At 70.5% G+C, this 56,856-nt stretch carries 54 protein-coding genes, 1 tRNA gene and 1 pseudogene (1 of these 56 only partly in view); 18 read left to right on the forward strand and 38 right to left on the reverse strand.

What is annotated here, in order from left to right; translation table 11 throughout:
* From BST11_RS12985 to BST11_RS13020, 8 genes are all read right to left on the reverse strand, one after another.
* A partial coding sequence (locus tag BST11_RS12985) for a DUF6779 domain-containing protein (protein ID WP_142276326.1) occupies positions 1-1,042 on the reverse strand: 1,042 nt, incomplete at its 3' end.
* 79 nt (positions 1,043-1,121) lie between these two features.
* Positions 1,122-1,598: a DUF3180 domain-containing protein gene (locus tag BST11_RS12990; protein ID WP_083138373.1), complete on the reverse strand. Its 477-nt coding sequence runs from the start codon at positions 1,596-1,598 to the stop codon at positions 1,122-1,124.
* Positions 1,598-2,116, reverse strand: a complete 519-nt coding sequence (gene folK, locus BST11_RS12995; protein ID WP_067318534.1) for a 2-amino-4-hydroxy-6-hydroxymethyldihydropteridine diphosphokinase — start codon at positions 2,114-2,116, stop codon at positions 1,598-1,600. Before folK ends, BST11_RS12990 begins: the two co-directional genes overlap by 1 nt.
* The gene (gene folB / locus BST11_RS13000; protein WP_083138374.1) at positions 2,113-2,514 is read right to left on the reverse strand and encodes a dihydroneopterin aldolase; all 402 of its coding nucleotides are present in this window, start codon (positions 2,512-2,514) and stop codon (positions 2,113-2,115) included. Before folB ends, folK begins: the two co-directional genes overlap by 4 nt.
* Positions 2,507-3,340 carry a dihydropteroate synthase gene (gene folP, locus BST11_RS13005; protein ID WP_142276327.1) on the reverse strand — a complete coding sequence of 278 codons (834 nt, stop codon included), beginning with the start codon at positions 3,338-3,340 and terminating at the stop codon, positions 2,507-2,509. The genes folB and folP overlap by 8 nt, the downstream gene beginning before the upstream one ends.
* Positions 3,337-3,969 carry a GTP cyclohydrolase I FolE gene (folE, locus tag BST11_RS13010; protein WP_083138376.1) on the reverse strand — a complete coding sequence of 211 codons (633 nt, stop codon included), beginning with the start codon at positions 3,967-3,969 and terminating at the stop codon, positions 3,337-3,339. The genes folP and folE overlap by 4 nt, the downstream gene beginning before the upstream one ends.
* 15 nt (positions 3,970-3,984) lie before the next feature.
* Positions 3,985-6,363: an ATP-dependent zinc metalloprotease FtsH gene (gene ftsH, locus BST11_RS13015; RefSeq protein ID WP_083138427.1), complete on the reverse strand. Its 2,379-nt coding sequence runs from the start codon at positions 6,361-6,363 to the stop codon at positions 3,985-3,987.
* Between the two features lie 178 nt (positions 6,364-6,541).
* Positions 6,542-6,922: a VOC family protein gene (locus BST11_RS13020; RefSeq protein ID WP_083138377.1), complete on the reverse strand. Its 381-nt coding sequence runs from the start codon at positions 6,920-6,922 to the stop codon at positions 6,542-6,544.
* Positions 6,923-6,997: 75 nt separating this feature from the next.
* Here BST11_RS13020 and BST11_RS13025 point away from each other — a divergent pair, with 75 nt between their 5' ends.
* The 4 genes from BST11_RS13025 to BST11_RS13040 are packed head-to-tail and all read left to right on the forward strand — an operon-like array spanning position 6,998 to position 11,848.
* Positions 6,998-7,966, forward strand: a complete 969-nt coding sequence (locus tag BST11_RS13025) for an alpha/beta fold hydrolase (protein ID WP_142276328.1) — start codon at positions 6,998-7,000, stop codon at positions 7,964-7,966.
* Entirely contained in the window at positions 7,963-9,153 is a 1,191-nt protein-coding gene (locus tag BST11_RS13030) for an LLM class flavin-dependent oxidoreductase (RefSeq protein WP_083138378.1), read from the forward strand. Before BST11_RS13025 ends, BST11_RS13030 begins: the two co-directional genes overlap by 4 nt.
* Complete coding sequence (locus BST11_RS13035) at positions 9,153-10,166, forward strand: zinc-binding dehydrogenase (RefSeq protein WP_083138379.1); 1,014 nt, start codon at positions 9,153-9,155, stop codon at positions 10,164-10,166. The genes BST11_RS13030 and BST11_RS13035 overlap by 1 nt, the downstream gene beginning before the upstream one ends.
* A 41-nt stretch (positions 10,167-10,207) precedes the next feature.
* Positions 10,208-11,848 (forward strand): HNH endonuclease signature motif containing protein, encoded by a 1,641-nt coding sequence (locus BST11_RS13040; protein ID WP_372509764.1) that lies wholly within the window; start codon positions 10,208-10,210, stop codon positions 11,846-11,848.
* A gap of 12 nt (positions 11,849-11,860) precedes the next feature.
* On the opposite strand, the gene BST11_RS13045 is transcribed toward BST11_RS13040, so the two are convergent.
* The 3 genes from BST11_RS13045 to BST11_RS13055 form a co-directional block, all read right to left on the reverse strand.
* On the reverse strand, positions 11,861-12,748 hold the full coding sequence (locus BST11_RS13045; RefSeq protein ID WP_083138380.1) for an SCO6745 family protein: 888 nt from the start codon (positions 12,746-12,748) through the stop codon (positions 11,861-11,863).
* 384 nt (positions 12,749-13,132) lie between these two features.
* Entirely contained in the window at positions 13,133-14,305 is a 1,173-nt protein-coding gene (locus BST11_RS13050; protein ID WP_083138381.1) for a PPE family protein, read from the reverse strand.
* A 13-nt stretch (positions 14,306-14,318) separates the two neighbouring features.
* Positions 14,319-14,618, reverse strand: a complete 300-nt coding sequence (locus tag BST11_RS13055; RefSeq protein ID WP_083138382.1) for a PE family protein — start codon at positions 14,616-14,618, stop codon at positions 14,319-14,321.
* Positions 14,619-14,972: 354 nt separating this feature from the next.
* Here BST11_RS13055 and BST11_RS13060 point away from each other — a divergent pair, with 354 nt between their 5' ends.
* On the forward strand, positions 14,973-16,118 hold the full coding sequence (locus BST11_RS13060; protein ID WP_083138383.1) for a PPE family protein: 1,146 nt from the start codon (positions 14,973-14,975) through the stop codon (positions 16,116-16,118).
* A 46-nt stretch (positions 16,119-16,164) separates the two neighbouring features.
* On the opposite strand, the gene BST11_RS13065 is transcribed toward BST11_RS13060, so the two are convergent.
* Together BST11_RS13065 and BST11_RS13070 are read right to left on the reverse strand one after the other, a co-directional pair.
* Complete coding sequence (locus BST11_RS13065; protein ID WP_083138384.1) at positions 16,165-16,881, reverse strand: hypothetical protein; 717 nt, start codon at positions 16,879-16,881, stop codon at positions 16,165-16,167.
* Between the two features lie 23 nt (positions 16,882-16,904).
* Complete coding sequence (locus tag BST11_RS13070; protein WP_083138385.1) at positions 16,905-17,213, reverse strand: hypothetical protein; 309 nt, start codon at positions 17,211-17,213, stop codon at positions 16,905-16,907.
* Between the two features lie 359 nt (positions 17,214-17,572).
* Between BST11_RS13070 and BST11_RS13075 the strand changes: the two genes are divergently transcribed.
* The gene (locus BST11_RS13075) at positions 17,573-18,304 is read left to right on the forward strand and encodes an SIMPL domain-containing protein (protein ID WP_083138386.1); all 732 of its coding nucleotides are present in this window, start codon (positions 17,573-17,575) and stop codon (positions 18,302-18,304) included.
* On the opposite strand, the gene hpt is transcribed toward BST11_RS13075, so the two are convergent.
* From hpt to dacB, 4 genes are read right to left on the reverse strand one after another with little or no spacing between them, the layout of a single operon-like run.
* Positions 18,305-18,865, reverse strand: coding sequence for a hypoxanthine phosphoribosyltransferase (hpt, locus tag BST11_RS13080; RefSeq protein ID WP_083138431.1), 561 nt, complete (start codon positions 18,863-18,865; stop codon positions 18,305-18,307).
* A gap of 45 nt (positions 18,866-18,910) precedes the next feature.
* Positions 18,911-19,882 (reverse strand): tRNA lysidine(34) synthetase TilS, encoded by a 972-nt coding sequence (tilS, locus tag BST11_RS13085; RefSeq protein WP_083138387.1) that lies wholly within the window; start codon positions 19,880-19,882, stop codon positions 18,911-18,913.
* Positions 19,861-20,937 (reverse strand): zinc-dependent metalloprotease, encoded by a 1,077-nt coding sequence (locus BST11_RS13090; RefSeq protein WP_083138430.1) that lies wholly within the window; start codon positions 20,935-20,937, stop codon positions 19,861-19,863. The genes tilS and BST11_RS13090 overlap by 22 nt, the downstream gene beginning before the upstream one ends.
* Positions 20,934-22,319, reverse strand: coding sequence for a D-alanyl-D-alanine carboxypeptidase/D-alanyl-D-alanine endopeptidase (gene dacB / locus BST11_RS13095; RefSeq protein WP_142276329.1), 1,386 nt, complete (start codon positions 22,317-22,319; stop codon positions 20,934-20,936). Before dacB ends, BST11_RS13090 begins: the two co-directional genes overlap by 4 nt.
* A 114-nt stretch (positions 22,320-22,433) precedes the next feature.
* Here dacB and BST11_RS13100 point away from each other — a divergent pair, with 114 nt between their 5' ends.
* Positions 22,434-22,922 (forward strand): inorganic diphosphatase, encoded by a 489-nt coding sequence (locus tag BST11_RS13100; RefSeq protein ID WP_068211923.1) that lies wholly within the window; start codon positions 22,434-22,436, stop codon positions 22,920-22,922.
* On the opposite strand, the gene BST11_RS13105 is transcribed toward BST11_RS13100, so the two are convergent.
* Positions 22,903-23,985: a DUF475 domain-containing protein gene (locus tag BST11_RS13105; RefSeq protein WP_083138388.1), complete on the reverse strand. Its 1,083-nt coding sequence runs from the start codon at positions 23,983-23,985 to the stop codon at positions 22,903-22,905. The genes BST11_RS13100 and BST11_RS13105 overlap by 20 nt on opposite strands.
* Before the next feature lie 90 nt (positions 23,986-24,075).
* On the opposite strand from BST11_RS13105, the gene BST11_RS13110 reads away from it, so the two are divergent.
* From BST11_RS13110 to BST11_RS13120, 3 genes are read left to right on the forward strand one after another with little or no spacing between them, the layout of a single operon-like run.
* Positions 24,076-25,353, forward strand: coding sequence for a hypothetical protein (locus tag BST11_RS13110; RefSeq protein ID WP_083138433.1), 1,278 nt, complete (start codon positions 24,076-24,078; stop codon positions 25,351-25,353).
* A 24-nt stretch (positions 25,354-25,377) separates the two neighbouring features.
* Positions 25,378-26,076: a glycosyltransferase family 2 protein gene (locus tag BST11_RS13115; RefSeq protein ID WP_083138389.1), complete on the forward strand. Its 699-nt coding sequence runs from the start codon at positions 25,378-25,380 to the stop codon at positions 26,074-26,076.
* Complete coding sequence (locus BST11_RS13120; RefSeq protein WP_083138390.1) at positions 26,073-26,414, forward strand: DUF2304 domain-containing protein; 342 nt, start codon at positions 26,073-26,075, stop codon at positions 26,412-26,414. Before BST11_RS13115 ends, BST11_RS13120 begins: the two co-directional genes overlap by 4 nt.
* Here BST11_RS13120 and BST11_RS13125 read toward each other — a convergent pair.
* Positions 26,411-27,355, reverse strand: coding sequence for an NAD-dependent epimerase/dehydratase family protein (locus BST11_RS13125; protein ID WP_083138391.1), 945 nt, complete (start codon positions 27,353-27,355; stop codon positions 26,411-26,413). The two genes, BST11_RS13120 and BST11_RS13125, sit on opposite strands and share 4 nt — an antisense overlap.
* On the opposite strand from BST11_RS13125, the gene BST11_RS13130 reads away from it, so the two are divergent.
* The gene (locus BST11_RS13130; RefSeq protein ID WP_169834906.1) at positions 27,321-29,132 is read left to right on the forward strand and encodes a hypothetical protein; all 1,812 of its coding nucleotides are present in this window, start codon (positions 27,321-27,323) and stop codon (positions 29,130-29,132) included. The two genes, BST11_RS13125 and BST11_RS13130, sit on opposite strands and share 35 nt — an antisense overlap.
* Positions 29,133-29,158: 26 nt before the next feature.
* Here BST11_RS13130 and BST11_RS13135 read toward each other — a convergent pair.
* Positions 29,159-29,231, reverse strand: a tRNA-Thr gene (locus BST11_RS13135).
* A gap of 45 nt (positions 29,232-29,276) precedes the next feature.
* The gene (locus BST11_RS13140; RefSeq protein ID WP_083138392.1) at positions 29,277-30,482 is read right to left on the reverse strand and encodes a DNA polymerase III subunit delta'; all 1,206 of its coding nucleotides are present in this window, start codon (positions 30,480-30,482) and stop codon (positions 29,277-29,279) included.
* Positions 30,483-30,589: 107 nt separating this feature from the next.
* Between BST11_RS13140 and BST11_RS13145 the strand changes: the two genes are divergently transcribed.
* A complete protein-coding gene (locus BST11_RS13145; RefSeq protein ID WP_372509765.1) occupies positions 30,590-32,236 on the forward strand; it encodes an adenylate/guanylate cyclase domain-containing protein in 1,647 nt (548 codons plus the stop codon).
* Positions 32,237-32,246: 10 nt separating this feature from the next.
* On the opposite strand, the gene topA is transcribed toward BST11_RS13145, so the two are convergent.
* The 3 genes from topA to cspA all read right to left on the reverse strand — a co-directional run bounded on the left by topA (position 32,247) and on the right by cspA (position 36,200).
* The gene (gene topA / locus BST11_RS13150; RefSeq protein WP_083138393.1) at positions 32,247-35,045 is read right to left on the reverse strand and encodes a type I DNA topoisomerase; all 2,799 of its coding nucleotides are present in this window, start codon (positions 35,043-35,045) and stop codon (positions 32,247-32,249) included.
* A 190-nt stretch (positions 35,046-35,235) separates the two neighbouring features.
* Complete coding sequence (locus BST11_RS13155) at positions 35,236-35,841, reverse strand: hypothetical protein (RefSeq protein WP_083138394.1); 606 nt, start codon at positions 35,839-35,841, stop codon at positions 35,236-35,238.
* A 155-nt stretch (positions 35,842-35,996) separates the two neighbouring features.
* Positions 35,997-36,200, reverse strand: a complete 204-nt coding sequence (gene cspA / locus BST11_RS13160) for a cold shock protein CspA (RefSeq protein WP_036363014.1) — start codon at positions 36,198-36,200, stop codon at positions 35,997-35,999.
* A 247-nt stretch (positions 36,201-36,447) separates the two neighbouring features.
* Here cspA and BST11_RS13165 point away from each other — a divergent pair, with 247 nt between their 5' ends.
* Positions 36,448-38,775: a DEAD/DEAH box helicase gene (locus BST11_RS13165; protein ID WP_083138395.1), complete on the forward strand. Its 2,328-nt coding sequence runs from the start codon at positions 36,448-36,450 to the stop codon at positions 38,773-38,775.
* A gap of 264 nt (positions 38,776-39,039) precedes the next feature.
* Entirely contained in the window at positions 39,040-40,077 is a 1,038-nt protein-coding gene (locus BST11_RS13170) for a PAS domain-containing protein (protein WP_083138396.1), read from the forward strand.
* 20 nt (positions 40,078-40,097) lie between these two features.
* Here the strand turns inward: BST11_RS13170 and BST11_RS13175 are convergent, their stop codons facing one another.
* The 7 genes and pseudogenes from BST11_RS13175 to ssd form a co-directional block, all read right to left on the reverse strand.
* Positions 40,098-40,409, reverse strand: coding sequence for an Rv3654c family TadE-like protein (locus BST11_RS13175; RefSeq protein WP_244897638.1), 312 nt, complete (start codon positions 40,407-40,409; stop codon positions 40,098-40,100).
* Positions 40,394-40,716, reverse strand: a pseudogene (locus tag BST11_RS27140) (TadE family type IV pilus minor pilin). Before BST11_RS27140 ends, BST11_RS13175 begins: the two are co-directional and overlap by 16 nt.
* Positions 40,717-40,751: 35 nt before the next feature.
* A complete protein-coding gene (locus tag BST11_RS13180) occupies positions 40,752-40,961 on the reverse strand; it encodes a DUF4244 domain-containing protein (RefSeq protein ID WP_068212181.1) in 210 nt (69 codons plus the stop codon).
* A 30-nt stretch (positions 40,962-40,991) separates the two neighbouring features.
* Positions 40,992-41,588, reverse strand: coding sequence for a type II secretion system F family protein (locus tag BST11_RS13185; protein WP_142276332.1), 597 nt, complete (start codon positions 41,586-41,588; stop codon positions 40,992-40,994).
* Positions 41,585-42,376: a type II secretion system F family protein gene (locus BST11_RS13190; RefSeq protein WP_083138398.1), complete on the reverse strand. Its 792-nt coding sequence runs from the start codon at positions 42,374-42,376 to the stop codon at positions 41,585-41,587. Before BST11_RS13190 ends, BST11_RS13185 begins: the two co-directional genes overlap by 4 nt.
* Positions 42,373-43,536 (reverse strand): TadA family conjugal transfer-associated ATPase, encoded by a 1,164-nt coding sequence (locus tag BST11_RS13195; RefSeq protein ID WP_083138399.1) that lies wholly within the window; start codon positions 43,534-43,536, stop codon positions 42,373-42,375. The genes BST11_RS13190 and BST11_RS13195 overlap by 4 nt, the downstream gene beginning before the upstream one ends.
* Complete coding sequence (ssd, locus tag BST11_RS13200; RefSeq protein WP_083138437.1) at positions 43,533-44,582, reverse strand: septum site-determining protein Ssd; 1,050 nt, start codon at positions 44,580-44,582, stop codon at positions 43,533-43,535. Before ssd ends, BST11_RS13195 begins: the two co-directional genes overlap by 4 nt.
* A gap of 502 nt (positions 44,583-45,084) precedes the next feature.
* Between ssd and BST11_RS13205 the strand changes: the two genes are divergently transcribed.
* Positions 45,085-45,942 (forward strand): HAD-IB family hydrolase, encoded by an 858-nt coding sequence (locus BST11_RS13205; RefSeq protein WP_068212168.1) that lies wholly within the window; start codon positions 45,085-45,087, stop codon positions 45,940-45,942.
* 430 nt (positions 45,943-46,372) lie between these two features.
* Here BST11_RS13205 and BST11_RS13215 read toward each other — a convergent pair whose 3' ends face one another.
* The 6 genes from BST11_RS13215 to BST11_RS13240 are packed head-to-tail and all read right to left on the reverse strand — an operon-like array spanning position 46,373 to position 52,797.
* Positions 46,373-47,143: an oxidoreductase gene (locus BST11_RS13215; protein ID WP_083138400.1), complete on the reverse strand. Its 771-nt coding sequence runs from the start codon at positions 47,141-47,143 to the stop codon at positions 46,373-46,375.
* Positions 47,144-47,177: 34 nt separating this feature from the next.
* On the reverse strand, positions 47,178-48,812 hold the full coding sequence (locus BST11_RS13220) for a dipeptide ABC transporter ATP-binding protein (RefSeq protein ID WP_083138401.1): 1,635 nt from the start codon (positions 48,810-48,812) through the stop codon (positions 47,178-47,180).
* Entirely contained in the window at positions 48,809-49,684 is an 876-nt protein-coding gene (locus BST11_RS13225) for an ABC transporter permease (protein WP_083138402.1), read from the reverse strand. The genes BST11_RS13220 and BST11_RS13225 overlap by 4 nt, the downstream gene beginning before the upstream one ends.
* The gene (locus BST11_RS13230; protein WP_083138403.1) at positions 49,677-50,603 is read right to left on the reverse strand and encodes an ABC transporter permease; all 927 of its coding nucleotides are present in this window, start codon (positions 50,601-50,603) and stop codon (positions 49,677-49,679) included. The genes BST11_RS13225 and BST11_RS13230 overlap by 8 nt, the downstream gene beginning before the upstream one ends.
* A 1-nt stretch (position 50,604) precedes the next feature.
* A complete protein-coding gene (locus tag BST11_RS13235) occupies positions 50,605-52,203 on the reverse strand; it encodes a peptide ABC transporter substrate-binding protein (RefSeq protein ID WP_083138404.1) in 1,599 nt (532 codons plus the stop codon).
* A 57-nt stretch (positions 52,204-52,260) separates the two neighbouring features.
* The gene (locus tag BST11_RS13240; RefSeq protein WP_169834908.1) at positions 52,261-52,797 is read right to left on the reverse strand and encodes a DUF4232 domain-containing protein; all 537 of its coding nucleotides are present in this window, start codon (positions 52,795-52,797) and stop codon (positions 52,261-52,263) included.
* A gap of 136 nt (positions 52,798-52,933) precedes the next feature.
* Here BST11_RS13240 and acs point away from each other — a divergent pair, with 136 nt between their 5' ends.
* Positions 52,934-54,889 carry an acetate--CoA ligase gene (gene acs / locus BST11_RS13245; RefSeq protein ID WP_083138405.1) on the forward strand — a complete coding sequence of 652 codons (1,956 nt, stop codon included), beginning with the start codon at positions 52,934-52,936 and terminating at the stop codon, positions 54,887-54,889.
* Position 54,890: 1 nt separating this feature from the next.
* Here acs and BST11_RS13250 read toward each other — a convergent pair whose 3' ends face one another.
* Positions 54,891-55,586, reverse strand: a complete 696-nt coding sequence (locus BST11_RS13250) for a S1 family peptidase (protein WP_142276333.1) — start codon at positions 55,584-55,586, stop codon at positions 54,891-54,893.
* Positions 55,587-55,711: 125 nt separating this feature from the next.
* Here BST11_RS13250 and BST11_RS13255 point away from each other — a divergent pair, with 125 nt between their 5' ends.
* A complete protein-coding gene (locus BST11_RS13255) occupies positions 55,712-56,254 on the forward strand; it encodes a phage holin family protein (protein WP_067317281.1) in 543 nt (180 codons plus the stop codon).
* Positions 56,255-56,856, forward strand: the 5' portion of a protein-coding gene (locus BST11_RS13260) for an alpha/beta fold hydrolase (protein ID WP_083138406.1). The gene runs 364 nt beyond the window's last position; 602 of the gene's 966 nt are visible here — the first part of the coding sequence; the start codon lies at positions 56,255-56,257; the stop codon falls past the right edge of the window.

The following is a 56,856-nucleotide window of genomic DNA, read 5'->3' on the forward strand; positions in this document are numbered from 1 at the left end:
GGGCCATCTGCGGCGGCGCCGGGGACGACGCGGCTTCGTTGGTGGCCGCGAAGGCGTTGTCGCGGTATTCGGCCGAATGGCGGGCCCGCGCGCGGCGGCCGGCGTCGCTTTCCCGGGGTTCTTGCATGTCTTGCACGTCTCGCATGTCTTGCGCGTCTTGGGCGTCTTGCGCGTCTTGGGCGTCGTAGTGGCGGGCGCGCCCGCCGGCCGACGGCTCACCGTTGGGCGCACCGACCGGGTTGGCGCCGGACCAGTTGCCGCCCGTCGTCCCGGGCGGCATCCACCGCCCCTGCGCCGCGGCGGGCTGCCATTCGTGGGGCTGCGGCTGGGGTTGTGGCTGGGGCTGCGGTTCCGGCGGCGGCGGGGGTGGCGCCGGGCGGCCCCACGGGGATTGGTGCGCGGATACGCGCGGTGCCGACGGCTGCTGGCGGGGTGGCAGCAGCGGTTCCTCGGGCACGTCGATGATCGAGGCTTCGTCGGGGCGGCTGACCGACGTCATCCGGTCGCTGGACACCCAATCCCGGTTGCCCTCGCCGTTGCGCTCCCAGTCGCCGTACGCGCGGGCGCGCGGCGCCTCGGTCTCGTGCGTCTCGAGCGCCGGGTGGTGCTCGAGGTCGGTGTCGAACAGGATCTCCAGGCTGGTCCGCAGCGCGCTCAGCTCCGCCCGCAGGGCCGCCAGGTCGTCGGCAGCCTGGGCGCGAAATTCGGAGGCCAGCTCCCGACGCAGCTGGGACTCGACGGTCAGCTCGTACTCCCGGCGGGCCGAGATCTCCCGGTCCAGCTGCAGGTCGTAGACGAGCTTGAGGTCGCGGACCCTCGACTGGTCCGCATCGCTTTGGCGGCGGTAGAGCACCGAAACGAACGCGCCGGCGACTGCGGCCCACAGCGCCAGGATGACGGCCAGCTTGAGGAGTTCCACCCGATTGGTGAAAACCAGTGCCGAACTGGCCCCCATCGCGAGGACCAACAACGCCGTCAAGAGCACCCAGCCCGGCCTGCGGCCGCCGCGCCGGGCCCTGGCGCCGCGGGACAGAACGGTCATGGCCTGACTGTACCTGTGCGAGGTCAATCAGCGTGTCGCGCGACTCCGGCGATTCTCACCGCGGTTGCCCGCGGGGCCGCTAGCTTTCCGCGCCCTCGCCGCGCTCGCCGGGATCCTGCGGAGACTTGCAGCAATGCTGCAACCACAAGGCGGCTACCACCAACGCCAGGGCGCTGACGGCGGCCACCACGGTCCCGGTGGTGTCCTCCGCGGCGGCCCGCAGCCACGAGCGTCGCGCCAAGACGTACACGAGCACGCCGATCCACCAGCCCAGCACCAACGCGCCGACCCACGCCGACGCCTTGGCCACCACCACGCTGCGCGCCACCGCCAGCGGGTGCAGCCAGCCCGGGACGGCGCCGATTTCGCCCTCGCTGATCTTGGTCCGCACGTAGCGCGCCCACAGCGCCTCGGCGATGGCCACCGCGCCCAGCGACAGCCCGGTCCAGACGGTGATGGGCGGGAACCACCGGTACAGGTTGACGACCACCAGGTAGCCCACGACGGCAGCGCCCACCACCGCGGCCGTCAGGTCACGCTTGCGGGTCGGACCCATCAGCTCTCGAGCTCGAGAGTCAGGCCGGACAGCCGCACGGCCGCCCGGTCGGCGGGCTCGAGCTCGGCCAGCAGCTGCGCGACCGGACGCGGCCCCTCGGCGACCGTCAGCCGTGCGTCCGGCTCGATCGCCAGCCACGGCACCATCACGAAGGCCCGCAGGTGGGCCAGCGGGTGCGGCAGCGTCAGGCTGGGCTCGCGGGCGATCACCTCGATGCCGTCGTAGCAGGCGATCAGGTCGACGTCGAGGGTGCGCGGGCCCCAGCGTTCGCCGCGGACCCGGCCCGCCGCTCGCTCGAACTCCTGCGCCCGCCGCAGCCAGGCCGGTCCGTCGCACGCCGGGTCCTCGGCGATGAGCACCGCGTTGAGGAACGGCGCCTGCTCGACGCGGCCCCAGGGGTCCGTCTCGTAGACGGGCGAAACCGCGACCACCGCCTTGCCGAGCCCGTCGACGACCGACTGCAGCCGCGCCAGCCGGTCCCCGAGATTGGACCCGATCGACAGCACCACGCGGCTCATGACTCCCCGCCCGCCGGGATCACCGCCCCGCGCCCGCCGCGCCGCGACCGCCGAACCACCACGGCGACGTCGGCGAACTGATGCGCGATGGGGGCCTGGGGCTTGTGGATCGCCACCTCCACGGCGTGCACGCGGTGGTCGCCCATCACCCGGTCGGCGATGTCGCCGCCGACCGCTTCGATCAGGTTGCGCGGGGGCCCCGCGACGACGTCGGCGGCCAGCTGGGCCAGCGCGGCGTAGTCGTAGGTGTGGATCAGCTGGTCGCTTTCGGCGGCGTCGGCCAGGTCGATCCACACGGTGATGTCGACGACGAAGTCCTGCCCGACGGCGCGCTCGTGGTCGAAGACTCCGTGTCGACCACGAACCGTCAAGCCGCGCAACTCGATTCGGTCAGCCATTCGACCCGCCTTGTTTCCAAGCCCCGACGACCTTGATGGCGTCGACCGACGCGCGCACGTCGTGCACCCGCACCCCCCACGCGCCGTAGAGGGCGGCCAGCGCGGAGATCACCGCGGTCGCGGTTTCGCGCCCGTCGGGCGGTCGCGGCGACCCGTCGGGCCCGGCCAGCAACGTACCCAGGAACCGCTTGCGCGAGGCGCCCAGCAGCACCGGGATCCCGGTGGCGATCAGCTGCGGCAGCGCGTGCAGCAGCGCCCAATTGTGTTGTCCCGTCTTGGCGAAGCCGAGCCCGGGGTCGATCACCAGGTTGTCGGGGTCGACGCCGGCGGCCACCGCGTCGTCGACGCTGGCGAGCAACTCGGCGCGTACCTCGGCCACCACGTCACGATAATCCGGTGCCCGGTGCGGGCGCTCGGACGACACCGACCGCCAGTGCATCAGCACCCACGGCACACCGGCCTCGGCCAGCAGCGGCGCCATCGCGGGATCGGCCCGACCCCCCGACACGTCGTTGACGATCTGCGCGCCGCTCTGTAGGGCCGCCCGCGCCACGTCGGCGTGCATGGTGTCGATGCTGACGGTAACGCCCTGGGCGGCAAGTTGTTTGATGACCGGAACCACGCGGGACGCCTCGGCCCGCGGGTCGATGCGGGCGGCACCGGGCCGGGTCGACTCGCCCCCGACATCGACGACCCCGGCCCCCTCGGCGACCATCGCCAGGCCGTGCGCGACGGCGTGCTCGGCGTCGAGATAGCGTCCGCCGTCCGAGAACGAGTCGTCAGTGACGTTGAGGACTCCCATAACCTGCACAGGCGCCGGGCTCACTTACGCAGGATGAGGTCGAGCGCTTCGGCCCGAGAGGCGGCACTGGTCTTGAACAGTCCGCGCACCGCCGACGTCGTGGTGACGGCGCCGGGTTTGCGCACGCCGCGCATCGCCATGCACAGGTGCTCCGCCTCGACCACGACGATCACCCCGCGCGGATCGAGCTTGCTGACCAGGGCGTCGGCGATCTGGCTGGTGAGCCTCTCCTGAACCTGCGGTCGCTTGGCGTACAAATCCACCAGCCGGGCGATCTTCGACAGCCCGGTGACCCTGCCGTCGTGTCCGGGGATGTAGCCGACGTGGGCCACCCCGTGGAAGGACACCAGGTGGTGCTCGCAGGTGGAGTACAGCGGGATTTCCTTAACGATCACCATCTCGTCGTGATCCTCGTCGAACATCGTGTTCAACACGCTGTCCGGGTCGGTGTAGAGCCCGGCGAACATTTCGCGGTATGCGCGGGCCACCCGGGCCGGGGTGTCCTGCAAGCCGTTTCGGTCGGGGTCTTCGCCGATCGCATACAGCAGCTCACGGATGGCGGCCTCGGCCCGCTGCTGGTCGAAGTTGCGGATGCGGGCGGGCGCGGTGTGGGTACCGGGTCCCAGATCGGCTCCCAAATCCGGTAGCGCCATCGGATCCTCCGTTCGTCAGCCGTGCGCCGGCGGGTTGGACCGGCTCACGTCATCGTCCGGCTGCTCGGGCGATTTTCCGGTTTCCTGCGTGGGCTGGCCCGGCGGCGGATAGGGCGGATAGGGCGGGTAAGGAGGGTATGTCGCCTGGCCCTGACCCGGATAGCTCGGCGCCGGCCGCGGCCAATATGGCTGCTGCGGGTGCGGCGCCGGGGGCGGTGCGGGCGGGTACCAGTTATTCGGCGGCTGCTGCTGCTGTTGCTGCTGTTGCGGCGGCGGCCATCCCGGCGCGTGCCAGCCCGCCGGCGCACCGTAGTCCGGCTGGGTCGGGCCACTGGGAACGGGCTGCCGATGGCCACCGCCATGAGAACCGTTGGCGCCGTGGGGGTTTCTGTCGGCCTCGACCCGCGCCGCCTCCTCGCTGGCCCGCGCGATCGCGGCCTTGAAGGCCGGCTCGGCGACCGGCGGCGGCCAGGGCTCGCCTCGCTCGATGGCCAGCTCGCCCGGCGTCTTGATCGGCGGCTTGTCCGACGGGATGCGGCCGCCGAAGTCGTCGAACATGGTGAGCCGGGGCCGCTTTTGCACGTCGGCGAAGATGGCTTCGAGCTCCGGGCGGTGCAGCGTCTCCTTTTCCAGCAGCTCGCCGGCCAGCGTGTCGAGCACATCACGGTACTCGGTGAGGATCTCCCAGGCCTCGGTGTGCGCGGCCTCGATCAGCTTGCGCACCTCGTCGTCGATGTCGCGGGCGACCTCGTGGGAGTAGTCCGCCTGGGTCCCCATGGTGCGGCCCAGGAACGGGTCGCCGTGCTCGGTGCCGTATTTGACCGCGCCGAGCTTGGAACTCATCCCGAATTCGGTGACCATCGCGCGGGCGACCTTGGTGGCCTGCTCGATGTCGGACACCGCGCCCGTCGTGGGTTCGCGGAACACCAGTTCCTCGGCGGCGCGGCCACCCATCGCGAATACCAGCTGCGCGATCATCTCCGAGCGGGTCCGCAGGCCCTTGTCCTCCTCGGGCACCGCGACCGCGTGCCCGCCGGTGCGTCCGCGCGCCAGGATCGTCACCTTGTAGACCGGGTCGATGTCCGGCATGGCCCAGGCCGCCAGGGTGTGCCCGCCCTCGTGGTAGGCGGTGATCTTCTTTTCCTGCTCGCTGATGATGCGGCCCTTGCGGCGCGGCCCGCCGATCACCCGGTCCACCGCCTCCTCGAGCGCCGGTCCGGTGATGACGGTGCCGTTCTCCCGCGCGGTCAGCAGGGCCGCCTCGTTGATCACGTTGGCCAGGTCGGCGCCGGTCATGCCGACGGTGCGCTTGGCCAGGCCGTCGAGGTCGGCGTCCGGCGCGATCGGCTTGCCCTTGGAATGCACCCGCAGGACGGCGCGGCGCCCGGCCAGGTCCGGGTTGCTGACCGGGATCTGCCGGTCGAAGCGACCGGGGCGCAGCAGCGCGGGGTCGAGGATGTCGGGCCGGTTGGTGGCGGCGATCAGGATGACGCCGGCGCGGTCGCCGAACCCGTCCATCTCGACCAGCAGCTGGTTGAGCGTCTGCTCGCGCTCGTCGTGGCCGCCGCCCAGGCCCGCGCCGCGCTGGCGGCCCACCGCGTCGATCTCGTCGACGAAGATGATGCAGGGGCTGTTCTGCTTGGCCTGCTCGAACAGGTCCCGCACGCGCGAGGCGCCCACGCCGACGAACATCTCGACGAAGTCCGAGCCCGAAATCGTGAAGAACGGAACTCCGGCCTCGCCGGCGACCGCGCGGGCCAGCAGCGTCTTGCCGGTGCCGGGCGGCCCGTAGAGCAGCACGCCCTTGGGGATCTTGGCGCCCAGGGCCTGGTACCGGCTGGGGTTCTGCAGGAAGTCTTTGATCTCGTAGAGCTCCTCGACCGCCTCGTCGACGCCGGCGACGTCGGCGAACGTGGTCTTGGGCATGTCCTTGTTGAGCATCTTGGCCCGCGACTTGCCGAACCCGAAGCCCATCCGGGCGCCGCCCTGCATCCGCGAGAACATCACGAACAACCCGACCAGCAACAGCAGCGGCAGCACGTAGACCAGCAGCTCGCCCAGGATGCTGCCCTGGTTCACGACGGTGCTGACTTTGGCGTTTTTCGCCGTGAGCGAATTGAACAGGTCGACGGCGTATCCGCTGGGGTATTTGGTGATGACCTTGTCGGAATTGTCGGTGTCCTTGTTGCCCTTCTTCAGGGTCAACCGCAATTGCTGCTCGCGGTCGTCGATCTGCGCGCTCTTGACGTTGTCGCCGCTGATCTGGGCCACCGCCACCGACGTGTCGACGGGCTTGTAGCCGCGGGTGTCGTCGCTGAAGTAAAAAAACGACCAACCCAGCACCGCCACGACGGCGATCGCCGTGACCGTGCGAATCACGTTTTTCCGGTTCATCAATTCATCGGCCTCGTCGGCCAGGTCCTTCCCCGTACACGAAGCTGGTAAAAGTCCAGGCTACCGCTCTAGGCGATCGCCAGCCCCGGCGGAGCCGGGGCGCAGCGGGTCGCCGCCATTCGGCACAGCGCGATCGCCAGCCCCGGCGGAGCCGGGGCGCAGCGGGTCGCCGCGGGAATCACTCGTAGTAGCGAGCCTCGACGACATTGTCGTCGGGATCGGCGAAGTAGTACGTCTGCGGCGACCACCCCCGGGCCCCGAAGCTGTGCTTCAGCCGCCGGCTGGTGTCCACGCCCTCGGCCTGCAGGCGCGCATCCAGCGCGTCGAATTCCTCTTTCGACACCGCAATGCAGATGTGGTTGACGGGCTGCCCGTCGCTACCCTCAGCCAGCGGCATCAAATCGATGATCGTCTCGTCGCACACCCGCACGCTCGGGAACGGCGCCTCGCCGGCCTCGAACTCCGCCAACCGCAGCGGCGCGAGCCCGACCACCCTCGAGTAGAAGTCCACCGAAGCGCGCGGGTCCCTCGTCCACAGAACCACGTGGTCCAATCGCATCCCCAATTATGGTGCGCGGCGGTGCGCAGGCACCAAGCCCTTTCTCAGTCCGGGCCCGTGTGATTTGGTGAGACCGTGCGTTCATCAACCGAACGGTTAGTAGATACCAATGGCATTCACCTCCGAGTGTTCGAGGCGGGAGACCGCGGCGCTCCCGTCGTGCTGCTGGCCCACGGCTTTCCCGAGCTCGCGTATTCCTGGCGCCACCAGATACCGGCGCTGGCCGAGGCCGGCTACCACGTGCTGGCGCCCGATCAGCGCGGCTACGGCGGCTCGTCGCGACCGGACGCGATCGAGGCCTACAACGTTCACGCGCTGACCGCGGACCTGGTCGGCCTGCTCGACGACGTCGGCGCCGAGCGCGCCGTCTGGATCGGGCACGACTGGGGCGCCGCGGTGGTGTGGAACGCTCCGCTGCTGCATCCCGACCGGGTCGCGGGTGTCGCCGCGCTCAGCGTGCCCGCGACGCCGCGCTCGAAGGTGGCGCCCACTGCGAGGTGGCGCGAGATCTTCGGCGAGAACTTCTTCTACATCCTCTATTTCCAGGAGCCCGGCGTCGCCGATGCCGAGCTCAATGCCGACCCCGCGCGCTTCCTGCGCCGGATGATGGGCAGTGCGGGATCATCCGGCGACGAGGCCGCCGGGCTGCGGATGCTCGCCCCGGGCCCGGAAGGCTTCGTCGATCGCATTCCCGAACCCGACCGCCTGCCGGACTGGATCAGCCAGGACGAGCTGGACCACTACATCGCCGAATTTTCCCGCACCGGATTCACCGGCGGGTTGAACTGGTACCGCAATTTCGACCGCAATTGGGAGACCACCGCCGACCTCGCCGGCGCGAAAATCGCTGTGCCGTGCCTGTTTATCGGCGGATCGGCCGATCCGGTCCTGGGCTTCACCCGCGCCGACCGCGCGTCGGAGGTGATCTCCGGGCCCTACCGCGAGGTGATGCTCGACGGCGCGGGGCACTGGCTGCAGCAGGAGCGTCCCGACGAAGTCAACAAGATCCTGCTGGAATTCCTCGACGAATTGGAGCTGCGATGACCAAGCCACTGCGCTTCGGCGTATTCATCACGCCGTTTCATCCCGTTGGCCAATCCCCCACGGTGGCACTGGAATACGACATGGAACGGGTCGTCGCGCTGGACCGCCTCGGCTTCGACGAAGCCTGGTTCGGCGAGCACCACTCCGGCGGCTACGAGCTGATCGCCTGCCCGGAGGTGTTCATCGCGGCCGCGGCCGAGCGGACCAAGCACATCCGGCTGGGCACGGGCGTGGTGTCGCTGCCCTACCACCACCCGCTGATGGTCGCCGACCGCTGGGTGCTGCTGGACCACCTGACCCGCGGCCGGGTCATGTTCGGCACCGGCCCGGGCGCGCTGCCGTCGGACGCGTACATGATGGGCATCGACCCCGTCGAGCAGCGGCGGATGATGCAGGAATCCCTCGACGCGATCCTGGCGCTGTTCCGCGCCGCGCCCGACGAGCGGATCGACCGCCACTCCGACTGGTTCACGCTGCGCGACGCGCAGCTGCACATCCGCCCCTACACCTGGCCGTACCCCGAGATCGCCACGGCGGCAATGATTTCGCCGTCCGGGCCGCGGCTGGCCGGCGCGCTGGGCACATCGCTGCTGTCGCTGTCGATGTCGGTGCCCGGGGGCTACGCCGCACTGGAGAACACCTGGGAGGTGGTGCGCGAGCAGGCGGCCAAGGTCGGCCGCGACGAGCCGGACCGCGCCGACTGGCGGGTCCTGAGCATCATGCACATCGCCGACAGCCGGGAGCAGGCGATCGACGATTGCACCTACGGGCTGCAGGATTTCGCCAACTACTTCGGCGCCGCCGGGTTCGTTCCGCTGGCCAACGAGGTGGACGGCGCCGCCCAGACGCCGCACGAGTTCGTCGCGGACTACGCGGCAAAAGGCAATTGCTGCATCGGCACACCCGACGACGCGATCGCGCACATCGAAGACCTGATCGAACGGTCGGGCGGCTTCGGAACGCTGCTGATGCTCGGCCACGACTGGGCGTCGCCCGAAGCGACCTACCACTGCTATGACCTGATGGCCCGCAAGGTGATTCCACACTTCAAGGGTCAGCTCGAAGCGTCGCGGTCGTCGCACGACTGGGCCAAGGGCAAGCGCGACCAGCTGATCGGCCGGGCCGGCGAGGCCGTCGTGAAGGCCATCACCGAGCATGTCGGAGAGCAGGAAGGGCGGTCCAGCTGATGCGCGCCGCGGTATTGCGCGACGGCCGCATGGTCTACCGCGACGACGTACCCGAGCCGGTGCCCGGGCCGGGTCAGGTGCTCGTCGGGGTGCGGGCGTGTGGAATCTGCGGTTCCGACCTGCATTTCGCCTCCCACGGCGACGAGGTGGTGGCGATGACCGCTCAGGTGGCCCCCGACGCGGGCGGCATGGGCGTCGACCTGGCCAGCGATGTCTTCATGGGTCACGAATTCAGCGCCGAGGTCCTGGAGTCCGGCCCCGACACGGAGACCCCTCCGCCCGGAACCGTGGTGACGTCGATCCCCGTGCTGCTCTCCACCACCGGAGTCGAGCCGATCGTGTACAGCAACAGCACGATTGGCGGCTACGCCGAGCGGATGCTGCTGTCGGCGCCGCTGCTGCTGCCCATTCCCAACGGCCTCGACCCCAAGCACGCCGCGCTGACCGAACCGATGGCGGTGGGCCTGCACGCCGTCGACAAGTCCGGCATCGCGCCCGGCGAGACCGCCCTGGTGCTGGGCTGCGGACCGATCGGCATCGCCATCATCGCGGCCCTGAAGTCGCGCGGCGTGGAAACGATTGTGGCGTCAGACTTTTCACCGAAGCGGCGCGAGCTGGCCACAGCGATGGGCGCACACCAGACGCAAGACCCGGCCCAGGGTTCGCCGTTCGACACCGTCAAACCCGCGGTGGTGTTCGAGGCGGTCGGGGTGCCCGGGATCATCGACGACGTGCTGCGGCGCGCGCGCCCGGGCACGCGGCTGGTGGTCGCGGGCGTGTGCATGCAGCCCGACACCGTGCATCCGTTCTTCGCGATCGCCAAAGAGATCAACGTGCAGTTCGTGCTGGCCTACAACCCCGAGGAGTTCGGCGATTCGCTGCGCGCGCTGGCCGAGGGTGAGATCGACGTGTCCCCGCTGATCACCGGGGAGGTCGGGCTGGACGGTGTCGGCCAGGCCTTCGACGACCTCTCCGACCCCGAGCGGCACTGCAAGATTCTCGTCACGCCGTAGACCCGCGGGCGATTGTCGGCGGGTCGTGTATAATCGAACATATGTTCGGCGAAGGAGTGCCGGATCCCGCGGCGATGGACGAGCTCGAGCCCGACGCGCTCATCGCGGCCGTCGAGTCCACGTACCGGCAGGAGTCGGTGCTGGTCGCCCGGCGGATGGCCGCCGTGGCGGCATTGCTGGGTCACCGGATGGAGGCCGCGGCGCGGGCCGTGAGCCAGCACGGGTACGCGGCGATCAGCCCGTACGAACAGACGTCCGCGGAGGTGGCCGCCGCGATGAACCTGTCGGCGATGGCGGCGGGCTATTTGGTGTCGGACGCCGAGGCGCTCGATACGCGGTTGCCCCGAATCGCGGCCTTGCTGGGCGAGGGCCGAACGGACTGGCGCACGGTCAGGTTGATCATCAGGCGCACGGATTTGATCGCCGACCACGACTTGATCACGAAGGTCGACCGGTCGCTGGCCGCGCGCATCGGCAACTGGAGCGGCTGGTCGAGGCAGCGCATCGTCAACGCCGTCGACGCCGCGGTGCGCGCCACCGATCCCGACGCCGCACGCGAGCGCCGCGAGTCCGCCGAGGACGGCCGGCACATCGGAATCACCCCGTCGGACAACGGAATGGCGGACGTCTACGGCAGGGTTGGGGCGGCGGCCGCGACGGCCTTCGATCGACGGCTGTCCGAACTCGCCAAGCAGGCATGCCCGAACGACCCGCGGACGCTGGACCAACGCCGCGCCGACGCGCTGGCGGCGCTGACCTTGGGCCGCGATTTGGCCTGCACGTGCGGGCAAGCCGGCTGCACCGCCTCTTTGGCCGAGGGCGAGCGCGATCGGGGCGGGCCTGACGATGCGCAAGCCCATCCGGTCGGGGCTCAGGTGGTGCTCAACATCATGGCCCACGAGCAGACCGTGCGCGGCGAAAGCGAACGGCCCGGCTATCTGGAGGGCTACGGGCTCATCGACGCCGAGCAGGTTCGCGACCTGGCCGCCGCTGCATCCCAACTAGTCGCCGATCCGGTGACGAGCCCGGTGGCGGCGCTGCGCTACCAGCCGCCCGCGGCTCTCGAGCGTGCGGTGCGTTGCCGGGACCTGACCTGTCGGTTTCCCGGGTGCAGTCGCCCGGCCTTCGCCTGCGACCTCGACCATACGATCCCGTTCAACCACCGGAATCCCGCTGCCGGCGGGTTGACGGTGTGGGAGAACCTCAAATGCCTTTGCCGACAACATCATCGGCTGAAAACCTTCGGAGGCTGGCGCGATAAACAGTTGGCCGACGGGACCGTCATCTGGACGTCACCCACCGGGCGGACCTACCGCACCACCCCGGCCGGCGCAGACCTGTTCCCGCAACCGCGCAGGCCCGCGTGTGTCGTCCCGTCCCCCGCCCGGCGAAACCGCTCGAAGCAACGCAGCGCACGGATCGCCAGGGCGCGCAAACACAACCGGGAGCAACGACCCGTCAACGAAGCCCGGCGGTTGCTCGAACAGGCGCGAAAGCGAGAGATCGCGGACAGAAAGTTCCGAAATCACATGCGCGACATGCTGTTCCTGTTCAAGGGCACGCCGAGCACCAGTCCCTTCTGCACCTGGATCAACGACCCCCGCGAACCCGAGGAGCTGCCACCGGACTGGACGCCGGAGCGGGACGACCCGATTACGCTGCCCGACGACCCGCCCTTCTAGGACCCCGGGCCCTCAGCGGCTTGCGAGCGCGGCGAGGTCCTGCGGCCCGGCAGCCGGGTAACCACCGGCGGACTGCACCCGCCTCGACCAGTCGCCCACCAGACCGGTCAGCTCGTCGAGGTCGTCGCCCAATGCCGCGACGATCGGCGCACACCCCTCGTCGGTAGCCACCTCGATCGCTTCGCGAGCTGCCCGGCCCGCATCGGTGAACGCACCGTCGCGGATCAACCCCCGCGACTGGAGCCGTTCCTCGGCCGCGGCTAAATCCGGCTCGGTCCAGGCCCTCGATCGGATGTAGCTGCGCAGCGGCAGGCCCCAGTAGAGCTCGGTGAGCAGGCCGATCTCCACCGCATCGAAACCCGCTGTGGTCCAGACGTTCACGTGGACGTCGCCGCGGTACTCACGCAGCTCGTCCGCCAGGCGCCAGGCATCGGCCAGCGCCTCGCCCGGCAGACCTTGGGCGACGAGACCGGCGAACAGGGGCTTGCCCGCCGACGGCAAATCTTCCGTCGCGCGCCGGAGCAATTCCACCGCGCGACCGACGCCGTCCGGGTCGGCGCCCAGGATCCGGCGCAGCTGCCGCGCCGCGCCGTCGGTTCGGGCCGCGCAAAGCGTCGCCGCGTCGGCCAGCGTCCACCCGTGGGCGACCGCCGGCACCACGACCGCCGGGTTGAACACGGCGAACGCCGCCGCGATCACCTCGCCGGGCACCTGTCCCATCACCGAGCCGCGGCTGCAGAAGTAGGCCGCGCCGTCGGGCATCGCGACTTCCCCCGACTTGCCGGGACTCGGCCCGAACCCGAGGGCCGCATAGCCTTCGTGGCATTCCGGGGCGAAATACACCTGCCCCGCAAAAGGTTCGATCGCGAGGGCGAGCGCTCTCGCCGGTGTGAGGGTCATGGGGAGTAATCCTGGCACAGCGTCATCGGCACCGGCCAGTAGGCACAACTGGCCGGTCCGCAGCTGGACAAAGCGACCTCGATCTCAGAGATCGCCGGCCGCGGCGCACCACCGGCGCCACTTCAGCAGGTCCGAAGACAAGAGACCGCAGACCAGAAATTCCGAAATAGCTTGCGCGACACGCTATTTCTTTTTCAAAGGCACGCCCAGCAGCAATACTTTCTGCCACTGGATGAACTGCGGTGAAGCTCCAAACATCGGTCGCCACACCAGGTATCGATGCGCGCGCACCGTGCCTACAGGGTTGCCGCGCTCGACGGCCGATCGAACGGCGTTGCCCTGAGCCGCGCTTCGAGCGGGATACCCGAGTTGTTCGTCGTTCAGTTATCCGGCAAACGGGGGCCGTGCCATCACCGTCGGACGGAACCCGTAGCGCGGACCCGCGCCCATTCGGCCGGTGTCAGCGCCCACCAGCGGCATCCCGCCCAGCACGCTTCCCGGCGCTGACGTCTCCGGGGTGGTGATGAGGCGGCTGATCGCCAGTGGCGCAGCGCCGGGAGCTGCGGCCGGGCCTGCGGCCGAGGCCCAGGAGGCCGGCACGGAGAGGCCGCCGAGCGGGGCGGCAGTACCGAGACCCACCTTGATGGCGCCGCCCGCGCCGCCCAGGCCCCCCCCAATCGCGGGTAGGGTCGCCGCGGCCCTGGCCCCGTCGCTGGCCGCCTTGGCGGCCGGCACTGCAGCCTTCGACAGCGATAGAAAGTGGGTCGACATGCCGGTAGCGCGATAAAGCATCGCGAGGGAGTTCTGGGTGGGGCTGGCATATTGCGACCACAAGCCCACCAGAGGATCGTCTTTCAACATGTCCGAGACCGATGCGAGGGACTTACTCAATGAGCCGGACGACGCGAGGTTTTGCAGCGCGGAGGGCATTGAGGACAGCAGCTGCGTCTGAGTCGACTGCACGCCCGTACCGGCCGATGTGCCAGCGGCTCGGCTGACCGCGGCGGCCTGCATGGCCTGTCCGGCGGGATCGGTGGTCTGCACCGGTTCGGTGAACGGCGTCACCCTGGCAGCCGGTGCACTGTGGGCGGCGTAGCCGTACATCGCGGTGGCATCTTGAGCCCACATTTCGCCGTATTGCCCCTCGAGCTGGGCAATCAGCGGAGTGTTTTGACCGAGGACATTCGTGGAGACCGCCTGGGCCAGCTGGGCGCGGTTGGCCGCTATCAGCGGTGGCGGCACCGTGGCGGCGAACGCGGTCTCGTAGGCCCCGGCCGCGGCCCTGGCCGAGGCAGCGGCTTGTTCGGCTTGCACGGCGCTGGCTCGCATCCATGCCACATAGGGTCTGGCTGCGCCGGCCATTTGCATCGATGCGGGGCCCATCCACTCTTCGCTGCTCAGTTGCGCGATGACCGTGTCGTAGCCGGTGGCTGCGGAGTCCAGCTCGGCGGCCAGCATGTTCCAGGCCCATGACGCGGCCATCATCGATGCAGACCCCGGGCCGGAATACATGCGGGCAGAATTGATCTCTGGAGGTAACGCTCCGTAATCCAGCATTTATGGGCCCTCCTCAGCTGGAAGCGGCGGCGTTGATCGCCTCGGTGGCCTCGTACGAGCCGGCAGCGCAGCTCAGCATGTTCACAAACATCTCGTGCATCACCGTGGCCCGGGCGCTGACGGCCTGATACATCTGGGCGTGCGTGGCGAACTGAGCCGCGACCAGCACCGAGACCTCGTCGGCGGCCGCGGGAACCACTCCCGTCGTCGGCGCTGACGCAGCTGCATTCTGTGCGGCCAGCCCCGCACCGATGGCAGCCAAGTTCTGGGCTGCGGCGGATAACGCTTGCGGCTGGGTGGTCACGAACGACACGGTGATGCTCTCCTCGCTGGTTCGGGTCTCAACGGCCTTCGAAAGCCGTTCGCCGCAAGGTTAGGTACTCCGCGGTCACTAGTGCATTACTAACTACAAATGTTCATTTATAGCTACCAGACGTTCATTTCAACGGACTGATATTTATTTGAACGCACTTGCGATCATCTATGTGAACTGACGTCCACTTATCGGGAAGGCGCGTCGAGGACGGAGAAAGGGCTTCCGTGTTCATGACATGCGGCCGACGGTGTCCGCTGCGCCGGACGGTGACCTGGCGGAGACATCTGACCACAGTTTCGAGTGACGTTGGTGCGGACGCGAAGGCAGTCGACAAGACGAAGGGACCAAGTAGTGGATTTCGGGGCACTTCCACCGGAAGTCAACTCCGGGCGCATGTACGTCGGCGCGGGTTCGGGGCCGATGCTGGCGGCTGCCGCAGCGTGGGACGGATTGGCCAACGATCTCTACGCCACGGCAGGCTCCTACACTTCGCTGATCACCGAACTCACGAGCGCGTGGTCGGGGCCGGCATCGGCATCGATGGTCAGCGCTTCGGTGCCGTATGCGGCGTGGCTGACCGCGACTGCGGCGCAGGCCGAGCAGACGGCCGTCCAGGCGAAGGCCGCCGCGGGAGCCTACGAGGCCGCTTTTGCAATGACGATTCCGCCGCCGGTGATCGCGGCCAACCGCGCGCAACTGATGACGTTGATCGCGACGAATTTCTTTGGCCAGAACCTGCCAGCGATTGCGGCCACCGAAGCTCACTATGCAGAAATGTGGGCTCAGGATGCCACCGCGATGTATGGCTACGCCGCGGCGTCGGCCGGCGCATCAGCGTTGACCACGTTCGACCAGCCACCATCGACCACCAGCCCGGTGGGGCAGGCCGGTCAGGCGGTCGCGGTCGCCCAAGCGGCCCAAACAGCAGCCGGAACAAACACACAGCCCGTCGCATCCGCCTTCGGGCTGGCCAACGCGAGAGTTCTTTATGGAGGACTACTGAACGAATGGATTGAGTCATCCCGATCGCAGTCCTGGAAAAGGTTGGTATCGCAGTACGCCGATGGCGTTTCGATCGCCTACAACCATTTGGGCGACTGGGAGCACCTGATGAAGGTCTGGGAAGGTGTGGTGCCGGCCGCGGCTGCAAGCAAAGCTGCCGAGGCCGCGGGGGTGTTGCCCGGTGCGGGGGGAATCCAGGCAAGCGTGCCGTTGCCTTCGGGCGCGTCGTCGGCTATTTCGGCGGGTCTCGCTAGGGCGGGCACGGTGGGCAACTTGTCAGTGCCGCAGAGTTGGGCCACCGCGGCTCCGGCGACAAGCGTGGAAGGCACACTGTCGGCCGTGAGCAGCGCCGGCGTTGGCTCCGAAGCTAATGGAGCAAGCGTGCTCCACGGCATACCGCTGACGGGCGCGGGTCGCGGCCGCGGGGGGAAGGTTGTTGGGCAACAGTACGGCTTTCGCCCGATCGTGATGGCGCGACCGGTGGTCGGCGGGTAAGCCCGACGTTGGCGATTCGTGCCGATCGCCGAAGCCGGCCGGTGAGCTACTTGCCGGAAGTGAACCAGGCGACTTTGGCCCGCCAGGACCGAGCGGATCCGTAGGCGAAGCCAACGGCGCTCACGCAGGCGCACAACCAAACCGGCAACACGATATCGGAGCCCGCCCAGGCGGTGCCCATCTGAATCGCGATAGCTGCAAGTCCAAATGCAGCGGAGATCAGATAGAGGTCGACGGTCGTCGTCGAGCGGGGATCCGTCCGCAGTATCAGGAGTACTCGTCCGGCATAGACGAGTAGGTAGATCATCAGACCGCCCAATACAAACCAGTAGGCTCCCAGCCAGACGTCACTGGCCGGGGCGGCGAAGAAGTCGAGGTGATGCCCCTCGTCGGCGATAACGAACAGCGCCACCAGCAGCGGAACCGCCAGCCGTAGCGGCCGCGTGACGTATTTGCGCAATAATCCGCGCTCGCGGGTTTTCTCGACGAGACGGATGAGCCCGTGCCGGATAATTGCCGTCACCGCGAAGATCCAGCAGATGTGGCCGACCAGATGCTGTACGTTCCACAGTCCGAAGACGCGGTGCAACGGCGGGCCGAGCACCGCCGCGGCCCAGTGCGACGTCAGCAGCACGGCGCACCCCTGCAGTGCGATGTTGCGGGTCGCGCCGGCCTCCCATCGGGAACGCCAGGTGTCGCGCCGGATCCACAGGCTGCACAGAATGGAAGCGAGGGTCGCGATGATGAGTGCGGCTTTGATCATTAACGGGTCCCGCGCAGTACCGCTCAGACCGGCGGACTGTTGGGATCGGGGCGAAGGTCACGCAATCTGGGCGGGCCGGCCTGGGACTCCAGGTACTCGGCGACCGAGTCAGGCTCGATCAACCCGTAGCGAACTTGCAGGTCAACGGGGTTCAACCCTAAATATTTAGCCGCCCTGATCAGGTTATCTGCGGTGATCAGCCTGCCTTCGCGGGCCGCCTTGTAATACGCGGACTTGCGGTAGCCGAATGCTGCGTAGACCTCGGTGGCCGCCAAGGGCCTACCGACCAGATACGGCAGAACCACCGCCGGGTCCTTCGCACTGTCGTCCACAATTATGGACGATAGCGCCGTTTGGCGGACACGGCAAAAGCAAGCGGAGTCATCGCGAATGGCCGCCGCGTATGTGCCCGCCCGGTGCGAAGCGAACTACCCGGGCGGGAGCCACTCGGTCGTCGGGCCTGCCGCCGTCGCGTCCCGGACGAGTCCTGCATTTGCGCCGCGAACGCTCCCCCGGGCTGGGCACTTCGCCGCCGCGACATGCTGCAGCTTCGTTTGTGATTCTGATGAAACCCGTTATGAGCCAATACGATTGAGCGTCGATGAACATTGACGACATTGCTACAGCACGCACCAGGCATGTCCGCAGTTCAACCGTGTTTCAGATGCCCCAAGCGGCTAAGGTGCCAGGCATGCCCGTCGGAACCAACGGCTCGAGGTTTGTCCGCCGATCGATCGCATTCGCCGCGGCCGGCCTGACCGTCGCCGCGGCGGCCGCGTGCGACAAACACGAAGCGCCGGCTCCGGGCGCCAATCCCCGCCAGGTGACCGTCGTCGGCTCCGGGCAGGTCCAGGGCGTGCCGGACACCCTGACCGCCGAGGCCGGCATCGAGTTCACCGCGCCCGACGTCACCTCGGCGATGAACCAGACCAATGACCGGCAGCGGGCGGTGATCGACGCGCTGGTCGGCGCGGGCCTGGACCGCAGGGACATCGCCACCACGACGGTCACCCTCGAGCCGCAGTACAGCGGCCCCGGCGGCGCGAGCATCACCGGCTACCGCGCCACCAACGCGATCCGGGTCACGATCCACCCGACCGATGCGGCGTCACGGATGCTGGCCCTCATCGTCGGCACCGGCGGCGACGCCACCCGGATCCGCTCGGTCAGCTACTCGATCGCCGACGACTCGCAACTGGTCAAGGACGCCCGGGCGCGGGCGTTCCACGACGCCAAGTCCCGCGCGGACCAGTACGCCCAGCTGTCCGGGCTGCGGCTGGGTCGGGTGCTTTCCATCTCGGAGGCGTCGGCGCCTCCGGGCGGGCCGACGCCGGCGCCGCGCGGCATGGTCGCCGAAGCCCCCCTGGAACCCGGCCAGCAGACCGTGCGCTTCTCGGTGACCGCGGTGTGGGAGCTCGAGTAGCTACTCCTCGTACACCCGGGGATCGAGCGTGCCGATGTAGGACAGGTCCCGGTAGCGCTCGTCGTAGTCGAGGCCGTAGCCCACCACGAAGTCGTTCGGGATGTCGAAGCCCACGTAGGCGATGTCGACGTTGGCGCGCATCGCGTCGGGCTTGCGCAGCAGCGTGCACACCCGCAGCGAGCGCGGGTGGCGGCTTTTCAGGTTGCGCAGCAGCCACGACAAGGTCAGCCCGGAGTCCACGACGTCCTCGACGATCAGCACGTCGCGATCGTTGATGTCGCGGTCGAGGTCCTTGAGGATCCGCACCACGCCGGACGACGACGTCGAGGACCCGTAGGAGCTGACGGCCATGAACTCGAACTGCGTGGGCACCGGGATCGCGCGGGCCAGATCGGTAACGAAGATCACCGCGCCCTTGAGCACGGTGATCAGGAGCAGGTCCTGACCCGTCCCGGTGGTGATGTCGCGATAGTGCCGGCCGATCTCCTCGCCAAGCTCGGCGGTGCGGGCCTGGATCTGCTCGGCGGTGAGCAACACCGACTTGATGTCCCCCGGGTACATCTCCACCGCCACGTCCACAGCGTGCCACGCCGGCGGGCGGAATCGCTACACGGGCTCCCGCCACAGCGTGAGCACCCCGTCGCGGCGCCCCGCGATCAACCGCTGTCCGCGCAGGGAGGAGCCCACCGCCACCCCGCCCTGCCCGCGCCACGCGGTGATCAGCGCGTCCACACCGCGGATCTGCTTGTCGGTCAGCCCGGTCGCGCCCTCCGCCAGCAGCCAGCCGCGAATCACCCGGCGCCGGACCGCGTCCGGCAACGCGGCCAGGGCCGCGGGTCGCAGCCCCGAATCCGTCCGCGCCCCGGGCAGGGCCTGCGCGGCGAGCGCATCGATCATGTCGGTGTCCTCGCGCAACGCGGTCGCGGTGCGCGCCAACGCCTCGGCCACGCCGCCGCCCAGGACGTCCTCCAGCAGGGGCAGCACCTCCAGGCGCAGCCGGGTCCGGGTGAAACGACGGTCGCTGTTGTGCGGGTCCTGCCACGGGGTCAGGCCGAGTTCCGCGCACGCCGCGTGGGTCACCGCACGCCGCACGGTAAGCAGCGGCCGGCACCATGGCGGGTCGTGCGGGCGCATCCCGGCGATCGAGCGGCCGCCGGAGCCGCGGCCCAGCCCCAGCAGCACCGTCTCGGCCTGGTCGTCGAGCGTGTGCGCCAACAGCACCGGGTCACCGCCGCGCGCCTCCTCGAGCGCGGCGTACCGGGCGGTGCGCGCCGCCGCCTCCGGGCCGCCGCCGGGGCCGGCCGGGCCCACCTGCACGCAAAGCACCCGTGCGTCAACACATCCCAGCGTGAGCGCCTGCTTTCGGGCGGTCTCGGCCACGGCGGCCGAGTCGTCCTGCAGGGCGTGGTCGACGATCAGCGCGGTGGTCGGGCGAAGCGCGGCGGCGACCGCCGTGAGTGCCAGCGAGTCCGGGCCGCCGGATAACGCCACGCACCAACGCTTTTCGTCGGCCAGATGGGTGCGGGCGTACGCCTCGACCGCCGCGCGCAGCCGCCCTACAGCACCCTGTCGATCCATCGCTGGGGGTCTTCGATTTCGGCGGGCAGCGGCAGCGTGTCCGGGCCCGACCACACGGTGTTGAATCGCTGCATCCCCACCTTGCCCACCACGTGGTCGACGAACGCCTTCCCCCGCGTGTACTGGCTGAGCTTCGCGTCGAGCCCGAGCAGCGCACGCAGCAGCCGCTGCAGCGGCGGTTGCTTGCGGTGGCGACGCTCGTCGAACCTGCGGCGGATGGTGGCCACCGACGGCACCACCACCGGCCCGACGGCGTCCATCACGTGGTCGGCGTGGCCCTCCAGCAGCGTGCCCAGCACCAGCAGCTGGTCCAGGGCCTGGCGCTGCGGCTCGGATTGCACGGCGCGCACCAGCCCGAGAATGCCGGACGCGTTCGGGTCCGACGACCCGCGGCCGCGGACGAACTCGGCGAGCCGGCCGGCCACCTGGCCGAGGTCCTCCCCGACGTCCTGGGTCAGCGTCCGCAGCGCCCGCGACATGTGCTCGGACAACCACGGGTTGGCGGTGAACTGGACCCGGTGGGTGACCTCGTGCAGGCACACCCACAACCGGAAATCGGACGGGTTGACCCGAAGCTGGCGCTCGACGGCGATGACGTTGGGATACACCAGCAGCAGGCTCCCCCCGCCGGTGTCCTGTCCGCGGCCGGCGAACGGGTCGTACTGGCCGAGGATCCCCGACGACACGAACGCCAGCACGGCGCCCGTCTGCGCGCCGGTGAGTCGGCCGGTGAGAAAGCCGTGCGGCTTCTCGCTGCCGTTGGTCATCACCCGCATCGACTCGGCCGCCGCGCCGATCCACTGCGGGCGGTCGACGATGCGGACGGGCGGGACATGGCCACCGTCAGAGCCCTTGTCGAAACCGTCGATGACCAGGCCCGTGACGTCGCGCACCGGCGGTTCGGCCTTGGCGGCCGCGGTCGTCAGCTCGTCGATCACCTGGCGGCGGGTGTAGTCGCTGGACGCCGGCCCCGGCCGGGCCAGCCGCTGCCCGACGGTCGCGGCGAATCGCCAGTCGACGGCGGTACCGAGGGTCAGGCTCGACGAGGCGCTCATGAGCACCCACAGAACCACAGCTTGGTGGCCAGCGCGTCCATCGCGTTGCGGCCGTTGGGTCCCGCGGCGTTGGACAGGAACGCAAACGTCAGCACCCGCCCGCTGCGGTCGGTGAGCACCCCGACCAGCGAGTTGATGTCGGTCAGCGAGCCGGTCTTGGCCCGCAGCCAGCCGGCCGGCCCCCGATCGGTGGCCGGGTCGAGGAAGCGGTCGCCCAGCGTGCCGCTGCCACCGGCGATCGGCAGCAGGTCCAGCAGCCCGCGCAGCGCCGGATGGTCGGGCCCGGTCGCCGCCACCATCACGCCGTCGAGCGTCTTGGCGGTCAACCGGTCGTCGACCGACAGGCCGCTGGAATCCTGCAGGGCGGTGCCGGCGGTGTCTACGTGCGCGGTGCTCAGGCGGTTGGTCACCGCGTCGACCGCCCCCGCGAAGCTGCGCGGCCGGTTGATCGCGGCGGCGACCTCGCGGCCGATGCACTCGGCCATCACGTTGTCGGAGTGGTCCATCATCTCCGAAAGCCGCTGGATCAACGGCGCGGACTGGACGACGGCCAGCTGTCGCGCCCCGGTCGGCGCCGTGCCGATCGTGACGGCGGCCGGATCCAGGCCCAGGCCCTTGGCGAGCTCCCGGCCGGCGTCCAGCGCCGGCGTCTTGGACCGGCGCGAGTTGACCGTGGTCGGCTGGATGCGCCCGGCGTCGATCATCACCGGCTCGATCGGGGCGATGTCGCCGTTGTCGACGTCGGCCGGGTCCCAGCCCTGGGCCATGGTGGGCCCGCTGAACGCCGAGATGTCCACCTGCACCGCGGTCGGGGTCATGCCGCTGCGGCGAACCTGTTCGACCAGGTCGCTGATGCGGGCCGCGCCGCGGTACCAGGTCTCCACGCCCGGCGGCGCCGCCGAGAGCACCGGGTCCCCGGCCCCGACCAGCACCACGGGCCCCTGCGCATTGGCGCTGCCCGCGACCACCCGGGTGCTGATGCGGGCCTGACGGTCCAACGTCAGCAGCGCGGCGGCGGCGGTCAGGACCTTGTTGGTCGACGCCGGCACCAGCGGCAGGTCGTCGGCCACCCGCCAGAGCTCCTTGCCCGTGATGGCGTCGCTGATCCGGCCACCCAGCCGCCCCAGGTTGGGATCGGCCGCCACGGGCGCCAGCGCGGCGGCCACGCCGCCGGGGCTGGGCGCCTCGGCGGTGTCGGCGACGGGGACCATCCCCGGCTTCACCGTCGGCGGGCGCGGCGGCGGCACGGGGGCGTGCGCGGCCCCGGCGCCGTGCCCACCGGTGGTGAAAAACGTTGCCGCCGCCACCACGGCGGCCACGAACGCCAGCACGGCCAACCCGATGAGCAGTTGGGTGGATTTCCGCCAGCGAGTCGGACCCATCACTCTCCTGACTGTTTGAACCCATTCTGCCGAATCGGCCGCGATGCGCTCGACTAGGGTGATGCCCGGCGTAACAGCCCTACAAGACCCCAGCCTCGTGAAGGAGCCGACGCGGTGCAATTCGACGTGACGATCGAAATTCCGAAAGGGCAACGCAACAAGTACGAGGTCGACCACGAGACCGGCCGGGTGCGTCTGGACCGCTACCTCTATACGTCGATGGCCTACCCCACCGACTACGGCTTCATCGAGGACACCCTCGGCGAGGACGGCGACCCGTTGGACGCGATGGTGCTGCTGCCGCAGCCGTTGTTCCCGGGGGTGCTGGTCGAGGCGCGCCCGGTGGGAATGTTCCGGATGGTCGACGAGGCCGGCGGCGACGACAAGGTGCTGTGCGTGCCGGCCGGCGACCACCGGTGGGACCACATCCAGGACATCGGCGACGTCCCGGAATTCGAACTCGACGTGATCAAGCACTTCTTCTCCCAATACAAGGCCCTGGAGCCGGGCAAGTTCGTCAAGGCGGCCGACTGGGTCGACCGCGCCCAGGCCGAGGCCGAGGTGCTGCGCTCGATGGAGCGGTTCAAGACCTCGGGGCACTAGGGCGGGCGTTGCGCCTGTTGCGCAACACGCTGTGGCCCAGCGCCACCCCGATGAGCACGACGCCCACCGAGGCGGTGAACACCTCGGGCACCTCGAGGCGCGGGTCGATGGACACCAGCATGATCACGGCCAGCGCGCCGATCGCCCAGTGCGCGCCGTGTTCGAGGTACACGTAGCGGTCCAGCGTCTCCTGCCGGACGAGAAAGATGGTGATCGACCGGACGAACATCGAGCCCACCAGGCCCAGACCCAGCGCGATGACGATCGGGTCGGACGTGATCGCGAAGGCGCCTGTTACCCCGTCGAACGAGAAGGCGGCGTCGAGCACCTCGAGGTAGAGGAAAAGGGTCAGGCCGGCCTTCCCCACCGCCGTGCCGGCGGCCGCGTCATCGACGCCCGACGGCCGAAACGCCCGGCTCAAGCCGTTGACGACGAGGTAGGCGATCAGGCCCAACAGCCCGGCGATCAGCACCGTCGCACGCTCCTCGCTGGAATGGGTCAGCCGCGTCCCCACCAGGACCAGCGCGAGCACCGCGACTACCACCGACACCTGGCCGAGCCGCCCGATGCGCGCGAACGGCACCTCAATCCACTTGAGCCACTTGATGTCTCGGTCGTGAAACACGAAATCCAAAAACAGCATCAACAGAAACGTCCCGCCGAACGCCGCGATCTGCGAGTGGGCGGAGATGATCAGCTTTTCGTAGCTCGGCGAGCCGTCCGGAAATTCCAGCGCGCCGTGCGCCGGCGGGTTGAGCGCCAGCCGCATCGCGCGAACCGGGTCGAGGTCCGCGGTCGCCCACACGATGAGCAGCGGGAAGATCAGCCGCATGCCGAACACGGCGACGAGGATCCCGACGGTCAAAAACATCTGCCGCCAAAAGCTGCTCATCCGCTTGAGGATCGCCGCGTTGATGATCGCGTTGTCGAACGACAGCGACACCTCGAGGACCGCCAGGACCACCAGCAGGAAGAGGGCGTTCAGGCCGCCGTGGAGATACCCGGCCACGAGGGCCGCCGCGGTGAACAACAGCGAGACCCCGAAGATGCGGAACGCGGCCATGTGTCCTTCCTGACAGCCGCAAACACTAGCCGGTCGACCCGCGCGGCAGGCCGTCGGCGCCGGGGGCAAAGTATTTTCAAACCTGTGGCGATGCCCGAAGTCGGCGGTACCCCGACCCCCACCGGAGCCGGGGCCTCCGCGGGGCCGGTCACGCGCGCGAGCGTGGCCCGGGTCGGCGCGGCGACGGCGGTGACCGCGCTGTGCGGCTACGCGGTGATCTACCTGGCCGCTCGGGACCTGGCTCCGCGCGGCTTTTCCGTCTTCGGGGTGTTCTGGGGGGCGTTCGGCCTGGCGACCGGTGCGGCGTTCGGGTTGCTGCAGGAGACCACCCGGGAGGTCCGCGCGGCGCAGTACCTGGACGTAGCGCCGGTCCGGCGGACCCACCCGCTGCGCGTCGCGGCCATGGTCGGCGTGGCCGCCGCCGTCGTGATCGCCGCCAGCTCGCCGCTGTGGGCCGGGCGGGTGTTCGTCGAGGCGCGCTGGCTGTCGGTGGGGCTGCTGTCCGTCGGGCTGGCCGGGTTCTGCCTGCACGCGACCCTGCTGGGCATGCTGGCCGGGATCAACCACTGGACCCAGTACGGGTCGCTGATGGTGACCGACGCCGTGCTGCGGGTGGCGGTCGCCGCCGCCGCGTTCGTCATCGGCTGGGGCCTGTCCGGGTACTTGTGGGCGACCGTGGCGGGCGCGACGGCCTGGCTGATCGTGCTGGCGGCCTCGCCCACGGCGAGGGCCGCGGCCCGGCTGCTCACCCCGGGCGGCACCGCGACCTTCCTGCGCGGCGCCGCCCACTCCATCACGGCGGCCGGCGCCAGCGCGATCCTGGTGATGGGCTTTCCGGTGCTGCTGAAGCTGACCAGCACCGAGCTGGGGGCGCAGGGCGGCGTGATCATCCTGGCCGTGACGTTGACCCGCGCGCCGCTGCTGGTGCCGTTGACCGCCATGCAGGGCAACCTCATCGCCCACTTCGTCGACGAGCGCAGCGACCGGCTGCGCGCCCTGGTCGGGCCGGCGGCGCTCGTCGGCGGCCTCGGCGCGGCAGGGGTGGTGGCGGCCGGCGTCGTCGGTCCCTGGTTGTTGCGCGTGGCCTTCGGGCCGCAGTACCAGGCCAGCGGCGCGCTGCTGATGTGGCTGACCGCCGCCGCCATCGCGATCGCGATGCTGACGCTGACCGGCGCCGCCGCGGTGGCCGCCGCGCTGCATCGGGCCTACGCGCTGGGCTGGGTCGGCGCGACGGTGGCGTCGGGGCTGCTTTTGTTGCTGCCGCTGCCGCTGCCGACGCGCACCGCGGTGGGCCTGCTGTGCGGCCCGCTGGTGGGCATCGGGGTTCATCTGGTGGCCCTGGCGCGTGCGGGGCGCCTTGCCCGCTGATCGTGGCTACCCTGATGGGCACCGATGTCGACTGAATCGCACTACCCGGGCGCCTGGATCGTCGTCCCCGCCTTCAACGAAGCCGCCGTCATCGGCGAGGTGATCGCCGAGGTGCGCTCCGTCTTCGACAATGTCGTCTGCGTCGACGACGGCAGCACCGACGGCACCGGCGAGATCGCGAGGCGGGCGGGCGCCCATCTGGTGCGCCATCCCGTCAACCTGGGCCAGGGCGCGGCCATCCAGACGGGCGTCGAATACGCCCGCAAGCAGCCGGGCGCACAGGTTTTCGCCACCTTCGACGCCGACGGCCAGCACCGCGTCAAGGACGTGGCCGCCATGGTCGACCGGCTCGGCGCCGGTGACGTCGACGTCGTCATCGGCACCCGGTTCGGCGGGCACGGCGGCAGCCGGCCGCCGCTCTTCAAGCGGGTCGTGCTGCGCACCGCCGCGAGGCTGAGCCGGCGCGGACGCCGACTTGGCTTGACCGACACCAACAATGGGCTGCGGGTGTTCAACAAGAAGGTCGCCGACGGGCTGAACATCACCATGAGCGGGATGAGCCACGCCAACGAGATCATCTTGCTGATCGCCGAAAACGGTTGGCGCGTCGCCGAACAGCCGGTCGAAGTGCTCTACACCGAATACTCGAAGTCGAAGGGGCAGCCGCTGCTCAACGGCGTCAACATCATCTTCGACGGGTTCCTGCGAGGGAGGACACGATGAACTGGATCCAGGTGCTGCTGATCGGGGCGATCGTCGCGCTGCTGGTGTATCTGCTGCGGTCGCGCCGCAACGCGCGGTCGCGGGCCTGGGTCAAGGTCGGCTACATCCTGTTCGTGCTCGGCGGCATCTACGCCGTGCTGCGCCCCGACGACACGACGGTGGTGGCGCACTGGTTCGGTGTGCGCCGCGGGGTGGACCTGATGCTCTACGCGCTGATCATGGCGTTCTGTTTCACGACCCTGAGCACCTATATGCGATTCAAGGACCTGGAGCTGCGGTACGTGCGGCTGGCCCGGGCGGTGGCCCTGGAGTCGGCGCAGGAGCCAGAGCCGCGCTAGGCCGAGTGGGCGCGGCGGAAGTATTCCACCGTCCGGCGCACGCCTTCGTCGAGCCCAACCTGCGGGCGCCAGCCCAAAACCGCTGCCGCCAAACCGATGTCGAGGCACGACCGCCTCAGGTCGCCCAGGCGGTCCGGATGAAACTCCGGGTCGTCGGGACCCCCGACGGCCGCGGCTATCACCGAATGCAGTTGGCGGTCCGAGGTTTCCAGCCCGGTGCCGATGTTGAACCGCTGCCCGCCGCCCGCGTCGCCGGAGGCCTTGACGAAGGCGTCCACCACGTCGTCGACGTACACGTAGTCGCGGGTCTTGCCGCCGTCGCCGAACACCTTCGTGGGCTTGCCCGACAACAGCGCCTGGGCGAAGATCGCCACCACACCCGCCTCGCCGTGCGGGTCCTGGCGCGGGCCATAGACGTTGGCCGGCGCGATGTGCGAGCAGTCCAGCCCGTACAGGTGGCGGAAGGTGTTCAGGTAGATCTCGCCGGCCACCTTTCCGGCGGCATACGGCGAGGCGGGATCGGTGGGCGCCGATTCCGGCGTCGGGTACTGCGGTGGGGTGCCATAGATCGACCCGCCCGACGAGGTGTGCACGACCTTGCGCACCCCGGTCAGCCGCGCCGCCTCGGCCAGCCGCACCGTGCCGATGACGTTGACCGACGCGTCGAACTGCGGGTCGGCCACCGACCGCCGCACGTCGATCTGGGCCGCGAGGTGGAACACCACCTCCGGCCGGTGCTCGTCGAAGATGGAGTGCAGGTCGGCGGTCACGATGTCCGCCTCGACGAAGACGTGTGCCGGGTTGCCGGCCAGATGCTCGATGTTGGTCGCCTTGCCGCTGGCGAAATTGTCCAGGCCCACCACCGTGTGACCGTCGGCGAGGAGGCGGTCGACTAGCGTCGAGCCGATGAATCCGGCCGCCCCGGTGACCAGTGCACGCACCGGCCCACCATACAGAGTGGCCCTGGCGGCCGCCGCGCTGATAACGGCGCAGCTGGGGATCCGCGCGGCGCTGGCCTTCGGCGGCTACTTCTACTGGGACGACCTGATTCTCGTCGGGAAGGCCGGCACCGAACCGCTGCTGTCGCCGTCGTACCTGTTCGACGACCACGACGGCCACGTGATGCCGGCGGCCTTCCTCCTCGCCGGCGCCATCACGCGGCTGGCGCCGCTGGACTGGACGTGGCCGGCGGTCAGCCTGCTGGTGTTGCAGCTGCTGGCCTCGCTGGCCCTGCTGCGCGCGCTGCACGTGATCATCGGCTGGCGGTGGGCGCTGCTGATCCCGCTGACGTTCGCGTTGTTCACCCCGCTGGCCGTGCCCGGCTTCGCGTGGTGGGCGGCGGCACTGAACTCGCTGCCCATGCTGGCGGGGCTGGCGTGGGTGTGTGCCGACGCGGTCCTGCTGGTCCGCACCGGCAACCGCCGGTACGCGCTGACCGGGGTGCTCGTCTACCTCGCGGCACTGCTCTTCTTCGAGAAGGCCGCCGTCATTCCGTTCGTCGCCTTCGCCGTGGCCGCGCTGCTGTGCCACGTGCGGGGCGACGGGTCCGGCCTGCGGACGGCGTGGCGGGCGGGCAGGTGGTTGTGGATCGCGTCGCTGGCGCTGACCGCCGGCTGGGTCGCCCTGTATCTGGCCGTGGTCAACCAGCGGCGGTGGAGTTCGGACCTGGCGATGACGACCGAGCTGCTGTGGCGGTCGATCACCCACGGCGTGGTGCCGGGGCTGGCCGGTGGCCCGTGGCACTGGGACCGGTGGGCGCCGGCCTCGCCGTGGGCTACGCCCCCACCGCCGGTGATGGCGCTCGGCTGGCTGGTGCTGGCCGGGGTGCTCGCGCTGTCGCTGGTGCGCAAGCAGTGCATCGGGCCGGTCTGGGTGGTCGCGGCCGGCTACACCGTCGCCTGTCAGGTGCCGATCTATCTGATGCGCTCGTCGAAGCAGACCGCCCTGGAACTCGCCCAGACCCTGCGCTACCTGCCGGATCTCGTCGTCGTGCTGGCGCTGCTGACCGCCGTCGCGCTGTGCGCCCCCAACCGGCCGGCCGCGCCGCGGTCGCTGGACGCAGCGCCGCAGCGCACCGCGGTGGCGGCGGGTTTGGCGGTGGCCTTCGTGGGGAGCAGCCTGTACTCGACGGCGACCTTCCTGACCAGCTGGCGGGACAACCCCGCCCAGCCCTACCTGCAGAACGCTCGGGCGAGTCTGGCGGCGGCGCAACGGGATTCGGCCGCGCCGCTGCTCGACCAGGAGGTCGATCCGCTGGTGCTGCAGCGGGTGGCCGCGCCGCAGAACCTGGCCAGCCACATGTTCGCCCTGCTGCGCGATAGGCCCGAATTTGCCTCGGCGACAACGCAATTGCGCATGCTGGATAGGTCCGGACGGCTGATTCCCGGCCGCGTGAGCTGGATCCGCACCATCGTGCCGGGGCCGATGCCGCGGTGCGGCTACTTCGCGCAACCGGACAAGCCGGCGCGGCTGGTCCTCGACGGCCCGCTGCTGCCCGCCGATTGGACCGCCGAACTCAACTACCTCGCCAACAGCGAGGGCTCGATGACGCTGGCGCTGTCCGAGGGGCCCGACGTGAAGGTGCCGGTCCATCCGGGGCTCAACCGGGTCTTCGCCCGGCTGCCGGGCGCCGGGGACGCGATCACCGTGCGGGCCAACACGGCCGCGCTGTCGTTGTGCCTGGCGTCGGGCCCGATCGGTTTCGTCGCGCCGGCGTGACGCGCAAAGACAGCGCAAAAGAGCGGAGCCGCCTAGGAGAATCGAACTCCTGACCTATTCATTACGAGTGAATCGCTCTACCGACTGAGCTAAGGCGGCGCGCCCGCACGGCGGGCGGCACGAGTCTACGGCAGGCGGGCCGAGTCACCCAAGTTGCTGGCCGATGGTCGCGACCATCGCGTCGACGGCGAACTTGGGTTTGACGTTGGTCGCCAGCGCCTCGCGGCACTCGAGCACCGCCTCGATGCAGCGCAGCAGCCGCTCGGGCGGGGCGTGGGCGGCCAGCGCCGCCACCCGATCGGACATGTCCGGGTGGTTCGCCCGCACACCTGCCGCATCGGCCGAAACCACCAGCGCATCCCGGAAATACGTCGCGAGGTCGATCAGCGCGCGGTCCAGGGCGTCGCGCGACGCCCGCGTCTGGCGCGACTTCTGCCGCCGCTCCAGGTCCCTGATCGCACCGGTGGCGCCCCGCAGCGCGCCCGCGGTGCCCTTGCCGGTCCCGCCGGCCCCCAGCGCCGTGCGCAGCTCCTCGGTTTCGGCCTCGGCGCGGTCGGCGGTCAGCACCACCGCCTCGGCCTCGGCGGCGGCCACCAACTCCTCGGCGGCGGCGTAGGCCCGCGACGGGGTCGCGGCGTCGCGCACCAGTCCCAGCGCCCGCTCCCGTCGCTGCCGGGCCTCGGCGTCGGTGGCCAGCCGGCGCGCGCGGCCCACGTGCCCACCGCTGACCGACGCCGCCCAGTCGGCGGTGTCGGCGTCCAGGCCGTCGCGCTCGATCAGCACCCGCGCGATCGCCCGGGTCGGCGGGGTCACCAGCGCGACGTGCCGGCACCGGGACCGCAGCGTGACCGCGATGTCCTCGGGGTCCACCGACGGCGCGCACAGCAGGAACACCGTCGACGGCGGCGGTTCCTCGACAACCTTCAGCAAAGCGTTGGCGGCGCCCTCGGTCAGCCGGTCGGCGTCCTCGATCACCACGATCTGCCGGTGCCCGGTGGTCGGTCGGCGCGACGCGATCTGCACGATGGCGCGCATCTCGTCCACGCCGATCGACAGGCCCTCGGGAATCACGCGGCGCACGTCGGCGTGGGTGCCCGCCATGGTCGTCGTGCAGGCCCGGCACCGCCCGCAGCCGGGTTCTCCCTCGTCGGTGCACTGCAGCGCGGCCGCGAAGCACACCGCCGCGACCGAGCGCCCGGAACCCGGCGGGCCGGTGATGAGCCACGCATGTGTCATAGTCCCGGGGCCGGCATCACTGTGAGCCGGATCACCGCGGGCCGCGCGCGCGGCGGCGAGCAGTTCGGCCACGACGGCCTCCTGGCCTACCAGCCGCGTAAACACTCCGGTCATCACCGGCAACAGTAATGAGACCGGCGGACAGATACCGATCGGCCACCCAATCGCGACGATTCCGTTACCTTCCCGGGCGTTTGGGCAGCTACCGGCGACTTGCCGAGATCCATATTGTTTTTCGCCGAGTCGGCCCCGCCGGATACGGTGGATTCGTGGCAACCGCGGCGGCACTGCCCGGACGGATCAGTGCGTTCGTCCGGTGGGTGGTGCGCACCCCGTGGCCGCTGTTCGCGCTGAGCATGCTGCAGGCCGACATCATCGGCGGGCTTTTCGTGCTGGGCTTTTTGCGCTACGGGCTGCCGCCCCAGGACCGCATCCAGCTGCAGGATCTGCCGCCGGTGAACCTGACGATCTTCATCAGCGTCGTGGTCACCGTCTTCCTCGCCGGGATCCTGGTCAACCTCAAGGTGCTGCTACCGGTGTTCCGTTGGCAGCGCCACGACAATCTGCTCGCCGACACCGATCCGGCCGCCACCGAGCTGGCCCGCAGCCGCGCGTTGCGGATGCCGTTCTACCGCGTGCTGACCGGCATGGTCGGCTGGTGCATCGGCGGCGCGGTGTTCATCATCGCCAGCTGGTCGGTGGCCAAGTACACGGCGCCCGTCGTCGCGGTCGCCACCGCGCTGGGCGCCGCCGCGACGGCGATCATCGGCTACCTGCAGTCCGAGCGGGTGCTGCGCCCGGTGGCCGTCGCGGCCCTGCGCAGCGGCGTCCCGGAGAACGTCAAGGCGCCCGGCGTCATCCTGCGTCAGCTGCTGAGCTGGATGCTGTCGACGGCCGTGCCGCTGCTGGCGATCGTGCTGGCCGTGGTGGCCGACAAGACGTCCCTGCTGCATGCCACGCCCGAGAAGTTGTTCGACCCCATCCTGCTGCTGGCGCTGGCGGCGCTGGGCATCGGGCTGGTGAGCACCCTGCTGGTGGCCATGTCGATCGCCGACCCGCTGCGCCAGCTGCGCTGGGCGCTGTCGGAGGTGCAGCGTGGTAATTACAACGCGCACATGCAGATCTACGACGCGAGCGAGCTGGGCCTGCTGCAGGCCGGCTTCAACGACATGGTGCGCGACCTTTCCGAGCGGCAGCGCCTGCGCGATCTGTTCGGTCGCTACGTCGGCGAGGACGTGGCCCGCCGCGCCCTGGAGCGCGGCACCGAGCTGGGCGGGCAGGAGCGCGACGTCGCGGTGCTGTTCGTGGACCTGGTGGGCTCCACCCAACTGGCCGCGACGCGCCCGCCCGCCGAGGTGGTCCACCTGCTCAACGAGTTCTTCCGGGTGGTCGTCGACACCGTCGGCCGGCACGGCGGGTTCGTCAACAAGTTTCAGGGCGACGCGGCGCTGGCCATCTTCGGCGCGCCCATCGAGCACCCCGACGCGTCCGGGGGCGCGCTGGCGGCCGCCCGCGAGCTGCACGACGAAATCCTGCCGGTGATCGGTTCGGCGGAGTTCGGGATCGGGGTGTCGGCGGGGCGGGCCATCGCCGGCCACATCGGCGCGCAGGCCCGCTTCGAGTACACGGTGATCGGCGACCCGGTCAACGAGGCCGCGCGCCTCACCGAGCTGGCCAAGCTCGAGCCCGGCCACGTGCTCGCCTCGGCGATCGCGGTCAGCGGCGCGCTGGACGCCGAGGCGCTGTGCTGGGACGTCGGCGAGGTTGTCGAGCTGCGCGGCCGCACGGCACCCACCCAGCTGGCCCGCCCGGTGAAGCTGGCCGCCCCCGAAGAGGTTGCGGGCGAGGAGATTTCGAGCGAGGTTTAGGAGCGCTCGGCTAGGAGCGCTTGGTGGCCTTCTTGGCCGGCGCCCGACGGCCGCTCTTCCGGGCGGGACGCTTGACCGGGCCCCGGGCGCGCCGGTCGGCCAACAGCTCGGCGGCGCGCTCGTCGGTCATCGACATCACGTCGTCGCCCTTGCGCAGGCTGGCGTTGGTCTCACCGTCGGTGACGTACGGACCGAATCGCCCGTCCTTGATGACCATCGGCTTGCCGGACGCCGGATCGTTGCCCAGCTCGCGCAGCGGTGGCGCCGACGCGCTTTGGCGGCCGCGGCGCTTCGGCTCCGCGTAGATCCTCAGCGCCTCGTCCAGGGTGATGTCGAAAATCTGATCCTCGGTCGCCAGCGAACGAGAGTCGTTGCCCCGCTTCAGGTATGGGCCGTAGCGGCCGTTCTGCGCGGTGATTTCCTCGCCGGATTCGGGGTCGGTGCCGACCACCCGGGGCAGCGACAGCAGCTTGAGCGCGTCCTCGAGGGTGACGGTCTGCAAATCCATGCTGCGCAGCAGCGAACCGGTCCGCGGCTTGGGACCCTTGGCGGCCTTCTTGCCCTTCTTCGGGGCCTCGCCGTTCTCCTCGGCGGACGGCTCGGGCTGCGGCAGGACCTCGGTCACGTACGGCCCGTACCGGCCGTCCTTGGCGACGATCTCGTGACCGGTCTGCGGGTCCACCCCCAGCAGGCGTCCCTCCTGCGGCGTGGCGAACAGCTCCTCGGCCACCTCGAGCGTCAGCTCGTCGGGGGTCAGCGAGTCGTTGAGGTTGGCCCGCTGCGGGGTGGGCTCGCCGTCCTCGCCGGTCACCACGCGCTCGAGGTAGGGCCCGTTCTTGCCGACCCGGACATAGACGGGGCGACCCTCGGCGTCGTCGAACACCTTGATGGAGTTGACCTCCCGCGCGTCGATGCCCTCCAGGTTGACGCCGACGAGCTTCTTCAGGCCACCCGAGCGTGCCACCGAGTCGGGCACGCCGTGATCGCCGCCGAAGTAGAAGTTGTTGAGCCAGTTGGTGCGCTGCTCGTTGCCCGATGCGATCGCGTCGAGCTCGTCTTCCATCGCCGCGGTGAAGCCGTAGTCGACCAGCCGGCCGAAGTGCTGCTCGAGCAGCCCGGTGACGGCGAACGCCACCCACGAGGGCACCAGGGCGCTGCCCTTCTTGTAGACGTAGCCACGGTCCTGGATCGTCTTGATGATCGACGCGTACGTCGACGGCCGGCCGATGCCCAGCTCCTCCAGCGCCTTGACCAGTGAGGCCTCGGTGTAGCGGGCCGGCGGGTTGGTGGCGTGGCCGTCGGGGGTGAGCTCGAGGGCCGCCAGCCGCTGGCCCTCGGTCAGGTGCGGCAGGCGGCGCTCGGCGTCGTCGGCCTCGCCGCCGGCCAGCTCGTCCACCGTCTCCACGTAGGCCTTGAGGAAGCCGGCGAAGGTGATGGTGCGCCCGGTGGCGGAGAAGGTCACGTCCCGGTCCCTGGAGCGTCCGGCGATCTTCAGGCTCAGCGTTGTGCCGCGCGCGTCGGCCATCTGCGAGGCCACCGTGCGTTGCCAGATCAGTTCGTAGAGCCGGAAGTCGTCACCGTCGAGCTCGCGGCGCACCGCGTCCGGGGTCGCGAAGGTCTCGCCGGCGGGCCGGATCGCCTCGTGGGCCTCCTGCGCGTTCTTCACCTTGCGCGTGTACTGGCGCGGCGACGGCGAGACGTACTCCTCGCCGTAGAGCTGGCGCGCCTGGGTGCGCGCCGCGCTGATCGCCGACTCCGACAGCGTCGTCGAGTCGGTGCGCATATAAGTGATGTAGCCGTTCTCGTAGAGGCGCTGGGCGATGCTCATGGTGCGCTCGGACGAGAAGCGCAGCTTGCGGCCGGCCTCCTGCTGCAGCGTCGACGTCATGAACGGCGCGTACGGCCGCCGGGTGTAGGGCTTTTCCTCCACCGACGCCACCGACAGCTGCGCGCCCCGCAGCCCGCCGGCCAGCTCGGTCGCCTGGGCCTCGTCGAGGACGATGACCTCGTCCGCCTTGCGCAGCTGGCCCAGCGAGTCGAAATCGCGGCCGGTCGCCACGCGCAGGCCGTCCACGTTCGTCAGCCGCGCCGTGAAGGTGGGCGGCTGCGCCCGCGGGTCGGACACGCTGGCGTCCAGCTGGGCGACGATGTCCCAGTAGGACGCGCTGCGAAACGCCATCCGATCGCGCTCGCGCTGCACGATGATGCGGGTGGCGACCGACTGGACCCGGCCCGCCGACAGCTTGGGCGCGACCTTCTTCCACAGCACCGGGCTGACCTCGTAACCGTAGAGCCGGTCCAGGATGCGGCGGGTCTCCTGGGCGTCGACCAGGTCGATGTCGAGGTCGCGGGGGTGCTCGGCGGCCGCGCGGATCGCCGGCTCGGTGATCTCGTGAAAGACCATCCGCTTGACCGGGATGTTCGGCTTGAGGGTCTCCAAAAGGTGCCAGGCGATGGCCTCGCCCTCACGGTCACCATCCGTGGCCAGGTAGAGCTCGTCGACGTCCTTGAGCAGGCCCTTGAGCTCGCTGACGGTGTGCTTCTTCTCCGGGCTGATGATGTACAGCGGCTCGAAGTCGGCATCGACGTTGACCCCGAGCCTGGCCCACGGCTCGGACTTGAACTTCGCGGGCACGTCGGCGGCGGCGCGGGGCAGGTCGCGGATGTGGCCCCGCGAGGACTCGACGATGTAGCTGGAGCCCAGGTAACCGGCCAATTTGCGCGCCTTGGTCGGCGACTCGACGATCACGAGTCGCCGACGGCTCCCATTTCCGCCGCCGACGCGGTCCTCTAGCTTCGGGTCAGCCAACTGCGCTTACGCTCCATCTCTTGTCTCGGCCCCTGCTGAGACCGCCTGCAGGAAGAATGACAGGCCGTCTGCCGAAATTCCGGCGAACCAGGCACGCCAGCGTTCCTTCGCTTCAGGGCACCTGACAATTTCGCACCCTCGGGCGGGCCTGCGCAAACCGGATGACCGCCGGACGGGGTCCGCAAGCGCGTCAAACCCGGGGCCACAGCGCCAACGCTTCCGCGGCGTCCGGCGGTTCCCCCACGTTCTCTACCAGGCGCGACAGCCTGCGACGGCCGCTGATCCGCAGCGCCGGCCGGCCGCCCCGGGTGCCGATCAGGGTGGGCGCGATTCCGACCCGCATCAGCGCCGACGCCAGCGGCGAATGGGTGTCGGGCGCGTGCGGGTCCAGGCCCAGCACGTAGTGGTCGTTTTCCGGGCGACCGGCCGCCAGCGTCCACGCCCGCAGCTCGCGCGGGCCGGGCAGCCACCGGGGGGGCACGGTCTTGACCGCGCCGCGGGTCCATTCGGCGGCGATGGTGGTCAGCGCGGGCGTCACCGCCGTCCTCACCAGGGGGGTGTCCTCGTCGGTGCGGCCGATCTCGGGTTCCAGGCCCGCCTCGCGGATCATCTCGGCGAGCGCCGAGGCGCGCCACACGTCGTCCACCACGACCGAAAGTCGAGCAAGCCGGGCGCCCTGGCCTCCACCTTCGGAGGGGGTGACCACCACGATCTGGCCCGACGCCGCCAGCACCCCGGAGAGATCGGCGACCGCGGGCGGCACCGACTCCGCTGTGAAGAAGGAAAGCTGGCTCACGCCACCGACAGTAGGCCAGGTGGTCCGTCCACGCCCTCAAGTTTTCGGCGCGTTTCGGCAAGCCGGCCCGCCGCATCCTGCCGAGCGGACGGACGAGCAGACGGAAAAGCCCCCAAATCGGTGCCGATGTGGGGGCTTTTGCGTCTGCTCGCGCCTTAGACGGAGCGGACTCCGGTGGCCTGGGGGCCCTTAGGGCTGTGGCCGATCTCGAACTCGACCTTCTGGTTTTCTTCAAGGGTGCGGAAGCCCGTTCCCTGGATCTCCGTGTAGTGGACAAAAACATCTGCGGAACCGTCTTCGGGGGCGATGAACCCGAACCCTTTCTCCGCGTTGAACCACTTCACAGTTCCCTGTGGCATCTCTCGATCTTTCCTTTTCTATTGGATGCGGTGCACCGCCCTTCGGTGCCCCGGGCCGCATACGACCGCCATACCTCGCGGAGTCGCCGGAACTTCACCCGACCGATAACCTCGCAGGAACCGCGGCCGCAACGTTGTTCCTGCGAAAGTTTGACACGAACACAGAAGCTGCGACCGCAATCAGTCAACCATGTTCATCGCGTCGGCGACAGACTTGTGTCCAGTACTGATTCCTGGAGGGTGTGCGGTGGCGAGTTTCGGCAGCGACCTGCTCACCGTCGCCCTCGCGGGCACGGCGGCGAGCGAGCGGCCGCTGCGCCATGTCGCCGAGCTGCCGGCCCGTGGCGGCCGCCCCCAGAGCTGGCCGGAGTGGGCGGAGCCCGACGTCGTGCGCGCGTTCACCGATCGCGGCATCGGCCGGCCCTGGTCGCACCAGGCCGCGGCGGCCGAGCTCGCCCACGCAAGCCGCCACGTGGTGATCAGCACCGGCACCGCCTCGGGCAAGTCGCTGGCCTACCAGCTCCCCGCCCTGCAGGCGTTGGCCACGGACCCGCGCGCCCGGGTGCTTTACCTGTCGCCCACCAAGGCGCTCGGCCACGACCAGTTGCGCGCCGCGCACGCCCTGACCGCGGCCGTGCCCCGGTTGCGCGAACCCGGTTTCGCGGTCGCGCCCACCGCCTTCGACGGCGACAGCCCCGCCGAGGTGCGCCGCTTCGCCCGCGAACGCTCCCGATGGCTGTTCTCCAACCCCGACATGATCCACCTGACGATCCTGCGCAACCATGCGCGCTGGGCCGCGTTGCTGCGGGGGCTTCGCTTCGTGATCGTCGACGAATGCCACTACTACCGCGGGGTCTTCGGCTCGAACGTGGCCATGGTGCTGCGCCGGCTGCTGCGGCTGTGCGAGCGCTACTCCTCCGCCCCAACCGTCCTGTTCGCCAGCGCGACGACGGATTCGCCGGGCGCGACCGCTTCCGAACTCATCGGCTTTCCGGTCGCGGAGGTAACCGAGGACGGCTCGCCGCAGGGCGCGCGGACCGTGGCGTTGTGGGAGCCCGCGCTGCGGACCGACCTGACCGGCGAGAACGGAGCGCCGGTGCGCCGGTCCGCGGGCGCCGAGGCGGCCCGGGTGATGGCGGACCTGATCGCCGAGGGTGCGCAGACCCTGACCTTCGTGCGGTCGCGGCGCGCCGCCGAGCTGACCGCGCTGGGGGCGCGGGCGCGGCTCGAGGACGTCGCCCCGCAGCTGTCGCAGGCGGTGGCGTCGTATCGGGCCGGTTACCTCGCTGAGGACCGCACCGCGCTGGAGCGCGCCCTGGCCGAGGGCCGGCTGCGGGGCCTGGCCACCACCAACGCGCTGGAGCTGGGTGTCGACATCGCCGGGCTGGACGCCGTGGTGCTCGCCGGGTTTCCCGGGACGGTCGCCTCGTTCTGGCAACAGGCCGGCCGGTCGGGACGGCGCGGCCAGGGCGCGCTGGTGGTGCTGATCGCCCGCGACGACCCGCTCGACACGTACCTGGTGCACAACCCGGGCGCCCTGCTGGACAAGCCGGTCGAGCGGGTCGTGATCGATCCGGCCAACCCCTACATTCTGGGCCCCCAACTCCTTTGTGCGGCAACCGAACTCCCGCTGACCGAACCGGAGGTCAGGGACATGGGGGCCACGGAGGTGGCGCAGGGTCTCGTCGACGACGGGCTGTTGCGGCGGCGCGGCGACAAGTACTTTCCCGCGGCCGGCCTGCAACCGCATGGGGCGGTCGACATCCGGGGGTCGGCGGGCGGCCAGATCGTCATCGTCGAGGCCGACACCGGGCGGCTGCTGGGCAGCACCGGGGTCGATCGGGCGCCGGCCTCCGTGCACCCCGGCGCCGTCTACCTGCATCAGGGCGAGACCTACGTCGTCGATTCGCTGGACACCGACGACGGGATCGCGTTCGTGCATGCCGACGATCCCGGCTACGCGACGTTCGCGCGCGAGATCACCGACATCGTCGTCACCGGGGCGGGTGAACGCCGCGCGTTCGGTCCCGTAACGCTGGGTTTGGTGCCTGTCCGCGTCACGCATCGCGTGGTGGGTTACCTGCGCCGCCGGCTGTCGGGGGAGGTCATCGACTTCATCGAACTGGACATGCCCGAGCACGTGCTTCCCACCACCGCCGCCATGTACACCATTGCTCCGGATGCGCTGGCGCGCAAGGGTGTTGGGGCGACGCGCGTTCCCGGCTCGCTGCACGCCGCGGAGCACGCGGCCATCGGGCTGCTGCCCCTGGTGGCCAGCTGCGACCGCGGCGACATCGGCGGCCTGTCCACCGCGATCGGGCCCGACGGGCTGCCCAGCGTCTTCGTCTACGACGGCTACCCGGGCGGGGCGGGATTCGCCGAACGCGGCTTCCGCCGTGCGCGCACGTGGCTGGGCGCGACGGCGGCCGCGATCGAGGCGTGCGAGTGCCCGCAAGGATGCCCGTCGTGCGTGCAATCGCCCAAGTGCGGCAACGGCAACGACCCGCTGGACAAGGCGGGCGCGGTGTCGGTGCTGCGGGTGGTGCTCGCGGAGCTGGGTCTCGAGCAGGGCTAAGCAAAATCGGCGGCGCAACGGGTACCGGAACGCCGAAGAGGCCGCGATGGCGACCGACCCCTCGACGGTCGACTCGACGAAACGTCGTGACAGGCGCCAGGCCTCGCTGCGGAGGAAATCCCAACATACCACCGCGGGCGGCCCCGTGTGGCCGGTTGCCCAGATACCGTGTCGCACACGGCGTTACGGTGCGTACGAGCTCCCTGAATCGCCGCGGCGGGGTCGGCACCCGCCGGGCCGCGCGACCGCCGTAAACTCGGCCGCATGGCCCACGACTGGTTGCTCGTGGAGACGCTAGGGGGCGAACCCGCTGTGGTCGCGCAAGGATTGCAGCTCAAAAACCTCGTTCCGATCACGACGTTCATGCGCCGCAGCCCCCATCTCGCCGCCGTCCAGACCGCGATCGCCGAGTCGGTGCAGACGGGACAGAGCCTGACGAGTATCACCACCAAGCGGGCCCGCGTCATCCGCACCGAGCCGGTGATCATGTCCGACGGCCACGTCCACGGTGTCCACGTGTGGACCGGCCCCGCCGACGTCGAACCGGCCGAGCGGCCGGTCCCCGGACCGCTGAAGTGGGACCTGACCCTCGGCGTGGCCACCGACACGCGGGAGTCGCTGGCCAACAGCGGCAAGAATCCCGACCTCGAAGTCACCCTGGGCAGGGCGTTCGCGGAGGACCTTCCGTCGCGCGAGCTCAATCCGAACGAAACCAAGATCCTGGCCATGGCCGTTCGGGCCAAGCCCGACCAAACGATCTGCAGCACGTGGGATCTCACCGATTGGCAGGGCGAGCCCATCCGGATCGGCTTCGTCGCGCGCACCGGCCTGGAGGCCGGGCCGGACGGCCGGGATCACCTGATCGCCCGGGCGATGAACTGGCGCGCGGAACGCAAGGGCCCGGTGGTGTCCACCGACGACCTGGCGCAACGGATCCTCAACGGGCTGGCCCAGGCCGGTGTCCACCGGGCGCTGGTCGATCTCGACAGCTGGACGCTGCTGAAATGGCTCGACGAGCCGTGCACCTTCTACGACTGGCGGGGCAACAAGACGGACAGGCCCAAGATTCATCCGGACGACGAGCACCTGAAGTCTGCCATGGCAGAGGAATTCGCCGACGGCCCGACGAGCAGGGTGGTGCGCATGCGGGGCCACGACGCCGATTGGGTCCCGGTGCACGTCACGGTCAACAAGATCGAACTCGAACCGGACGTCTACGCCGGGCTCGTTTCGCTGCGCTTGCCCACCGACGAGGAAGTCGCCGCCGCCGGGCTGGCGGTGACCTCACCCGACGCTGGATAGCTCTCGGTGCTCCCCGCGTGCTACGCGGTGTCGGCCGGCCCCGCCCGCGCGGCGGCCCGCGCCGCGCCGGCGAAGGCCACGGCCACCCGGGTGCTCACCACCACGTCGAGGCCCTCGACCCCGCACCCGACGTCATCGACCCGCATTTCGTGTGCCACCGCCCTCGCGCGGGCGCAGGCCGCGGCGGCCCCGGACGGCAGCCGGGCCGCCGCGGCTAGCGCGGCCAGGTCGGCCGCGGCCTGCGCGCGATGACGCGCCACCACCGCCGAGCCGACATACGCGCCCGCGCCGGTGACCCACAGCAGCACCACCACCATCACGGCCGCGACCACCGTCGCGGAGCCCCGGTCATCGCCCGGGCTCGGCCGCCGAGACCGCCCTGGCCGCAATGTCCAACGCGGGCAACAGTTTCGAATGCGCGACAACCGTGGCCACGAGAAGATCCCCGTCGCGGCGCACCTGGACCCGCGACCCGGCGGGCGCGATGCGGCGCGCGGTTTCGAGCGCCGAGCGTTCGTCACCGCGCGCGGCCAGCCGGGCGGCCTCGCGGGCGGCGTCGACACAGCGCACCTGCATCGACACCGCGGTGACGCCCGCCAGACACAGCGCCAGCACCACGACCAGCGCGGCGATCGCCAGTGCCGCCTCGACCGTGCTCGCGCCGGCACAACCGGCTACACCTTGGTGTTGAGCGCGCGACCGATGATGTTGGTCAGCGCCGAGACGATCGAATCTCCGGTGACGACGGTGTACAGGATCGCGCCGAACGCGGCCGCGGCGACGGTGCCGATGGCGTATTCGACCGTGGACATGCCCGACTCGTCGCGCCCCAGCGCGGCGGCACGCACCAGCAATACGCGAAACGCGTTGCTCACCTTGATCATCACTGCCTTTCCTTCCTCTCACGGTCCTTTTCACAGCAGACCCGACTGCAAGACGTCACCGGCCAGCCCCGCCACCACCGGCACGATGCCGAGGCACACGAACGCCGGCAGAAAGCACAGACCGAGCGGTCCGGCGATCAGGACCCCGGCCCGCTCGGCGGCCGCGGCGGCAGCGTGCGCGGCTTCGTGGCGGGATTGGTCGGCCAACTCGGCGACGCCGGCGGCCAGCGCGGCGCCGGAGGACGCCGAGCGCCGCGCCAGCCGCAGCAGCGCTTCGATTTGGGTATCGGCCGGGCCGTCCCGCGGATCCGGCGAAATCGCCCATGCCACAGCCGGATCCGCGCCCAGTGCCAGCAGATCGGCGGCGCGGCGCAGCACGCGGTCCAGCTTCGGGGGTGCCGAAGCAGCGGCCGCCGCCGCGGCCGTAGGCACCGCCATCCCGGCCTCCAGGCACACGGCCAGCACGTCGAGGCTGGACGCGACGGCCAGCGGGTCCGGGCCGGGTAGCACGCGCGGCGGCACCCGGCGAACAGCGCGCGGCGGCCCGCCCGCCCGCGCCCGCACCATCGAGGGGCCGGGGCCGATCCACAGCGCCATCGCCAGCAGCGCCGCCACCGTCGCGGTCATCTGCCGACCCGGTCCGTGATGCGATCCGACCACAGCAGCCCCGCGCAGGCCAGCGTCGACCCGGCGACCAACAGCCAGCCGCCGGCGTGCCCGCTCAGCAGGAAGCCCAGCGGCCGGGCCCCGACCAGTTGGCCAAGCAGCACGCCGAGCACCGGCAGCCCGGCCAGTATCGTCGCGGTGGCGCGCGCCCCCGCCATGCTCGACGACACACGCGCCGAAAAGCGTTGCCGCTCGGCGATATCGCGCTGTGCGGCGCGCATCAGGGTGGCTATCGCCAGCCCGTGGTCGCTGGCCAGCCGCCAGCACACCGCGAGTCGATCCCATTGCCCGGGCAGCGCCGACGAGCGAGCCGCGGCGCGCAGGCCGGCCGCGACGTCGGCGCCCAACCTGGCGCGCGCCGCGACCGCGCGCAGCGACGAGCGCACCGTCCCCGCGCTTTCCGCCGCGGCGACCTCGAACGCCCGCACCGGATGCGCGCCCACGCGCATTTCGCCGACGAGCACCTCGAGGGCCGATTCCAGGGTGCGACCCTCCTCGTCGGCGCGCCGCATGCGTTGGCGCCGCCGGCGGCGCAGGCCCGCCGTCGCGGCCCCCAACGCGCAGGCGACGACCGCCGTCGGCGGTAGCGCCACGACGGCGGCCACAAGCACACACGCGGCGACGCCGGCCACCCGCGCCACGGGTCGCCGCCGCGCGCGCGCCGGCGCCATCAACCGACGCCGCGGCGTCGACGGAAGCGCCAGCAGCGCAAGCGATAGCAGCAGGGCCCCGACCGTGAGCCCGCTCATGCCGGCCGGCGACCGCGCAGCAACCGATGCAGGTGCTCGGCGTCGTCGGTGAGGCCCCGGTCGGCATGCCACGCGGTGACCGCCCGGACCTGCCCGTCGACGTGGCGCAGCACGGCGATCTCGCCCAACCGGCGCCGGCCGCGCCGGTCGCGGGCGACGTGCAGCAGCACCCGGACCGCCGCGGCGAGCTGGCTGTGCAGGGCCGCGCGGCCGAGGCCCCCGAGTGCGCCGAGCGCCTCCAGGCGGGCGGGTACCTCGCCGGGATTGTTGGCGTGCACCGTGCCGGCGCCGCCGTCGTGGCCGGTGTTCAGCGCGGCCAGCAGGTCGACCACCTCGGCTCCCCTGACCTCGCCGACCACGATGCGGTCGGGCCGCATCCGCAGCGCCTGCCTTACGAGTTCGCGCACCCCGACCTCGCCGACGCCCTCGACGTTGGGGCGGCGCGCGACCAGCTTGACCAGGTGCGGATGGCGCGGCTCCAGCTCGGCGGCATCCTCGACGCATACGATCCGTTCCGTGGGCGGCACCGCGCCCAACATCGCGGCCAGCAGCGTCGTCTTGCCGGCCCCGGTCCCCCCGCACACGAGGAACGCCAGGCGGGCGGCGACGATGTCGGCGACCAGCGCCCCGGCCCGCGGGTCGATCGCGCCGCCCGCACTCAGGGCCGCCAGATCCTGGGTGGCCGGGCGCAGCACGCGCAGCGACAGGCAGGTGCCGCCCGCGGCGACCGGCGGCAGCACGGCGTGCAGCCGCACCGCGAACCCTCCGGCACCGATGCCGGTCAGCTGCCCGTCCACCCACGGCTGGGCGTCGTCGAGCCGGCGACCGGCGGCCAACGCCAGCCGCTGCGCCAGCCGCCGCACCGCCGCCTCGTCGGTGAAACGGATGCCGGTGCGCCGCAAGCCGTCTCCGTCGTCGACCCACACCGCGTCGGGCGCGGTCACCAGGACGTCGGTGGTCCCCGCCGCGCACAACAGCGGTTCGAGAATGCCGGCGCCGGTCAGCTCGGTTTCCAGCACCCGAAGGTTGGCAAGGACCTCGGTATCGCCGAGCACGCCGCCGGACTCGGCCCGGATCGCCGCGGCGACCACGCTCGGGCGCAGGGGCGCGGATTCGGATGCCAACCGCTCGCGCACCCGTTCGATCAGCGAGCCGCTCACGCCGCCCTGCCGTTCCGCGCCGACCCCGCCTTCGGCAGCACGGCGAGCACCCGGCGAGCGGCCATGGTGAGCGGGCAACGCCGCCCCAGGCGCAGGCCGCCACGTTCCAGGTGCCGGGCGAGTTGCGGCTGCGCCTTGATGGACGCGAGCAGCGGGAGCCCCGTGATGTCGGCGACCTCCGCGGCCCGCAGCCCGCCGGGCGACGGGCCCCGCACCACCAGCCCGAGGTTGGGATTGGTCGCGGCCAGGGCCGGGGCCATCGCGGCGGTCGCGGCGCACGCCCGCACGTCGGCGCGGCTGATTACGGCGACGAGGTCGGCGGCATCCAGCGCGGCCTGCGTGGCGTCGGTGAGACGCCGGGGAAGGTCGCAGACCACCACGACGCCGCCGCGCCGCCCGGCGTCGACGACCGACTCCACCGGCACGCCGGCCAACTCGTACCCGCGGCGGGTGCCGGACAGCACGCTGACCCCGCGGTGTCGGGGTAGCGCGTCGCGCACGGCCGACCAGTTGACCCGCCCACCCTCCAGCGCCAGGTCGGGCCAGCGCAGGCCCGGGGCGCTCTCGCCGCCCACCAGCAGGTCGATGCCGCCGCCCCACGGGTCGAGGTCCACCAGCAGCGCATCGCCGGCCACCTGCGCCACGGCGGCCGCGAACGACGACGCGCCGGCGCCGCCGCAGCCCCCGACGACGGCGACGACCGATCCCCGCGGGCCGTCGTCGCGGGCGGCCTCGCCGGCGTCGGCGAGCTCGCGGATCAGCTCGCCCTCTCGCTCGGGCAGCTTCAGCAGGTGTTCGGCGCCGATCGCGACGGCCGCCGCCCAGGTCGCCGTGGATGGTTCGGCGGCGGTCAGGACGCTGACGTGGCCGCGCCGCGGCAGCGCCGCCCGCCCACACCGTTGCGCGGCCGCTTCGTCCAACACCACCGCCGCGGCCGCCGCCCACGTTCGTCGACTCACCGCGGAGCCGCCGGCATGAACCACCCGGACACCGACCGCCGCGGCCACCCGATCGAGTTCGTCGCGCAGCCCCGGGTCCGCCAACACCGCCAGCACGCCGACACAGTCGCCCGAATCCGCCGCGTTGGCATCGATACCGCTCGTCACCCGACCCACCTTGAGGGGCACAAATGGTGGGACACCAGTCCCAAAGCCGAATCTGTGGAGAGAAACGCCGGTGTGCACAAACCCGCCTGACCAGCGGTCACCGAGCGGCCGGAAAATCCCGTTCCCGCAACGCGCCGCAGGTGGGGAACCACCGCTTGGCGCAGCGGAAATTTACTCCGGAAAAGGGACGACCCCCGCCAGGGGGGGAGGAGGCGAGGGTCGTCGTGCATCAGCCCCGGGGGGTCGGGCTGATACACCCTCGGCTCAGGCCGAGTAATGCTTACTATACACATGACAGTCCGCACTAACGCAAGTAGCTGTTCTTTCGAAAAAACACCGTGAGCCGCTAAAACACCGCGGGCACCGCCCGTCACACGCGCGCCGCGCCGCCGTTTTCGGCGCAACGCCGCGGTGCGCGCAACCACCGACCTATGCTGGGTCGGTGACCGTCTTCGATTCGGCCGCCCGGCACCAGACCGCACCGGAAAGGGCTGCTCTCGGCGCTCCGCACCCCCGCACCGCGGCCTTCTTCGACCTCGACAAGACCATCATCGCCAAGTCGAGCGCGCTGGCGTTCAGCAAACCGTTTTTCGCCCAGGGACTGCTCAACCGCCGCGCCGTTCTGAAGTCCAGCTACGCCCAGTTCATCTATCTGCTCTCCGGTGCCGATCATGACCAAATGGACCGGATCCGGGCCCACATGACCAATATGTGCACGGGTTGGGACGTCGAGCAGGTCAAGTCGATCGTCAACGAAACGCTGCACGACATCGTGACGCCGCTGGTGTTCGCCGAAGCCGCGGACCTGATCGCCGGCCACAAGCTGTGCGGCCGCGACGTCGTGGTGGTCTCGGCGTCCGGTGAGGAGATCGTCGCGCCGATAGCCCGCGCGCTGGGCGCGACCCACGCGATGGCGACGCGGATGGTCGTCGAGGACGGCAGGTACACGGGCGAGGTCGCGTTCTACTGCTACGGCGAGGGCAAGGTGCAAGCGATCCGCGAGCTGGCCGCGCGGGAGGGCTACCCGCTCGAACACTGCTACGCCTACTCCGACTCCATCACCGACCTCCCGATGCTCGAGGCGGTCGGCCACCCCACCGTGGTCAATCCGGACCGCGGGTTGCGCCGGGAAGCCGCGGAGCGCGGCTGGCCGGTGCTGACGTTTTCGCGCCCGGTGTCCCTGCGCGACCGCATCCCCGCACCGTCGGGCGCCGCGATCGCGACCACCGCCGCGGTGGGCGTCACGGCGCTCGCCGCCGGCGCGGTTACCTACTCGTTGCTTCGCCGCTTCGCCTTTTAGCTGCGCTCAGCAAACGGCGCGGCCGCGCAATGCGTTTTGCTTCGCATTTAGGCCTTGCTGTGCTAGGGGTCTAGTAGTACAAAGGAACCACGGAAGCCCGGCGAGGCCAAGGTCGATCCGGAAGAGAAGGATCCTCCTCCCGAAACCGGGCGCCCAGCACGGAACCCGGCACCCACGCGGAGTCATAGCCGCGATAATGGCAGAAGTGTTGCGGGCCTGCGTAATTGCGAAAAGTGGATGGTGTCGACGGCCCTTTGGGTGGGGCTGCAGCCGGAAGCGTCGCAAGATCGCCGAGGCCAACCCACGCAGCCCCAGAGATGCACGCTTGGTAACCGAGTTCCGTGCTAGCGGGCGGCGGACCGAATATTTCGGAACGTCGCCCGCTTTACATTTGTCGAACACTTTTTGGCCTTCTTTGTCACGGGTCCGGCTACCGATTCGGTAGCGACTCGGCAATCGACAAAGCCTCCTGCGCGCCGGCCCGCAGCGCCCGGCAACACAGCACCAGCCACGCGCTCACACCCTCGGGTGTGCCGCCGGCGAACCCGAGCGCGGCCTCGCGGTAGGCCGCGGCCTGGCGCATCCAGCTCACCTCGGGCACGCCGAGGCCGTGCGGGTCGAGCCCGCTGGCGATCGTCACCAACCGCGACACCGCGCGCGCCACCACGCCGTCCGCGCTGCCAAACGGCTTGAGCGTGAGCAGTTCTCCGTGCGCGACGGCCGCCACGACGGGGGCGGGCGCGCGCGTGCCACCGGTCACCAGCCCGGCCAGCAGCTCCAGTCGCGGCCCCACCTCGGCGTCGGAGCGGGGGCGGCCCAGCCGGTCGTCGTCCACCTGGTCGGCGGCCGCGAGCATGTGCAGGCGGGCCAGCGCCTGCAGCGGGGCCCGTTGCCAGATCCGGATCAGCGGGCCTCCCCCGCCCTCCAGCTCCTGGGCCACCCGCAGCGCGCCGCCGAACACCGGCTCGCTGACCCCCTTGTTCGGTAGGGCGGCCTCCGCGAGGTCGTCGAGCCGCACGGGACCGCCGTCGAGCACCGACGAGGCGCGCGCAGCCCGCAACGCCGCCTCGGCGGCGGTCACCGGCCAGCGCCGCAGGTTGGCCGGGTGGCGGTGGGCGCGACCCAGCGCCTCGCGGGCACGGTCGCTGGCCTCGGCGACGCCGGGCAGGTCCAGCAACGGGCCCAGGGGGTCGGCGGTCACAGCTTGCCAACCTATCGGGGGTTGCGGTGCCGAATCAGATCGGCCTGGGGATGGCCTCGAGCAACCGTTGCGTGTACTCGTGGCGGGGCCTGGCGAACAGCTCCTCGGTGGGCGCCTGCTCCACCACCCGGCCCGCGCGCATCACCAGCACGTCGTCGGCGATCTGCCGGATCACCGCCAGGTCGTGGCTGATGAACAGGTAGGTCAGGCCCAGCTCGGCCTGCAGGTCGGCCAGCAGGTCGAGGATCTGCGCCTGCACCAGCACGTCCAGCGCCGAGACCGCCTCGTCGCACACCAGCACCTCGGGCCGCAGCGCCAGCGCCCGCGCGATCGCCACCCGTTGCCGTTGGCCGCCGGACAGCTCGCGCGGCAGCCGGCCCAACACCGACGACGGCAGCGCCACGTGGTCGACGAGCTCGCGCACCTGCCGCTCGCGCAGCCTGCGGTCGCCGACGTGATGGATCCGCAGCGGCTCCTCGACGGCGCGGAACACGGAATACATGGGATCCAAGCTGCCGTAAGGGTTTTGGAACACCGGCTGCACCCGCCGGCGAAACGCGAGCGCCGCGTCCCGGTCCATCGCGTCGCCGATCTCGGTGCCGTCGAACACCACGGTGCCCGACGTGGGCCGCAGCAGGCCCAGCACCATCCGCGCCAGCGTCGATTTTCCCGACCCCGACTCCCCGGCGATCGCCAGCGTGCCGGTGCGGCGCAGCCGAAACGACACGGCGTCGACGGCGCGGAAGCCCGCGCGCCGCCGTCCTGGCCAGCGGGACAACCCGTGCGACTGCCGGTAGACCTTGGTGAGTTCGGCGGCCACCAGAACGTCGTCGGCGGGTTGGTCCGTCGTGGGCCGCCGGGTGCGCGGGCGGGTGCGCGTCGAGGCCGCCGTCAGCGACGGGGCCGCGGCCACCAATCGGCGGGTGTAGTCGTGCTGCGGCTCGCGCAGGATTGCCTGCGCGGCACCGGATTCCACCACCGCCCCGCGATGGACGACGACCACGGACTCGGCGCGTTCGGCGGCCAGCGCCAGGTCGTGGGTGATCAGCAGCAGCGCGGTGCCGAGTTCGTCGGTGAGCCCCTGCAGGTGGTCGAGCACCTGCCGCTGCACGGTGACGTCGAGCGCGGAGGTCGGTTCGTCGGCGATGAGCAGCCGCGGCCGGCCCGCCAGCCCGATCGCGATCAGCGCACGCTGGCACATGCCGCCGGACAGCTGGTGCGGGTAGGCGCGGGCGTGCCTGGCCGGATCCGGCATGCCCGCCTCGGCGAGCAGTTCGAGCGCGCGCCGCCGGGTGTCGCGGGTGTCGGTGTTCGCCCGCAATGCTTCGGAGATCTGAAACCCCACCTTCCACACGGGGTTGAGGTTGGTCATCGGGTCCTGGGGCACGTAGCCGACGGCGCGGCCCCGGATCGATCGCAGCGCGCGGCGATCCGACGTGATGTCGCGCCCATCGAAAACGATGCGCCCGGCGGTGATTCGCCCGCCGGGCGGAAGCAGCCCGAGGATGGCGGCGGCGGTCGTGGATTTCCCGGAACCCGATTCGCCGACCACCGCGACGGTCTGGCCGCGCAGCACGGTCAGATCCACCCCGCGGACCGCGGGGGCCTGGCCGCCGAACCTGACTTCCAGGCTTTCCACCGACAGCAGCGGCGTCGCGTAGCTGCTCATGCGCGCCGCGCCCGCGAGGCCGGGTCCAGGGCGTCGCGCAGCGCGTCGCCCATCAACATGAACGCCAGCACCGTGATCGCCAGCGCACCGGCCGGATAGAACAGGATGGGTGAGCCCGACCGCAGCCGGCTCTGCGCGAGGTTGATGTCACCTCCCCAGGACACCACCGAGGGCGGCAGGCCGACGCCGAGATACGACAGCGACGCCTCGGTGACGATGAACACCCCGAAGGCGATGGTGGACACCGCGAACACCGGCCCCAGGGAGTTGGGCAGCACATGCCGGACCAGCGTATGGAAGTTACTCAGCCCCAACGCTTTCGCCGCGAGCACATAGTCGCTGACCCGCGCCTCGATGACCGCGCCCCGCGCCACCCGCGCCACCTGCGGCCAGCCGAACAGGGCCAGGATGACGACCACCGTCCACACACTGCGGTGGTGCATGACGCCCATGATCACGATGGCGGCCAGCAGCAGAGGCAACCCGAAGAACACGTCGGTGATGCGCGAGACCACGGCGTCGACCCACCGACCGTAGAAGCCCGCCAGCGCCCCCAGCGCGCCGCCCACAACGAAAGCGAGCAGCGTGGCCCCGAGCCCGACGGTGACCGACGCCCGCGCCCCGTAGATCGTTCGCGCGTAGATGTCGTGGCCCTGCAGGTCGGTCCCGAACCAGTGCGCGGAAGACGGTGCGAGCAGGCTCTGGCCGGGATCGGCATAGGTGGGGTCGATTCCGGTGAAGAGCTCCGGAAACAGCGCGACGACGACGATCGACGCGATCAGCGCGGCCGCGACGACGAACTGCGGGCGCCGGCGCAGCTTGCGCCAGGTGTCGCGGAAGAAGCCGTGGCGACCCGGAATGCGCTCAGCCATAGCGGATCCGGGGGTCCAGGGCGGCGTACAGCAGGTCCACCACGAGGTTGGTGACCAGATAGATCAGCACCAGCACGGTCACGATGGAGACCACCGTCGGGGCCTCCTGCCGGGTGACGGCTTGATACAGCACCCCGCCGACGCCATGGATGTTGAAGATGCCCTCGGTCACGATGGCCCCACCCATCAGCGACCCGAGGTCGGCGCCGAGAAACGTCACCACGGGGATCAGCGAGTTCCGCAGGATGTGTACCGTCACGACGCGGCGCCGCGACAACCCCTTCGCCGTCGCGGTGCGGACATAGTCGGCGTGGGCGTTGGCGGCCACCGCGGACCGGGTCAACCGCACCACGTACGCAAAAGACACCGATCCCAACACGATCCCGGGCAGCAGCAGCCGCGCGAAGCTCGACCTGTCGCCCACGGTGACTGGCGCGATGCCCAGCCGGACACCGAACACGAATTGCGCCAGGAACCCCAGCACGAATATCGGGATCGCGATGATGACGAGGCCGGCGACGAGCACCGTCGCATCGAAGATCCCGCCGGTGCGCAGGCCGGCGGCCACGCCGAAGCCGATGCCCAGCACCGTTTCCACCGCCACCGCGATCAGCGCGAGCCGCAGCGTGACCGGAAAGGCGTGGGCCAGAACGGCACTGATCGGCAACCCGGAGTACGAGTGGCCCAGATCGCCGTGCAGGATGCCGCCCAGGTAGCGCAGGTACTGCACGATGAACGGATCGTCGAGGTGGTAACGCGCGCGCAGCGCCGCGGCCACCGCGGGGGTCAGCGGCCGGTCGCCGGCCATGGCCGCCACCGGATCGCCGGGCAGCAGAAAGACCATGCCGTAGATCAGCAGCGTGGCACCGAGGAAGACCGGCACCATGATGGCGATTCGCCGCGCGACGTACCAGCCCATCTCAGCCCTTCACGATGTTCTCGTAGTCGGGCAGACCGTTCCAGGCGACGTGGACGTTGTGCACCTCCGTCGACCAGCCGACCACGCCGACGTTGTCCCACAACGGGACGACGGGCATGTCGTGGAACAGGATTCGCTGCGCCGCATTGGCGGAGGCATCGGCCTGCCCGATGGTCGGTGCGGCCTCGGCGGCCGCCAGCGCCGCGTCGAATTCGGGGTTGGAGTAGCCGACGTCGTTGGAACCCGCACCGGTGGCGAACAGCGGGGCGAGGAACTCGATCATCGAGGGGTAGTCACCCTGCCACGCGGCGCGAAACGCGGTGGCGATGGTGTGGTTGGTGATCTGGGTGCGAAATCCGGCGAAGGTGGGTTGCGGCGCGCCGGCCGCGTCGATGCCCAGGACGTTCTTGATGCTGTTGGCCACCGCGTCCACCCATTCCTGGTTTCCGGAGTCGGCGTTGTAGGCGATGGCGTACTGGCCGCGCCACGGCGCGATCGCGTCGGCCCGCGCCCAGAGCCGCCGTGCGCGGTCGGGATCGAAGTTCAGGACGTCGTTGCCGGGCAGGTTGGCGTCGAAGCCCGGCAGCGACCGGGCGGTGAAATCGCGTGCCGGGGTGCGGGTTCCCATGAAGAGGTGCCGACAGATCTGCTCACGGTTGACCGCGGCCGACAGCGCGAGGCGGCGCAGGCGGCCCTCCTCGCCGCCGAAATGCGCCAGCCGCAACGGGGTGTCGAGGCTGTGCGTAACGGCGACCGGGCCGCTGGTGACGTTGTCTCCGAGGTCGCGCTTGTACACCGGCAGCGCGCTGGGCGGAATCGTGTCCAGCACATCGAGATTGCCCGACAGCAGGTCGGCGTAGGCGGTGTCGAGGTTGGCGTAGAACTCGAACCGCAGCCCCTTGTTGCGGGGTTTGCGGTTGCCGTGATAGTCGGGGTTGGGCCGCAGGTCAATCCTGACGTTGTGTTCCCAGGCCGGGCCGTCGGGACCGGCCGCGAGCCGGTAGGGACCGTTGCCAAAAGGGTTGCGGCCGAACGCCGCCATGTCGCGAAACGCGGCGGCGGGCAGCGGATAAAAGGCGCTGTGGCCCAACCGCAACACGAAGTCGATGGTCGGCGCCGCCAGGCGCACGGTGAACTCGAGGTCGTTGACCACCCGCAGCCCGGACAGGGTGGGCCGGCCCTCCCCGAACCCGGCGATCGGGCTGAAAAAGCTCTGTTGCAGTTGGGCGTTGGGGCCGAAGGCTCCGTAGTTCCAGGCGTCGACGAACGAGTGCGACGTCACCGGCGATCCGTCGGTGAACTTCCAGCCCGGCTGCAGGACAACGCGGTAGTTGACGTTGTCGGCGGTCTCGATCGACTGTGCGACCTCGTTTGTCGGGTTTCCGGCGGCGTCGTAGGACACCAGGCCGGCGAACATCCGGTCGATGATCCGCCCGCCGTTGCTGTCGTTGGTGCTGGTCGGCACCAGCGGGTAGGGCGGCTCGCCGCCGTTGACCAGGACGAGGTCGGGCGTCAAGACGCCGCCGCCGCAGCCGGCCAGCGACCCGGCGACCAGCAGTGCGGCGGCAAGGGCGGCCAGGGCGGCCCGCATCCGACGCATGCCAGCGACCATAGGGCGTGCGGCGGCGCGCGGCGATGTCCGGCACGCGTTACCGCATCAGCCCGCGGTAACGGGGTGCACCTCGAGCCGGCAGGCGTCGATGGTGGCGGGCACCGTGTAGACCTGCACGATGTTGGGCGGGGTGACGGCGAGATCGGTGTAGTTGGGGCACTGGTGTCCGTCCGCGTCGGTGGCCAGGCCCTCCACGACGGCCTGGCCCTGCGTCGACAGCGACAGGGTGACCGTCGGCGGCTCCTCGACGCCGGCGGGCAGCCCGCCCATGTACCCGCGCGGCGTGGGCCGGGCGTGAATCGGCGGCCCGCCGTTGCCCGAGTCGACGCCCGGGTACCCGCTCAGCGTGCACGGCTCCGCGCCTCCGGCGAGCGCGAACACCAGCGTCAGCCCGCGATGGCCCGCGGCGCCCTGGGTCTGCGAAGCGCTCACGGCGATCTGTTCCGACCAACACGGCGGCGGTTGGTCCACGGTGTCGGCGGGTGCGGCCCACGCCGGTGGCCCCGGCACGACGACGGCCGCGCAGCCCACGCACAGGCTGGCCACCAGCCGGCGGACACGCCGCCCGTAAGATCCCGGCACACGGTGATTATCCGCCTCGGGGCGCGCTCGTGAGCCCGGTTTGAGAGGCGCCTTTTCGCCTCGAGGTTTAGGCTCACTCACGGTTGACGACCCTCGACATAACGCTTCACCAGAGCCTCTAGCAGGAGGAGACCCCGTGACCGCCGCCCACACCGAGGGCCCGTCTTATCCGCCGTCGGCGGAATTCGCCGAGCAGGCCAACGCCGGGGAGGAGCTGTACCGCGAGGCCGAGGCGGACCGGCTGGCGTTCTGGGCCAAGCAGGCCAATCGGCTCTCCTGGTCGCAGCCGTTCACCGAGGTGCTCGACTGGTCGGAGGCGCCGTTCGCCAAGTGGTTCGCCGACGGCAGGCTCAACGTCGCCTACAACTGCGTGGACCGGCACGTGGAGGACGGCCACGGCGACCGGGTCGCCATCCACTGGGAGGGCGAACCCGGCGACAGCCGCAGCCTGACCTATTCCGACCTGCGGGCCGAAGTGTGCAAGGCGGCCAACGCGCTGACCGACCTCGGCTTGGTCGCCGGCGACCGGGTCGCGATCTACCTGCCGCTGATCCCCGAGGCGGTGATCGCGATGCTGGCCTGCGCGCGGCTGGGCATCATGCACAGCGTCGTGTTCGCCGGTTTCACCGCCAAGGCCCTGCGCGCCCGCATCGCCGACGCCCGGGCCAAGCTGCTGATCACCAGCGACGGGCAGTTCCGCCGCGGCAAGCCGGCACCGCTGAAGGACGCGGCCGACGAGGCGCTCGCGGATCCGGACAGCCCCGTCGAGCACGTTATGGTGGTGCGCCGCACCGGAATTGACGTCCCCTGGACCGACGGCCGCGACCTGTGGTGGCACGACGCCGTCGGCGCCGCGTCCCCCGACCACACCGCCGAACCGTTCGACGCCGAGCAGCCGCTGTTCCTGCTCTACACCTCGGGCACCACCGGCAAGCCCAAGGGCATCGTCCACACCAGCGGCGGATATCTGACCCAGGCCTGCTACAGCCACTACTACGTCTTCGACACCAAGCCCGAAACCGACGTGTTCTGGTGCACCGCCGACATCGGCTGGGTCACCGGCCACACGTACGGCGTCTACGGCCCGCTGTCCAACGGGGTCACCGAGGTCCTCTACGAGGGCACGCCCGACACTCCCACCCAGCACCGGCATTTCGAGATCATCGAAAAGTACGGCGTGACAATCTATTACACCGCGCCCACGCTCATCCGCACGTTCATGAAGTGGGGGCACGAGATCCCCGACGCCCACGACCTGTCCAGCCTGCGGCTGCTGGGGTCGGTCGGCGAGCCGATCAACCCCGAGGCGTGGCGCTGGTACCGCAAGGTGATCGGCGCCGGCCGCCTCCCGATCGTCGACACCTGGTGGCAGACCGAAACGGGTTCCACGATGATCTCGCCGCTGCCCGGAATCGCTGCGGCCAAACCGGGTTCGGCGATGCGGCCGCTGCCCGGCGTCTCGGCGAAGATCGTCGACGACCACGGCGATCAGCTGCCGCGCGGCGCGGACAAGGGCGAGCACGCCACCGGTTACCTGGTCCTGGACCAGCCGTGGCCGTCCATGCTGCGCGGCATCTGGGGCGACCCGGACCGCTACGTCGAGACCTACTGGTCCCGGTTCGCCGAGCAGGGTTGGTACTTCGCCGGCGACAGCGCCTATTACGACGCCGACGGCGACATCTGGGTGGTCGGGCGCATCGACGACGTGATGAACGTGTCGGGGCACCGGCTGTCGACCGCAGAGGTGGAGTCGGCGCTGGTCGGCCACGTCGCGGTGGCCGAGGCGGCCGTGGTGGGCGCGACCGACGAAACCACGGGCCAGGCCATCTGCGCGTTCGTCGTGCTGTGCGCCGAGTTCGAGGTGCACCGGGGGATCGAGGGGATCGTCGACGAGCTGCGCGGGGAGGTCGCCCGGGAAATCTCCCCCATCGCCAGGCCGCGCGAGGTGCACGTGGTGCCCGAGCTGCCCAAGACCCGCAGCGGCAAGATCATGCGCAGGCTGCTGCGCGACGTCGCCGAAAACCGGGAGCTGGGCGACACGTCCACGCTGCTGGATCCCGGCGTCTTCGACGCGATCAGGGCCGGCAAGTAGCTCAGGCGGCAACCGGCGCGAATCCCGCGCCGGGCCGGTGCTTGGCGTTGATGTCGGCGAGGATGGCGTTGAACGACATCACCACCGCCGGGGTGTGCAGCGGGATGTATTTGATGATGCACGTGGGCAGGTTGTCGCTGAACGCCCCGTGAATCATCCCGACCAGCAGGTTGTTGACAATCACCGGCGCGCCCGAGTCGCCGGGCTGGCCGCACACCTGCATGACGATCGTGCCCGGGTCCTGGCCCATCCCCCAGGTGACCCCGCACGAATTGCCGGTCGTGCGGCCCTGCTTGCACGCGATCTGGCCGAACGCCGGATCCGGGCCGATGCCGTTGATCACGAAGCCGTTGTAGTTGGCCACCGGCGCCACCTTGGCCGGATCGAACTTGATCACCGCGTAGTCGAGGTTGTCGTTGCCGGCGACCATAATGCCCAGCGGGCCCCGGTTCTCCGCCGCCTCGGCGGCGACCTGCGCACCCGGACCGCCGCAGTGCGCGGAGGTGAAGCCGATCATCTCGCCGGCGGCGTCGGTGCCGATCGCCGTCAGGGTGCACATGGTGTCCCCGTTGATGACGATGCCCGCCCCGCCGCCCATCGGGACGCGGTCGTCGGCGGTCGCGCCGGCCGGGACGGCCAGCAGCGCCACGAGCACCGCCCCCATCGCCGCCTTCAAGCCACGGTAGGCCGTCTGCAATGCAGCACTCCCATCGAACGGTCGGACATCCAGGGCAGTTGGGTCAGTCTAGTCGGCCGGGGCCGCGCCACCCCGTCGTCGGCATGGCAACATAAACCGCGACGAGAAAACCGAGAGGACGGTCCGTGAGCAAAGTCGATCGCAAGAACGGCGTGCCCGGCACGCTGACCACGATTCCCTTGGCCGACCCGCACGCCACGCCCGCCGAGCCGTCGATCGGTCACCTGATCAAAGACGCCACCGCCCAGGTGTCCACCCTGGTGCGCGCCGAGGTCGAACTGGCCCGCGCCGAGATCACCCGGGACGTCAAGAAGGGCCTCACCGGCAGCGTCTATTTCGTCGCCGCGCTGCTGGTGCTGTTCTACTCCACCTTCTTTTTCTTCTTCTTCGTCGCCGAGCTGCTCGACACCTGGCTGTGGCGCTGGGCGTCGTACCTGATCGTGTTCGGGTTCATGGTGGTCGTCGGGGCCCTGCTGGGGCTGCTGGGTTACCGGAAGGTCCGCCGGATCCGGGGGCCGAAGGAGACGATCGAGTCGGTCAAGGAGACGCGCACCGCGCTCACTCCGGGCCACGACAAGGCCGCCGACGCCAAAAAGCCGCTCACCGAGTCCGGCGGCCGCCACCACAAGGCCGACGACGGCGGTCCCGCAGATCCCTCGGGCTGGTAGATGCCCCCACCCGATCCGTCGGTCACCCGCATCGACGGGCCATGGCGGCATCTGGACGTGCACGCCAACGGCATCCGCTTCCACGTCGTCGAGGCGCTGCCCGACGATCGGCCCGCCGGCCACGGAACGGCCGGCCCGCCGCTGGTGATGCTGCTGCACGGGTTCGGGTCGTTCTGGTGGTCGTGGCGCCATCAGCTGCGCGGGCTGACCGGGGCGCGGGTGGTCGCGGTCGACCTGCGCGGCTACGGCGGCAGCGACAAGCCGCCCCGCGGCTACGACGGCTGGACGCTGGCCGGTGACACGGCCGGCCTCATTCGTGCGCTGGGACACTCCTCAGCGACGCTGGTCGGGCACGCCGACGGCGGGCTGGCCTGCTGGGCCACCGCGCTGCTGCATTCACGGCTGGTGCGCGCCATCGCGCTGATCAGCTCGCCGCACCCGGCGGCGCTGTGGCGGTCCACGCTCACGCGGCGCGATCAGGGTTACGCGCTGCTGCCGACGTTGCTGCAATACCAGCTGCCCATCTGGCCGGAGCGCCTGTTGACCCGGGACAACGGGGCGGAGATCGAACGGCTGGTCCGGAGCCGAAGTTGCGCAAAATG

Source organism: Mycobacterium alsense (assembly GCF_002086635.1).
Classification (GTDB): Bacteria; Actinomycetota; Actinomycetes; order Mycobacteriales; family Mycobacteriaceae; genus Mycobacterium; species Mycobacterium alsense.

What these genes read in the sequence shown, in the direction of transcription:
- BST11_RS13130 (WP_169834906.1), top strand. Translation starts at nt 27,321, where the DNA reads ATGAATCCGGCCGCCCCGGTGACCAGTGCACGCACCGGCCCACCATAC.
- folK (WP_067318534.1), bottom strand. Translation starts at nt 2,116, where the DNA reads ATGAGCCGCGTGGTGCTGTCGATCGGGTCCAATCTCGGGGACCGGCTG.
- BST11_RS13180 (WP_068212181.1), bottom strand. Translation starts at nt 40,961, where the DNA reads ATGATCAAGGTGAGCAACGCGTTTCGCGTATTGCTGGTGCGTGCCGCC.
- tilS (WP_083138387.1), bottom strand. Translation starts at nt 19,882, where the DNA reads ATGGATCGACAGGGTGCTGTAGGGCGGCTGCGCGCGGCGGTCGAGGCG.
- BST11_RS13105 (WP_083138388.1), bottom strand. Translation starts at nt 23,985, where the DNA reads ATGGCCGCGTTCCGCATCTTCGGGGTCTCGCTGTTGTTCACCGCGGCG.
- BST11_RS13045 (WP_083138380.1), bottom strand. Translation starts at nt 12,748, where the DNA reads ATGACCCTCACACCGGCGAGAGCGCTCGCCCTCGCGATCGAACCTTTT.
- folE (WP_083138376.1), bottom strand. Translation starts at nt 3,969, where the DNA reads ATGGCGCTACCGGATTTGGGAGCCGATCTGGGACCCGGTACCCACACC.
- BST11_RS13050 (WP_083138381.1), bottom strand. Translation starts at nt 14,305, where the DNA reads ATGCTGGATTACGGAGCGTTACCTCCAGAGATCAATTCTGCCCGCATG.
- BST11_RS13040 (WP_372509764.1), top strand. Translation starts at nt 10,208, where the DNA reads ATGTTCGGCGAAGGAGTGCCGGATCCCGCGGCGATGGACGAGCTCGAG.
- BST11_RS13065 (WP_083138384.1), bottom strand. Translation starts at nt 16,881, where the DNA reads ATGATCAAAGCCGCACTCATCATCGCGACCCTCGCTTCCATTCTGTGC.
- BST11_RS13030 (WP_083138378.1), top strand. Translation starts at nt 7,963, where the DNA reads ATGACCAAGCCACTGCGCTTCGGCGTATTCATCACGCCGTTTCATCCC.
- BST11_RS13185 (WP_142276332.1), bottom strand. Translation starts at nt 41,588, where the DNA reads ATGACCGCGACGGTGGCGGCGCTGCTGGCGATGGCGCTGTGGATCGGC.
- BST11_RS13190 (WP_083138398.1), bottom strand. Translation starts at nt 42,376, where the DNA reads ATGAGCGGGCTCACGGTCGGGGCCCTGCTGCTATCGCTTGCGCTGCTG.
- cspA (WP_036363014.1), bottom strand. Translation starts at nt 36,200, where the DNA reads ATGCCACAGGGAACTGTGAAGTGGTTCAACGCGGAGAAAGGGTTCGGG.
- BST11_RS13225 (WP_083138402.1), bottom strand. Translation starts at nt 49,684, where the DNA reads ATGGCTGAGCGCATTCCGGGTCGCCACGGCTTCTTCCGCGACACCTGG.
- BST11_RS13115 (WP_083138389.1), top strand. Translation starts at nt 25,378, where the DNA reads ATGTCGACTGAATCGCACTACCCGGGCGCCTGGATCGTCGTCCCCGCC.
- hpt (WP_083138431.1), bottom strand. Translation starts at nt 18,865, where the DNA reads ATGTACCCGGGGGACATCAAGTCGGTGTTGCTCACCGCCGAGCAGATC.
- BST11_RS13235 (WP_083138404.1), bottom strand. Translation starts at nt 52,203, where the DNA reads ATGCGTCGGATGCGGGCCGCCCTGGCCGCCCTTGCCGCCGCACTGCTG.
- BST11_RS13230 (WP_083138403.1), bottom strand. Translation starts at nt 50,603, where the DNA reads ATGGGCTGGTACGTCGCGCGGCGAATCGCCATCATGGTGCCGGTCTTC.
- dacB (WP_142276329.1), bottom strand. Translation starts at nt 22,319, where the DNA reads ATGGGTCCGACTCGCTGGCGGAAATCCACCCAACTGCTCATCGGGTTG.
- ftsH (WP_083138427.1), bottom strand. Translation starts at nt 6,363, where the DNA reads ATGAACCGGAAAAACGTGATTCGCACGGTCACGGCGATCGCCGTCGTG.
- BST11_RS13220 (WP_083138401.1), bottom strand. Translation starts at nt 48,812, where the DNA reads ATGAGCAGCTACGCGACGCCGCTGCTGTCGGTGGAAAGCCTGGAAGTC.
- BST11_RS12990 (WP_083138373.1), bottom strand. Translation starts at nt 1,598, where the DNA reads ATGGGTCCGACCCGCAAGCGTGACCTGACGGCCGCGGTGGTGGGCGCT.
- BST11_RS13110 (WP_083138433.1), top strand. Translation starts at nt 24,076, where the DNA reads ATGCCCGAAGTCGGCGGTACCCCGACCCCCACCGGAGCCGGGGCCTCC.
- BST11_RS13075 (WP_083138386.1), top strand. Translation starts at nt 17,573, where the DNA reads ATGCCCGTCGGAACCAACGGCTCGAGGTTTGTCCGCCGATCGATCGCA.
- BST11_RS13035 (WP_083138379.1), top strand. Translation starts at nt 9,153, where the DNA reads ATGCGCGCCGCGGTATTGCGCGACGGCCGCATGGTCTACCGCGACGAC.
- folB (WP_083138374.1), bottom strand. Translation starts at nt 2,514, where the DNA reads ATGGCTGACCGAATCGAGTTGCGCGGCTTGACGGTTCGTGGTCGACAC.
- BST11_RS13090 (WP_083138430.1), bottom strand. Translation starts at nt 20,937, where the DNA reads ATGAGCGCCTCGTCGAGCCTGACCCTCGGTACCGCCGTCGACTGGCGA.
- BST11_RS13020 (WP_083138377.1), bottom strand. Translation starts at nt 6,922, where the DNA reads ATGCGATTGGACCACGTGGTTCTGTGGACGAGGGACCCGCGCGCTTCG.
- BST11_RS13120 (WP_083138390.1), top strand. Translation starts at nt 26,073, where the DNA reads ATGAACTGGATCCAGGTGCTGCTGATCGGGGCGATCGTCGCGCTGCTG.
- BST11_RS13140 (WP_083138392.1), bottom strand. Translation starts at nt 30,482, where the DNA reads ATGACCGGAGTGTTTACGCGGCTGGTAGGCCAGGAGGCCGTCGTGGCC.
- BST11_RS13170 (WP_083138396.1), top strand. Translation starts at nt 39,040, where the DNA reads ATGGCCCACGACTGGTTGCTCGTGGAGACGCTAGGGGGCGAACCCGCT.